A 56,757-nucleotide genomic window follows, 5' to 3' on the forward strand; every position below is an offset into this window, starting at 1 on the left:
GGCAGTGAGGACGCCAGAAGGTCGAGGAGACCAGAAGTTGACTATCGCGACGGAGTGCGGTTCGAATACGTTCTCCCGGTTCGCGCCTACCCGTCCGCTCGCACCTACGCGTCCTCCTGCTCGTACTCCCGGACTTGCTCGCGCAGGCGGTCGAGTTCTCGGGCGGTCTCGCCCTCGGTGTCGTCCGAGAGGCGGTCGAGTTCCGCTCGGACCTCCTTGATTCGGTCGGCGTACTTCCCCGGCGGTTCCTCGTCGGACTCCATCCCCGACAGCGAGCGCTCTATCGACTGGAGGGTTTTGCGAACCTCCCTGCTGGCGTCGGTCTCCTCCCGGATGCGGTATATCTCGTCGTGAATCGCTTGCATATCGACCATGTGAGGGTGGACGGGGTCAGCGAGAAAAGGCGTGGTGGCCTCCCCGGACACTCCGATAGGGGTGCCTTCGCGCTGCGCCGGTCAGGTACCGCCGGTGTCTCCGTAGTGTCGGTCGAGATACTGGACGATGTCGTCGCTCTCGTAGAGCGATTCGTCGCGCTCGGGGTCTACGAGGAACGGAATCTGGTCCTCGCCGCCGAGTTCGAGCAGTCGCTCGTGGGCCTGCTCGTCGCGCACGTCGCCGCCGTGTGTACGGGGGTTGTGCGCGACGTAGGACAGTCCGAGCGCCTGCATCTGTTTCCGGACTTTCTTCGAGTACGGACAGCCTTCGGCCTGATACAGTTCGAGCACGTCCGCGGGTACGTCCCCGAGTCGGTAAACCCGAGTGGCCGAACCCCGAGCGACCGAACTCCGAGTGGCCGATACGCGACTCCTCGGGCATAACCTGAAAGAGGTTCCGGACGAAAAGCAGTCTATGTCTGGGGAGATGCAGTCTACATCGGGGGAGGTATCAGACGTTTCCCGGGAGCGGACGTCCTCCACGGAGAACCGATGCGGACACGTCCACGAGGCCAGCGCGGTCTCCAATCTCGGGGGTGTCTGCTGTTGGCGACCTGTCTGGGGCGATACCGAGCGGTGCATCTGGCACGCCGACGTCGCGCAGAAGCCGACCCGCGTGCTGGAGGACGCCGCACCCGAAATCGGCGAGCGCCTCGACGGGGCCATCTTCCGCGACGTCGAACTGTCCGGCGGAAAGTGGCTGGCCGGGAAGACGATTACCGACTCTCGGTTCGTCAACTGTAACCTAGAGAACGCCGATTTGAGCCACGCCGACCTCCGGTATTCGCACTTCGAGGGAGTCGATGCGCACGACGTGAACCTCCGGGATTCGAACCTCGAACACACCGAGTTCCACCGCACCGACCTCCGCGGCGCGGACCTGACCGGAGCGCAACTCCACTACGCGGTGTTCGACAACGCCAGAATCGACGAGTCCACGACGTTCGGCGACAGCGTCGTGTACGAAGAGGAACTAGTCGAATCGACCGACGAGGGGCGACTCGCGGCGCTTCGCAGGCGACGGTCCGGACGTGACGCAGACCGACTCAGTCGGTACGAGGCCGCCCACTGGACGTACAACGAACTCCAGCGACTCGCCGAGGAGAACGGCCTGACGCAGGCCTCGCGGAACTACTACAAGCAGCGCAAGAACGTCCGACGGCGCGAGGCGTGGGAGTTCCAGTCCTACCCGCGAGCGCTCGGCAAGGAGGCGTGGCGGTGGACGACCGGGTACGGGTCGAACCCGTGGCGGGTAATCGGAACGGCCGTGGTCATCATCTTCACCTGTGCGTTGCTGTTTCCGTTCTTCGGAGAGGTACTCGGAGCGACGCCCGGTGGCTCACCAGTCAGGTACACCTACGACTCCAACATGTGGTACAACATCCTCGTGGTGTTCCCCCACAGCCTCTATCTCAGCACGGTGACGTTCGCCACGCTGGGGTACGGCGACATGCAACCGCTACTGGGGGCGAAACCAATCGCCGCGTCGGAGGCGCTGCTCGGCCAACTGGTGATGGCGCTGCTCGTGTTCGTCCTCACTCGGAACGTGACGTGGTCGGAGTAATCAGATGCCGCAGTCGTCCACGTACTCGAACCCCTCGTCGTAGTCGTCGCCGGACTCGTCCGCGTCGTCGCCGTCGCTGGCGCGGTCCCGTGCGGTCCCGTTCCACCCGCGGTGGCCCGTCCCGACGCCGCGTCCGTCGTCTCGGTCGCGGTCCGGTGGGCCGCCGCGACGACCGTCGGGTTCGCGGCCCGATTCGACGCCGCGGTCTTCGTCGTGCTCACGGACCCCCTCGGCATCGTCTCCCTCCTCGCTCTCGGCGGCCAGTTTCCGCTCCACCGCGTCGGCAACCCACGATTCGAGCGACTCGCCGGATTCGAGGTCGGCGTCGATGCGCTCCTTGAGTCCGGCCTCGACCGTGACCACGAGGTGTTCGTGACGCATGAACCGCGTTACGTGACGGCGGCGGATAAATCAGTCGTCCGTCGCCTCGTCTACGACCTCCTCCGGTCGCGAGGCGTCCCACCCGGCGACGACGAGCGCACCCACCTGATTGAACACGAGGTCGTTGACGATGTCGTCGAGTCCGTACTGGACCAGCACCTTCGCGCCGACGAACCCCGCCAGCAGTTCGGCCCCGAACTCGATTATCTCCCAGAGGACGCCGAACGCCATCACGAAGATGAAGACGAAGACGAACTGTAACTCCTCGGGCAGAGTCGTCCGCTCGGAGTTCCGGTGTATCGTCTCGACCGTGGCGTAGCCCGCGCCGGCGACTATCGACGCCGAGAGGGCGTGGGTCACGGCGTCGTACCACGGAACGTTCTGGTAGGGACCGAGCATGCCGACCGCGTGCAGGAACACCGCCACCGCGAGCCAGAGGACGTAACTAACGTCCATCGAGACGCAGGCGTCCCGCCGGAGCAGCGCCGGAACGAACGTGACCGCCAGCGCGACGACCGCGTTGACGGCGACGCCCATCTCGCCGCTGAGGAGACCGTACGCCGCGATGGCGACGAGTCCGGCCTGAAGCAGGTGGACGGCCAGTCGTTCGCGGGCGTCGGACAGCAGTTCAGTCACCCGCAGTCACCCTCCAGTAAATCGGCGATAGTAGTGTCGCTGCTCGTCTCGTACTCGAAGTAGAGTTCGAAGACGACGGCGGCGGCGACGCCCGCCGCGGTCGCTCGGACGAACTCCCACATCACGGCCTCTGCCGACCCGAGGAACTCGGTTCCGAGGTAGCGGTCGGAGTAGAACTGGAGGACCGCCCACGCGCCGATGGCCGCCATCGTCGTCAGGACGACCATCGCGTCGGCGAACCGCGGCGAGAGTTCGGCCTCGGTGAACAGCGTCAACTCGGCCACGACCGCGAGCGACACCGCGGCGACCCCGACGTAGGTCGCGTACTCGGTGGCCCACGCGGGACCGACCGCCCGCGTCACGCCGGGGAGAACCGCCAGCGCGGTCACCGTCGGCGGAAGCATCGCGTGGGGGTCGCGCAACACCGCCGCCGGAAGGACGAGGACGACCACCGTCGCGACGAGAAACGCGGTCCAGACGAGGTCGCCGTCCACGAGGTTCTCCAGCACCGCCAGCGCGAGGACCCCGACGAGGACCCAACTCACCACGCCACCGTCGTCGGTGAGCGATTCGAGTACACCCATACCAGTGAGAGGGGGCCGACGCGATTGAAGGTTGTTGCCCCGCGAACGCGCGTTCGCTGGCCCGCCGACGCGCGTGGCCCCCTCGTAAAGAGTATCAACGCGCCGCACCAAAAGGCGCGTATGAACGTACTACCGGACACGAGCGTCGTCATCGACGGTCGGATATCCGACCGAATCGAGGACGGCGACTTCGAGGGCGCGACGATACTGGTGCCCGAGGCCGTGGTGGCCGAACTCGAAGCGCAGGCCAACGGCGGGACCGAGAGCGGGTGGGACGGTCTCTCGGAACTCCAGCGACTCGCCGACCTCGCCGACGAGGGGACCATCGAACTCGACTACGTCGGCGAGCGTCCCGACGCCGACGAGCAGGGTCGCGCCAGCGAAGGCGAGATAGACGCCCTGATTCGGGAACTCGCGGCCGAACACGACGCGGTGTTCGTCACCAGCGACGTGGTCCAGAGCGAGGTCGCGCAGGCGAAGGGCATCGAGGTCGAGTACGTCTCCCCGCGGGTCGAGGAGACGGACGTGGGCCGCCTCTCGGTCGAGGACTACTTCGACGAGCAGACAATGAGCGTCCACCTCAAGGCCGGGGTCGAACCGATGGCCAAGCGCGGCGACGTGGGCGACATGCACTACCAGACCATCGGCGAGGACCCGACCGACGAAGCGGAGGTCCGGGAGATAGCACAGGAGATAATCGACAGCGCGAAGGAGAGCGACGAGGGGTTCATCGAACTCGACGAACCCGGCATGACCATCGTCCAGTTCCGCGACTACCGCATCGCCATCGCGGAACCGCCGTTCGCCGACGGGTGGGAGATAACCGCGGTCCGGCCCATCGTCAAGACGTCGATGGAGGACTACGAGCACGCCGACGAACTCAAGGACCGACTCCTCGAACGCCAGCGCGGCGTCCTCATCGCCGGGTCGCCCGGTGCCGGGAAGTCCACGTTCGCGCAGGCGGTCGGCGAGTTCCTCGTGGACCACGACTTCGCGGTCAAGACGATGGAGAAACCCCGCGACCTGCAGGTCGGTCCCGAAATCACCCAGTACACCGAGTTGGGCGGCGAGATGGAGAAGACCGCCGACTCGCTGCTGATGGTCCGGCCCGACTACACCATCTACGACGAGGTGCGCAAGACCGACGACTTCGAAGTGTTCGCCGACATGCGACTCGCTGGCGTCGGTATGATTGGCGTCGTCCACGCGACCCGCGCCATCGACGCGCTCCAGCGCCTCGTCGGCCGGGTCGAACTCGGCATGATTCCCCAGATAGTGGACACCGTGGTCTACATCGAGGCCGGGGAAGTGAACAAGGTGTACGACGTGTCCACGCAGGTCAAGGTGCCCGAGGGCCTGATGGAGGAGGACCTCGCGCGACCGGTCATCATGATTCAGGACTTCGAGACCGGCCGCCCCGAGTACGAAATCTACACCTTCAACCGGCAGGTCGTCACGGTGCCGCTGAACGAGGGCGAACGCGAGGAGGGCGGCGTCTCGAAGTTGGCCAAGCAGGAGATAGAGCGGGAGATTCAGTCGGTCGCTCGCGGACCGGTCGAGGTGGAAGTGCAGGGCCAGAACCGCGCCACGGTGTACGTCAGCGACGACGACATCTCCTACGTCATCGGCAAGGGCGGCGGGCGCATCGACGACATCGAGAACCGCCTCGGCATCGACATCGACGTGCGCACCCTCGACGAACTACCCCAGTCGGCCTCCGGCGCGGGCGGTGGCGCGGGAGCGAGCGCCGCGAGTGCGACGGCCACGCAGGGCGAAGTCGTGACGCCGGACATCACCTCCCGGCACATCGTCATCCCGACCGACGGCCACGCCGGGGAGACGGTGGAGGTGCAGGCCGACGGCGAGTACCTGTTCACGGCGACGGTCGGTCGCGGCGGCGACATTCAGGTCTCGCGCGGCAGCGCGATTGCGGAGGAACTGGAACGGGCCATCGACCGCGAGCAACAAATCGCTATCGTGCGAGCGTAGTCGGACGCCCGCCGGCGAACGTTCACTGACGAGGACAGCGAGGAGACGCGGTATCTCAGCGCGATAGGCACGGCTGAGATACTTGTGGCACGCGCGACCGACTCGGCGGGTCGCGCTCTGACGACCAGTCGGCGAGACGGGATTACGCGGCTACTCGGCGCACTTCTGGGCGTCGGCGGAGTCGGCCGAGGTGTCGCACGCGACGTCTATCTCGTAGAGGTTCTGGCGGGCGTCGGCGAAGTAGACGTCCTCCTGTACGACGTCGAGTTCTTCGAGTCGTTCGAGCGCGTACCGGACCGTACGGGCCGATAGCATCGACTCCTCGACTATCTGTTTCTGGGTGAGCGCACCCTTGTACTCCAGCACCTTGAAAACCAGTTTCGCACTGGGCGGCAGGTCGTCGATGTCCTCTAACTCGGACTGAGTTGCCATCGTTACGAATCGAAACACCCGACCAGTATAAAAGTACTGAGAACGTCTGGCACTGTTCGGTGGCGGCGCTCGGCGACTCGGTCGGGCCAGCGGGTTCCGAACGTAACAAAAAGGCCTTCAACTCGCGTCACTGAAGGACAGTCATGGCGACCGAACAGGCATCCGAGCGACGAGCATCCCACATCAGGGGCGTCACGGTGACGGCCATCGCCTCGTTAGGCGGCATCGCCGCGGCGTTCGTATCCGCGATGTTTCTCGGCACCGCGGCGAAAGACCAGTTAGCGCTGGGTATCGTGGGCGCGTTCGTCTTCGTCCAATTACCCATCCTACAGGTACTCGGCATCGACGTCGAAGACTTCTCCACGAAGGACCACCTCTACGTGCTGTTCATGACGTTCTCGCTGTGGTTCGTCACGTGGACGATTCTCCTGACCAACGGAGTCACCTTCTAACCGATGGCGGACGACAGTATCGCGGTCGTGGACCTCGAACGGTGTCAACCCGACCGATGCAACTACGAGTGTAAGAACTACTGCCCGCCCAATCGGACGGGCAAGGAGTGCATCACGCTGCGCGGCGACGACGCCGACGAGGGCGACCCCGACCAAGTACACATCAGCGAGGAGATTTGCCTCGGCGAGACCTGCGGTATCTGCGTCGAGAAGTGTCCGTTCGACGCGATAGAGATAATCAACCTGCCGCAGGAACTCGACGACGAACCGGTCCACCGATACGGCGAGAACGCCTTCTCGCTGTACGGCCTGCCGGTCCCGCTGGAGGGGCAGGTCACCGGCATCCTCGGTCCCAACGGTATCGGGAAGACCACGGCCGTCAGGATTCTGGCGGGCGAACTCGCGCCGAACCTCGGCCAGCACGGCGACCCGCCGGGGTGGGACGCGGTGCTGGACGCGTACCGCGGCACGGAGCTACAGGACTACCTCTCCGACGTTCGGGACGGCGAGGTGAGCGTCGCGCGCAAGCCCCAGTACGTGGACAAGATTCCCGACCAGTTCGACGGTTCGACCGAGCAACTGCTGGAGAACGTGGACGAGCGGGGCGTGCTGGACGACCTGCTCGAACGACTCGACATCGAACACGTCCGCGAGCAGGACATCGACAGCCTCTCGGGCGGCGAACTCCAGCGCGTGGCGCTGGTGGCGTGTCTGGCCCGCGACGTGGACTTCTACTTCATCGACGAAATCACGCCGTACCTCGACATCAGCCAGCGCGTGAAGGCCGCGCGACTGATTCAGGAGATGGCCGAGGAACACGGTAAGTCGATGCTCGTGGTCGAACACGACCTCGCAATCCTCGACCTCGTGGCCGACAACCTCCACGTCGCGTACGGTGAACCCGGCGCGTACGGTGTCATCACCGACCCCAAATCGGTCCGCAACGGCATCAACGAGTACCTCAAGGGGTACCTCCAGAACGAGAACATGCGCATCCGGCCGGACGCCATCGAGTTCGAGGAACACGCCCCGCGGCAGGTGTCGCGCGCCGACACGCTGGTCGAGTATCCCGACGTCTCGAAGTCCTACGGCGAGGGCGAGTTCGGTCTGGACGTCGAAGGCGGCACCATCCGCCAGAACGAGGTACTGGGCATCGTCGGCCCGAACGGTATCGGGAAATCGACGTTCGCCGAGTTGCTCGCCGGCCGACTCGACCCCGACGAGGGCGAACTCGGCTTCGAGTTGGACATCGCCTACAAGCCCCAGTACATCGAAATCGACCAACCGATGCAGGTCGAGGCGTTCCTGCGCTCGATAACCGACAAGGTGGGGTCGTCGTACTGGAACACCGAAATCGGCCAACCGCTCCAGTTGGACCGCATCATGGAGCAGAACCTGCTCGACCTCTCGGGCGGCGAGCGCCAGCGGGTCGCCATCGCGGCCACCCTCTCGGAGTCGGCGGACCTCTACCTACTCGACGAACCCTCGGCGTACCTCGACGTCGAACAGCGGGTCCGCGCGACCAACGCCATCCGGCGGTTCGCCGAACAGCAGGACGCCACCGTGATGGTCATCGACCACGACATCTACATGATAGACCTGCTCGCCGACCGACTCATGGTGTTCGACGGCGAACCCGCGGTGCAGGGCCGCGCGAGCGAACCGAAGGGGATGCGCGAGGGGATGAACGACTTCCTCGCCAACCTCGACATCACGTTCCGGCGCGACGAGAACGTCGGCCGCCCGCGCATCAACAAGCCGGGCAGTCAACTCGACAAGGAGCAGAAGAAGTCGGGCGAGTACTACTACGCGCCCTGACGCGGTACGCGTCGATTTTCCCGGGGTCGCTTCGGCGTCGAACGGGAACCGCCGTCGCGGAACCGAACGATTTTCGTCAACGGACTCATAGGCCAACGCAGTGACTCGTCTGCCCGCATGGTTCGGTACCGGACACGAGCGTCGCGCCAAGCTACTGGCGTGTCTCGCTGTCGTCGCGCTCGCCGCGGCGTCCGTCGGAGTGCTGTCGGCCCCCGACCAACCCCGCCTCACCGTCGGCGACGAGAAGCCCGAGAACAACACCCTCGTCGCCCTGCAGGGGTACAAACACGAGGGGAAAGCGGTCGAGTTCTCCCCCGACGGCGACGTCGTCTGGGAGTACGCGAAACCGGACGACGTGTTCGACGTCGAGGCGCTCGGCCCCGACCGAGTGCAGGTCTCGACCGCCGACGAGGTCCCCGACGCGGAGTGCCCGGCGCGCTATCGCGGCGACGGGTTCGAGAACTGCGTCCGGAACAGCCTCCGGATTCTGAACAAATCGACCAAGGAGGTCGTCTGGGAGTACGCGTGGTACGACGCGGAACTCCACGAACACGAACTCCACGACGCCGACCACTACACCGTGGCCGCCTCCGGGGACGGCGGGAACGCGACCGACGCCCGCGAGGACCGCTGGGTGATGGTGGACATGGGCAACGACCGCGTGTTCGCGGTGAATCGCCAGAAGGAGGTCGTTTGGGAGTGGAACGCCACCGACACCTACGACCGGCCCGCCGGGATGGGACCGGAAGGCGACTGGACGCACGTCAACGACGTGGACCGACTCCGGCCGGGCGTGTTCCAGATAAGCCTGCGGAACTTCGACACCGTGGCCGAACTCCACGTCGCCAACGGGTCGAACCCGAGCGAGCGGTCGGTGACGGTCCGACCCGTCGTCGGCCCGAACCAGTACGCGGGGAAGGGCGACATCATCTACGAGCAGCACAATCCCGACAGACTCGCGGACGGCCACCTGCTGGTCGCCGACAGCGAACACGACAGAGTCGTGGAACTGAATCGGTCGGGCGAGGTGGTCTGGGAGTTCGGCGGGAGCGCCACCCTGAACTGGCCCCGCGACGCCGACAGACTCCCGAACGGGCACACGCTGGTCACCGACTCGTACAACGACCGGGTTGCCGAGGTGAACGAGGACGGCGACGTCGTCTGGGCCGTCGAGACCGGGTATCTCCCCTACGAGGCCGACAGACTGCCCGGCGAGGGCAGCAGTGACCGCCCGACAGCGACCGAGGGCGGACTCGCCGACGGCGGCCGGGAATCGGTCGTCGAGCGTTACCTCGGGTTCGCCGTCGCCATCTCGAAGTACGTCCTCCCGGCGTGGCTCGGCAGGCAGGTGCTGTGGCTCGTGGTCGCGCTCCTCTCGCTGGTGGGCGTGGCGATAGAGACCGTGCGGTGGCGAGGGGTCGGTCTGTTCGACCGACAGACCGACGAGTTAGCTGACGAGCAGTGACGGTCGAGCGCCGCTCTACCGACTCGCTTTCGTGACGAAGCTCGGCAGAAATCGAACGCCGAAGGAGTCGCACGTCCCGACTCCATCTCGCGAACAACACCGTCGATGTGACCGTCGTTCTCGGTCAGACTGTTCGGAATCTACCGACTACAGCACGTTGCGCTGACAGGAGCCACAGAGGTTCTCCTCTTTCACGTCCACCTCGCGGACGGTCGGCGAGAAATTCATGACGCAGCGCTTGTTGTCGCAGTGTTCGAGACCGAGAGTGTGGCCGATTTCGTGGACGACCTCCTTGCGGACCCGGTCCTCGAAGATTTCGCCCGCGCTCCGGTTCGAGAACCCGCCGTCGCTGGAGGTCTGGAGTCGGTACGTCGAGATGACGCTGCCGTTCCCGTCGAGGTAGGCGAGACCGAAGACGTAGTTCCGGCGGCGGTAGAAGAGGTCTTTGGGCGTGATGGCGATGTTCTTCTCCCCCGACCCGATGCGGCCCGCGAGTTCGATGAACTCCTCGGCGCGGTACTGGTCGCGCTTCTCGTCGTGTGCCCCGGTCGGAATCGGTTGGGCGTCGTGGATAGTAACTTCGCAGTCGTAGACCGAGCGCAGAGCGGTCGAGGCCTGACGTTTCACTTTCGCGGAGAGGTCCCCGACCGGGACGACGTCAACGAGCATGGGAAACAATATGGGGGAGCGGCCCATAAACTTCCCGCCGTGCGTCCCCGAACCCGTCGTGCCATCGTGGAGCATCTGTCGGACTTCGAACGCCTCGTGGAGGTCGGCGTCGGCGAACGGACCGACGTGGCCGCCGCGCTGGCCGAGACCGGACGGACCGTCACCGCGACCGACGTTCACCCCCGCGAGGTCCCTGCGGCGGTCGAGTTCGCGATAGACGACGTCCTCGACCCGGACCCGGTGGTCTATCGCGACGCCGACGCCGTCTACGCGCTGAATCTCCCGCCGGAACTCCACCGGCCCGCCCTCGAGGCGGCGCGGCGACACGACGCCGCGTTCCTGTTCACGACGCTCGGGGGCGACCAACCGGCGGTTCCGGTCGAGCGCGAGACGGTTCCGGGCGAGACGATTTTCGTGGCGCGCCGGTAAGGACCGACTGTCGCGACGGTTACGGAGCGCTTACTGCCAAGACGCTTAATGGGTCTCCGAACGACCGGTCGAGCGTGGCCGTCGCACCCGACCCGGCCGAAATCTTCCAGCGGGCGGTCGAGGAGGGCGAGCGTCGCCTCGACCAGTCGATGCTCGAACTGGTCTCGACCAGTTTCATCGCCGGGTTCACCGTCGTCTTCGGGATGCTCGCGCTGGGCATCGTCGAAGGGGCGTTCGAGCCGCGGTTCCCAGAACTCGCCAAGATAGCGGGCGCGCTGGCGTTCGGTCCCGCGCTCGTGTTCCTCGTGGTCGGGCGGACGGAACTGTTCAACGAGAACTTCTTCGACCCGGTGGCGAAGGCGGCCGACGACGAGGACTCGTGGATGGTGGGGTCGCTCCTCAGGCTGTGGACGGTCACCTTCGCGCTCAACCTCGTCGGCGGCGGTCTCTTCGTGTGGCTGTTGTCCGTGGAGGGCACGCTGACGCCGGGGGCGGTCCACGTGTTGACGCGGACCGCCGAGGAAATCGTCCACCGGCGGGTCGCCGCCGAGTTCGTCAAGGCCATCACGGGCGGGGCGCTCGTGGCGCTGCTCTCGTTCATGCTGGAGGCCGTGGACGGCGTCGGGAGTCGCATCCCGCTCGCGTACGTCGTCGGCGTCCTGCTGACGCTCGGTCCCTTCGACCACGTCATCGTCACCGTTCTGCACGTTCTGTTCGGCATGTTCCTCGGTGCGAACATCGGACTCGGCGCGCTGGCCGAGACGACGCCGTCGTCACGGCCGGGAACCTCGTCGGCGGCCTCGGACTGGTCACGCTCAGCCACATCGCGCAGGTGAAGGGGGCCGAGGAGTCCAGCGGGTGAGTCGCCCGGCGAGTGAGTCGCTGGTCGGACTTCGACGGATATCTCGGGCCGAACTCGGAGTCGCGTCGCAAGACCCTTGAGCGCCGGTTCACTACCCCCGTTCATGCAAGCAGACGCGGTCGTGCTGGACATCGACGGGGTAGTCGTGGACGTAGCCGACTCCTACCGACGCGCAATCGTGGAGTCCGTAGAGCGCGTCCACGGAGACACCATCGAGAAGGACGCTATCCAGTCGTTCAAGGACGCGGGCGGGTTCAACAACGACTGGGAGTTGACGTACGCCGCGGCGCTGTTCGTTCTCGCGCGCCGGGAGGGGCTTGAACTCGACGTGGAGACGTTCACGGACCGAATCGCGGCGCGGCGAGCGGCCAGCGACGCCGCCGGGGCGGCCGACGGTCTCGACGCTGCCGAGGCGGTGGTGGACGACGCGCTCGGCGAGGCGGCCCGCGAGCGCGCTCGTGCCGACTGGGACCCCGAGCGCCTCCGCGAAGTGTTCCAGCAACTCTACCTCGGGTCGGAACTGTACGCCGATATCGAGGGCGCGGACCCCGACCTCGACGCACCCGGCTTCATCCACGACGAACCGGTCCTGCTCGAAGCCGCGACGCTCGACGCGCTCGCGGACTACCCCCTCGGCGTCGTCACCGGCCGCCCGGCAGACGAGGCCGACATCGCCCAGCGCCGGGCGGGTCTCGACGTACCCGAGGACCGGCGGTTCACCATGGACGACTGGGAGGAAGGCAAGCCCCATCCGCACGCCCTCGTCACGCTCGCGGAGCGATTCGGTGCCCGTTCGGTCGTCTTCGTCGGCGACACGCTGGACGACGTGCGGACCGCGCGCAACGCCGCCGACGCGGACCCCGACCGCGACTACTCCGGCGTCGGCGTGCTGACCGGGGGCCTGACCGGTGAGGCGGGCCGCCGGAAGTACGAGGAGGCGAGCGCGGACGCGGTCATCGACTCCGTGAACGACTTGCCGGACCTGTTGGAGTAGGGAAACTTTTGGAGGTCGGGTTCGGCGAATCAGATATGAATTGGTCCCAACTCGGGCACGCGTTCGTAGATGCGTACGGGGTCGCCGTCCTGCTCGGCGGTATCCTCTCACCGCCTGACCCGTTTACTCAGATACGCTACATCGCTATCACGTTCTCGGTTGCGCTCCCGGTCGTATACCGATACGACCCGCGGATACTCTGGCAGCGGTGGCAGCATCATCTCCTCTTTTTCGTCGGAATCGCCGCGCTCCAACTCGGTTGGCGCAACATAGCTGGCGGGGCACGCTGGCCACTCCTCCGTCTCGTCGTCCTCCTCGGCGGTTCGGGCGTAGTCGTGTGGCTCGCGTACTTCGGCGGAGTAGCTCGACTCCGTGGGAAGGCGAAGGTGAGCGAGTCGTGAGGCTTCGCACCGTCGAGCGTGCAGCGCGGACGCGGTCATCGACTCCGTGAACGACCTGCCGAACTTGTTGGAGTAAGGAGACTTTTTGGGGTTCGAGTTCGGCGAATCAGACATGGACTGGTCCCGACTCGGCGGCGCAGTGCCTGACGCCCTCGTGATTTCGTTCGGCTTCGGCGCGGTTCTCATCCCGCCGGACCCGTTCACGCAGTCGCTGTACTCCGTTCCGGCGTTTCTCGTCGCGCTCGCGGTCGTCTATCGCTACGGCCACCGGACGGTCGCGCCGTGGTGGCGTCGCTACCTCCTGTTCGTCGGCGTACTCGCCGCCGTCGGACTCGCGTGGCGAGCGACGGCGTTCGCGGTCGGTCTCCAATCCACCTCCGACGTCCGCTCCGCGTTAACGCTGGTGAGTGTCGTTTTCGCGGGGTGGGTGGCGTACTTCGGCGGACTCGAACGACTCCGCGGCGCTGGGGAGGCGAGCGATACGTGACTCTCCGCACCGTCGAGCGCGCAGCGTGGACGCTCGGCATCGGCGGCTTTCTGAGTTATCTGCTCGGCGCGCTCCTCGCGCCGAATCCCACCCAGACGCTCCCCTTCGTCGTCGGTGCGTCGGTCGTCGGGTTCCCGATAGCCTACTGGTACGTCCGTGGGCAACTCCGCGACTTTCCGAGCGAGAGCGCCGGGCGACTGACCCTCTTCTTCCTCTCGATATTCGTCATCTCGTACCTCGGGTTCGAGGCCGTCGAGTTCGTGGCCGCGCCCGACTCCGCCGTCGAGACTGTGGGGGAGGCCGCCGCCCTGATGGTCGGTCTCTCCGTGGGACACCGGGCGGCGAATCGAGGCTACGACCGAGTCCGGGCGGCGTTTCGGTCCGATAGCCCGCGGCAGTGAGAATCTTTAATCCGGCCCCGCCCCGAACGTCGGGGTATGCGAATCGCACTCCTCGGCGGAACCGGCGATATCGGACAGGCCCTCGCGCTCCGGTGGGCGCGAGACACCGACCACGAGATTCTCGTCGGGTCCCGCGACCCGGAGAAGGCCCGCGGCAAGGCCGACGAGTACGAGACCGAACTCGACAGTATCGGCGTCGAGCGCGACGTCAAGGGGTTCGCCAACGAGATGGCGGCCGACCGCGCGGACGTGGTGGTGCTGGCGGTGCCCGCGTTCCACGTCCGGGACCTCGTGGAGTCGGTCGCCGACCGCATCGAGGACGCCGACGTGCTTGTCTCTCCGGCGGTCGGGATGGACCGCGACGAGGAGGGGTTCCACTACAAGCCCCCGAAGGCGGGGAGCGTCACGGAACTGGTCGCCGACGCCGCGCCCGAGGGCGTCCCGGTGGTCGGGGCCTTCCACAACCTCTCGGCCGACAGACTCGCCAATCTGGACGTGGAACTCGACCTCGATACGCTCGTGGTCGGTGACGACGGCGACGCGGTGGAGACTGTGGTCGAGCTGGCCGACCAGATAGACGGTCTCCGCGCGCTGAAGGCGGGCGGCGTGGCCAACGCCGCGGAGGTCGAGAGCATGACGCCGCTGCTCATCAACCTCGCCGTGGAGAATCAGGGGATGCACGACGTCGGCGTGAAGTTCGAGTAGCGCTCGGCGTCCGACCCGCTTCGCCTCGACATCTCTTTTCCGCAGTTCTCGTTCTCTCGTCCGGGGATAAGCCGAACCTACTCGGAGAGACAGGTCGCCCCACACGAGAAATCAGACCGTTCGATAGCTCTATAATCCGGCTGTTACACCAACACGGTTATATGGGTGGTGTGCATTAGCATACCATGTATGGCGACCGCACCGACCGGCGACGACGACGTTTTCGACGAATTCCTGTCCGAGCGTGGCCACGAAACCGAGACCGTCGGCTGGCAGGAGGACTATAACAAGAAACAGTGCCCGGAGTGCGGCGGACTTCACGATACGTCCGCGAGCGAGTGCTCGGTATGCGGTTGGCGACCGTAGCTTCGGCCGCCCCGTCTCGCTTCCGTCCTGCATCGGTCCCGAACTGTGCAACCTTTTTTTCGACGCACGACGCGTCCGAGACGATTGTCCGCCCGTGGCGACTCGTGGCGCGACGACTGGACACCGACTCAGCCCCGTTCGCCACCGCAGTCCCGACGACTCGGAACACACCTCCGACGACTCGGAACACACCTCGAAACATCGCGACAATATTATTGTTCCTCGCCGATACTCGTCTCCACGGCCTAATGGACAGGTAATCGCGGAATACCGTCGCTCACGACAGTGTCGATAGAAATATAGTGTAAGATTTCCGTAGTGGCACAAGAGAAATGCCTGAGTGTCAGAACTGCGGTTCGTTCGTGACGGACGCCTACGCGCGAGTGTTCACACCTCGCGAAGTAGACGACCCGCGAGTGTGCCCGGAATGCGAAGACAAGATTCGAGACGGGAGCGAAGTGCGCGAGGCGCGGTCGCCGCGGAACACCTCGTAGCGCCGTCGAAAGGCCGCTTTCTCCGTCAGTAACGAATCTGCGCGAAGTCGCGCGACCGCCGACGCTGACCACCAATCCGATTCACATCGTTTTATGAGTGATGGGGCCATGTGATTGGTGTAATGAGCCAAGACACGGAAGAACGTGTTACCCGACTCTTCGGGGGACCGGGGAGCGGCAAGACTACAGAGTTGCTCGACCGAGTCGAGGGACTCCTCGACAAGGAGGGCGTCACGGTCAACGATATTCTGCTAGTCTCGTACACTCGTGCGGCCGCCAACGAGGTCCGCGAGCGTCTCGCCGAGCGACGCGACCTCAACCCCCGCTCGCTGCAGGGGTCGATTTGTACGATGCACGCGAAGGCCTACGAACTGCTCGACCTCTCGCGGAACGACGTCGTCGGCGAGTCCGACAAGAAGGAGTTCTGCGAGGAGTTCGGCATCGAGTTCGAGGACGAGTACAGCGGCGCTGGCCGCCGGACCGCTCGTTCGACCACGCTCGGCAACAAGATAATCGCCACGAGCCAGTGGCTCCAGCGGACCAGTCGCGACGTGGCCGACTGGTACGACGTTCCCTTCCAGTGGAACGACGAAGAGGTCCGCCTACCCCCGGAGATAGACGAGAAGTCCCAAGAGGGCAACAAGTACACGCCGACGTGGCCCAGCGACGACGACCGACTCGACGTGCCCGAGGCCATCCGCGGGTGGCGCAACTACAAGGGCGAGAACGACCTCGTCGGGTTCGCCGACATGCTCGAACGCGTGCGCCAGCGGTCGCTGCTCCCGAACGTGGACTACCTCGTCATCGACGAGTTTCAGGACATCACCAGCCTCCAGTACGACGTGTACGAGGAGTGGAAGCCCCACATGGAACAGGTCCTCATCGCGGGCGACGACGACCAAGTCGTCTACGCGTGGCAGGGTGCGGACCCCAAACTCCTCCTCGAAGAGGAGGGCGACGACGTGATTCTCGACACCTCCCACCGACTCCCGTCCGAGATTCTGCGCGTCGTCCAGCAGGAGGTCCGCCACATCGAAGAGCGCCAAGAGAAGAACCTCTCGCCGCGCAAGGAGGGCGGGTCGGTCGAACAGGTCGATAGCCCGTCGATGCTCGAACTCGTCCGGAACGTCCGGTACACCGTGCAGGAACACGACGGCACGCTGATGATACTGTTCCGGGCGCGGTACCAGATGTTCCGCTTCATCGACGAGTTCATCGACGAGGGCATCCCGTTCAAGTGCCTGACCGACCAGCGGATGTGGACCGACCGCCTCCAGCAGTACGTGGACGCCGTCGAGAAGGTGGACGAGGACGAACCCATCACGGCGCTGCAGGCCCGCCGATTCGCCGACATGCTTCAGGACTCGGCGTTCGGCACCAACGAGCGCGACGAACTGTTCGACGCCATCGACGAGCGCAAGGAACAGGGGTCAACCGACGACCTCGCCGAAATCGAGGTCGAACCCGACTTCGTGACCGACTTCGCGCCGTTCATGCCCGGCCCGGCCTCGGCCGCAGACATGGTCCGGAAGGTCACGAGTTTCCAGAAGAACTCGATGCGGGCCTACTTCCAAGGCGACTATCAGGACATGGACGCCGACCGCGTGCGCCTCGGCACCATCCACTCCGCGAAGGGTCGGGAGGCCGACCACGTGTTCGTCGGCACCGACCTGACCGAGAAGGTGGTCGAGCAGATGGCCGCCACAGTGGACGGTGAGGTAGACGGCGAGGAGTTCACCGCCACGACCGACCCGGTCCCGATTTTGACCGACAACGAGCGCCGGGTGTTCTACGTCGGGATGTCGCGTGCGCGTGAGCGCCTCGTCATCATGGAGAACCTCGTCAGCGGCGCGCCGACGCTCCCCATCGACGTACTGCTCTACAACGAACGCAACGAGAAGGACATCGAAGACGCGCTGGCGGAAGTCTCGGAAGCGACGCCCCAGTGAGTCGGTCGTCGGTTGCGACCATTTCTCGAACGGCGAAGATTCGACTCGGACGACTGTATCCGATAGTTCTCCTAACGGACACGTAATAAATCGGCATAATGGCCGGGGAGAATTAAGCCCCGGATTATCACAGCTAAAAATCCGGTGCCAATGTTTAAATAAACGGTTTTTGGTGATACTGCCATGGCAACGTTCAGTACGACACGTGTTGACAAAAATTGCGGTCGGAGCGGTCCGCCCACCGGTCGGTCGAACCGTCGTGCCGAGGGCGTCGAACCGTGCCGGACGGAGGAACAACGATGAAGATACGGACGAAACTCATCGTGCTGTTGCTCGTCATCTCGCTCGTTCCGGTTTCGGTGGTGGGTATGGCCGGACTCCAGAACATGCAGGACGTCGGGTCGTACGCGCAGGACCAGAGTTCGAAGCACCTCGAACAGCAGATAACGAAGGATTTGAACGGTACCGTCGAGGCGAGGACCGAGGAGTTCGGGAACCTGCTCAACGTGCGGCGAGTGGACGCGCGCTCGCTGGCAGAGTCCACGTCGGTGCAGAACTACGAGGCCGCGAGCGCGGGTGAGATGGAACTCATCCAGCAGCAGAGTCAGAAGCAGGTCGGTTACACCGCGCTCCAGATGCACAGCACCATCGAGACGACGAAGCAGACGATTCTCGACGAGCAGTACGGCGGCCGGAGTTGGGAGGACCTCTCGTCGGCCGAACGACAACAGGTCGAGAATCAGGTCGAGAACAGAATCGTCGGCACGACCGGAAGCGGGATTCACCCGAGCGGCACGCTGTCCGAGATGTTCCAGCCGGGGTACATCGGTGATACGGGGTACGCGTACGTGACCGACCTCGATTCGAACGTCGTGGTTCACCACAGTCTCGAAGACGGGTACAACCTCAAGAACGACGCGTCGCTGACCTTCTTCGAGGACATCCGGGCGAACGTCAAGTCGAACCCGGCCGTCCGAAACGGGTCAGAATGGGGCATCGTCGAGTACGAGTGGGAAGACACTACCCAGAAGGGGAACCCGAAGGAACGCAAGTTCGTCGCCTACACCTTCCACGAGGACTTCGAGTGGGTGCTCGCGCCCAGCGTCTACTACTACGAACTCCAGACCGCCGCCGTGCAGAACGCGCGTGACGGAATCAACGAGTCGTTCCGGAGTTACCTCAACACCAGAACCGTCTCGGTCGGCGGCGAGTCGGTGCGGGCCTACGACGAGATTATCATGACCGACGAGGAGGGGCAGGGCGTCCTCCGAGCGCAGAGCAACGGGGACGAGGTCACGACCGAGTCGGTCGCCGGTACCTCGTACGCCGATACGAACTGGTTCAACGAGACGAAATCCCTAGAGAAAGGGGCAGTCCACTTCGGCGACGTCCGGTCGGTCGACGGTAAGCAAGTGGCGTACATCACGACGCCGGTCTACCACGACGGCGAGTTCGCGGGTACCGTCGCGCTCAGGTTCAACTACAGCATCCTCACCGCGATGACGAACCACGTCACGGTCGGTGAAACCGGCCACCTGACCATCGTGAACGACGAGGGTCGGGTGCTGAGCCACCCCGACCAATCGGTGGTCGATTCGAACGCGAATATCGGCGACGAGTCCTACGCGGGGTCGCTGGCCACGCTGGCCGACGAGCGAATACTGGCGGGCCAGACTGGACTCAGCACGTACACCAGAACCGAAAACGGCAACGAGAGTCGCTACTACGTGTCGTACGCCCCGCTCCAGTTCGGCGATAAGCAGTTCGCGCTACTCGGCACGGTGCCCGAGAGCGACGTGAAGGCACCGGCCGCCGCGCTGGGTCAGGACCTGAGCGACCGGACGACCTCCGCTCGGAACTTCATCCTCTTGCTCGTCGCCGGTCTCATCGTGGCCGTCGTGGCACTGGGGTACAAGGCGGCGGAGTACTTCTCGACGCCCATCGAACAGATTCGGGACCGAGCGACCGCGCTCGCCGAAGGGCGCTTCGACGAGGAGACCGACATCGACGCGTCCGACGACGAAATCGGGGAACTCGTCGAGGCGTTCGACGAGATGCAGGAGAACCTCCGAACGCAGGTCGCGGAACTGCAGGCCGTCAGCGAGAACCTCGGTGAGGGGACGCTGGACCAAGAGGTCGATACCGACCTCCCCGGCGAGTTCGGTGCGATAATGACCGACATCGACGAGGGCATCGAGAAGCTACAGGTCGGGTTCGACGAGATTCGCCGGACCAGCCAGCAGATACGGGAGGGTCGCCTCGACCAGAGCGTCGATACCGACCTCCCCGGCGAGTACGGCGCGGTCCTCTCGGACCTCGAAACCGGCGTCGAACAACTCGGGGCGAGTTTCGACCGGATTCAGGACGCCAGCGAGCAGTTGCGCGAGGGAACGCTCGACCAAGACGTGGACGCGGAACTGCCGGGCCAGTACGGCCAAGTGATGTCCGACTTGGACGCCGGACTGACCGAAATCGAGAGCAGTCTGGCCGAGGTCAAGGACTTCGCCGACCGCTTCGCACGCGTGAGCGACGAGACAGCGACGAGCGCCCAGCAGATAGAGGCCGCGAGTCAGGAGACCGCCGAATCGGTCGAGGAAATCGCGTTCGGCGCGGAACAGCAGACCGAACAGCTACAGGCCGCCGCGAGCGAGATGAACGACCTGTCGGCCACCATCGAGGAGGTCGCCTCGTCGGCCGACGGCGTGGTCGAGACCGCCAACGAAGCGGTGGAACTCGCCGACCAAGGCCGCGAACACGCCGCCGACGCGACCGAGGAGATTTCGGCCATCGAGTCGGAGGCCGACACCGCCGTCGAACAGGTCGAGAGTCTGGAGACCCAGATAGAGGAGATAAACGACATCGTCCAGTTGATAACCGACATCGCCGAGCAGACCAACCTGCTCGCGCTCAACGCCTCCATCGAGGCCGCGCGCGCGGGCGAGGCCGGCGAAGGGTTCGCGGTCGTTGCAGACGAGATAAAGACGCTGGCGAACGAGGCCGGGGACGCGACCGAGGAGGTCGAGAGCCTCATCGACGAGATTCAGTCCCACACTGACGAGACGGTCGGCGACATGCGCTCGATGCAACAGCGTGTCGAGACCGGGTCCGAAACCATCGCGGACGCCATCGAGATGTTCGACGACATCGCCGGGGCGATACAGGAGGCCGAACACGGCGTCGAGGAGATTTCCGACGCCGCCGAGGACCAAGCGGTCTCCACCGAGGAAGTGGTGGCGATGGTGGACGAGGTGTCCGGCGTGAGCCAACAGACCGCCGCCGAGGCGAGTTCCGTCTCGTCCGCGACCCAAGAGCAGACCGCGGCCATCAACGACGTCTCGCGGAACGTCGAGACGGTCTCGGACTCCGCCGACTCGCTCAAGGAACTCGTGGACGAGTTCGACGTGGACGAAGACGCCGCCTCGACCGACCGGCAGTTCGATGCGGAGTCGGCGTTCGGCGCGGAGTCGGAATCTGACGAGGAGTCGGAGTTCGAGGAGGACTCGGAGTTCGACGACGAATCGGAGTTCGACGACGAATCGGAGTTCCAGTCGAAACCGACCGTCGCCGACGGCGGTGACAGAGAGGCGACCGACTCCGACACGTAGTCGATAGGTCGTCCGCCCTCGCCACCGCGGGAGACGGCGAAGAGTCCAACCCAACGGTCAACCCGGACGACACCGGGTTCGCAGCAGTTCTCGACATGCCCGTTCTCTGTAGTTCTCGACGCCGTTAGGGATTCAGTGCTGGTCGGGGAGGTACTCGTTCAGGCACTCGCACGAGCAGAACCGGTGCTGTAGGATTGGGTCGGACCCCGACTGGTGGTGGTGGAGTTCGAAGTGTTCGGTCGTCCGGTCTATCGTGTCACCGCAGTGGAAACAGACCATGGCATAAATTAGCACTCACACCCGTATAAGCCTGTAGCCCGCGAACGTCCGCCCCGTCACTCCTCGTCGTCGGGCGTCTTGGCCACTTTGCCGATGGTCTTCTCCGCCACCGCGCCCGGAACGTCCGTGGGCGTCGTCAGATACTCCTCCAGTACGACCATCAGGACCGCCACGGCGACGAACCCGCCGCCGAGCAGCGGTTGGCCGTTCGCGAGGAACTGGACGCCGAGCAGACCGACGGGGAGCGCGAACACGAGCGTCGCCGCGAGTTGGAGCGTGCCGAGGATGCCCGGTTTACTCATCACCCGGTGGTTCCGGGCGGGCCGTCAAAAATCCCGCGGAGAGGGTTTTAGTCAGAGTAACTGAAACGGCCCCTAATTCCTGACAATATTATATACCCATATAAGAACGAATTATGGCCTTTAGAAGGAAGAAGACACCAGATAGAGATTCTACGAGCAATATCATTAAATAGACCATAGCAGAATCAACAGGGCTAAACGCTGATAAAAATCTGTTTGAGCGAATACCTTCGTGAAGTACTGCATCTAAAACAAATCTTGTTCTATCTTATGAGTCACATCATATTACCAGGTTATTTTGGAATCCGTAATCCTTATGCCCCCTAAACACCCACAATATTATCGCCTCGCCAAGTATTTATGTATCTAATAGCTAGAAAGTTATAACTTATTAGGGTTGATTTTTCTACATGCGATGGTAGATAGAAACAGACGGAAGTTACTGAAAACCAGTGGTACCGCGATAGGACTGTCAGCAATCCCAAGTGCAGTTACAGCCACCAAAGGTAAACAAAAGAACGGCACTAATGGATTGACCATCCATAAGAAGACGGTTCTATCAGAGAACAATGATAAAACCGTCTTTGCTCTTGACATCACGGTAAACAAAGGCAGTAGTACCTCAGGCGGAGATGCGACTCGAAAACGCTTCATCACCACTGTTAAGAAACCGTCCGGTGCCGTTTCCGTAAGTGAAGTTAATTCTCAAAAATTCGATAAGCTAACTTCTAGTGGAGAGGTTAGTATAGCAAGCACGGATAACGAAGTGAGTGTGTCTAGCGGTACAGTAACGGTAAAGTCAGATACAGATATTGTTAAACAATCAGATGTGTACGCACACAACAACGGCCAATGTGCGGCATACGATTACACCCATCGATGGGCTGCTGTTACCGCCGAATTCGTTAACGAGGTTGGCGATTTAGGGTGGGGCTCAATTTCCGCAGCCCTCATTTCGCTTGTCGGATCATCGTCGCTCAGCGCAGGTGCATCCGCAATACTCACTGGCGTAATTGCACTTGTTGGCGGTATCGCGGCGTACGTAACAAACACGTACTCAATCACTTTTGCCGGAGCCGAATGGGACGAGTCAGCTGCCGGCTGGAATCAAACGATGTACTCAGCAAGAGTAGCTGGCGGTTATCACAAGAGTGAAGGAGAACTGACCACAATATCAACTGCACCTGGACACCCTGGCCGCCTGTAATTCCATTAAAGGGTGCGCTTTTTAATACATGACAAACCATACTTCTAACCCTGAGGTACCGAAAATTAGCCAACACTTTTTCTTGAAATTGGTCGCGGGAATAGTTCTCGGAAGTATCGGAAGTATAGCTATACTCAAAACCGGTTTGAATAGCGAGTCGTTATCCATTCTCTGGATTAGTTTTAGTGCAGCACTAGGATTTATAGCAGGGATTTCAGATTATGTCAAGCCACTCCGAAACGCATTCGAGCGAGGGCGGTGGTTAATCGCTGGAATTGGAGTTTTGATAGCACTTATGTCATCTATTAACTATTTTGATTTATCCATATTAATCAGTCTCGCCCTCGGTTTCAGTAGCGGCGTCCTGATTAGCATGACTAGTCTTACTGTTATATACTTAATCCGGGACTGACGGTTGTAATATATAGCAGGTCTCCGGTGTGGAGACGATTACAGTCGGATTAAACCTAACCGCAGGCCAGTGAATCCCAGCATCCACCGACTCTTGAACTCCGGAACGCTTTTCATCCGACCGGCGCCACAAATCTGGTATGTTTACCGGAATCGTTGAGGGGGCGGGCGAGGTGCGCGACGTGACCGTGACCGAAGAGGGCCGACGCCTCCGCATCGCGGGCGAGGACGTGACCGGGGACCTCGACCGCGGGCAGAGCATCAGCGTCAGCGGCGTCTGCCTGACGGTCGAGGAGTTCGAGCAGGACTGGTTCGAGGTGTTCCTCGCCAGCGAGACGGTGGACAAGACGTACCTCGGCGAGGTCGAGGTCGGCGACCCCGTGAACCTCGAACGCGCGATGCCCGCCGACGGCCGGTTCGACGGCCACGTCGTGCAGGGCCACGTCGATACCACCGCGGCGGTCGTGGACGTGCGCGAGGTCGGCGAGGACTGGGAGTACGAGTTCGCCGTCCCGGAGGGGTTCGGCAAGTACGTCGTGGACAAGGGGTCGGTCGCCGTGGACGGCATCAGCCTCACGGTGGCCGAACGCGGAGCGGACACCTTCTCGGTCGCCATCATCCCGGAGACCCGCGCCGTGACCAACCTCTCGGAGAAGGAACCGGGCGACTCGGTCCACCTCGAAGTGGACGTTATTGCGAAGTACGCCGAACGACTGCTGGACGACGCGGGGTTCGAGGTCGAGGACGCGAAGACTGAGGGCGTTCTCGACGCGCCCGAGCGGTGAACTCCGTCGAACGCCGTGTCACGGCGTCAGGACGCCAGCACGCACCTGAGTGTCAGTAAGTCAGCTAGCGTTTTAGAGTCGTAATCGAAGATTAGACCACGGTTCGACCCGCCCTCCACACGACTACTCGGAGTCGTCCTCGGAGTATCGTGGCTCAGTAGGTCGGTTCTCGGGATACTCGTCGTCGTTGCGGGCGCGGTCGGCGCGCCGACGGTCTGCGGTCTCCTCGGAGGTCTCGAAATCGCCGACGCCGTCGGCCGACTCCTCGAAGTCGGCGCGGTCGCGTTCGACGCCGTCCTCGAAGGAGACGCTGGTCCCCATATCGACCTGCCGATACGCGTTCCGGTAGCGGGCGAGTTTCCGGTAGAGCAGGTAGCCGAAGATACCGTCGTACACCACGATGAAGCCGATGAACGCGAGTCCGGGTGCGACGCCGATTCCCAGCAGGTCGAGTATCGGTTCGAGGTACGTGACCAGCGTGTTGTATGTCGCGTGGATGAACGCGGCGATGAGCAGGCCCTTGACCACGATGGGACCGGCGTTCTCGCGGTTGAACTTGGCGAGTCCGAGGTAGTAGCCCGCGAACGCCGAGTAGATGACGTGACCCGGCCCGGCCAGCAGGCGGACCGCGGCGGTCTGGCCCGCCGACGCTATCTGCTGTTGGCCGATGGTGGTCACGTCGGTGATGCTCTGGGTGATGTAGATGGCGTTCTCGATGGTGGCGAAGCCGAGTCCCGCCATCGCGCCGTACACCGCGCCGTCGACGACCGCGTCGAACCGGTCGCTCCGGAAGGCGTAGAGTCGGATGGCCAGCCACTTCACGAACTCCTCGACCGGCGCGACGACCAGATAGAAGAACAGCGCCATGCCGACGACCGGAACGAGAGTGATAACGCCCGCGAGCGTGTTGATGATGGCCGCGAACCCGGCGAACAGCACGCCCAGTAAGAACGTGGCGACCAGTAGGGAGAGGGGTTCGGAGGTCGTCACGTCGGCGTACCAGATGTAGGCCGCGAGTCCGAACGCCGGGACGACCGACATGAGGACGAACGCGCCGATAATCGGGTCGCTGATGGACGCCAGTCCGGTCAGCACGAACTGGGCGGCGAGGATGGCCAGCGCGAGCACGACGACCACGACGCGGCCGAGGCGGCGACCCCAGCGGTGGACGCCGCCAGCTATCCTGTCGAGCGAACTCCGGGACTCCCACGTGGCGACGTCGTAGAGGTCCGCGGAGTCGGTCGCGCCTTCTTCTATCGGGTCGCGTTCACCTTCCATCGCCGGAGGCTACGAATCCCAGAACCAATTATCTGGCTCCTCGACCACCTTTGACTCCTTAATTGTGATTATACACCATTAAGACTGGCAGGGGAACGCTTAACAACGTGAACCGACCAGAGAGTTCAACAAGATGACGTACCGAAGTGAGAGCCGAGGAATCCTGTACACAGCACCGCCGAGCGCCGACGACGACGCGACAGACGAGACGGCCGAAAGCGAACAACCGACCGAGGAGGAACGCGAGATGCCCGAACTCGACGGGACGAGTGCGACCACCGACGCCAACTGGACCGGCACCGTGCCCGCGGACGACTGAGACCGGCCGACCGCGACCGAGAATCAGCCGAGCGCGCGACCGACGGAGACCGACCCCGTCTCTTCTCGCCCGAATCGCTACACCGAAGGGAGCGCCGCCCGACCGTACTCGTATGAGCCTCGACCCCCGCGTGCGCCGGGCGCTCCGCGACGCCGGCGTCTCCGAAGAGACGCTTCGAGAGGCGGCCGACGCCGCGACGGCGGACGCCGAACGCACGGCCGAACAGTTGGAGTCGTTCTTCGAGGACCGCGAGGTCGTCTACTCCGACATGGACCTGACCCACAGCAGCGACGAGTACCCCGAACACGCGGTCGAGTACGCCGACCTGTTCACCCACAGCGAGGACGTCCGCGGGTGGCTTCGGTTCGACTCGTGGGGCGTCTACGTCGAGGGCGGCCGAGTGCTGAGCGACGAGGTGGTCGAGTTGACCCTCGGCCCGACGATTCACGAGCGAGTGCGGTTCGCCACCGCCCGCGAGGAGCTATGAGCAACGTCCGGATTCGCGGTATCTACACCACCGCGCTGACCGAACGCCTCCGCGAAGCGTTCGACGTCGTGCAGGCCTCTCCACCCATCCGACGGCGCTTCGACGCGACGTTCTCCGGCGAGGAGTACGACGCCAGCGTCGAGACCACCGACGACCGTCAGGGCGTGGGGATTGTCGGCGACCCCGAGGCGGTCGGGGCGGTGGCAGACGACCTCGCCGACCTCGGCATCGACACGTTCCGGTGGTCGGACCCGACCCGCGCGGGGCCGTCTTCGACGCCGTCGTCACCGACACCCTCGGCGGCGGCGCAGTCGTGGACCTCGGCGACCGCGAGGGCTACCTCTCGTTCGGGGCGACCGACCGCCGAATCGACGAGGGCGACCGCGTCCGGGTGCAGGTCCGCGACCCCGTCGCGCCGTGGGCCGACCGCCGACCCGGCCTCGGCACCGAGACGCAGGCGTTCGGCGGGGTCGTCAGCCTCTCGAAGGGTATCGACAAGGTGGTCGCCCGAGGTGACGACGCGACTCAGACCGAACTCGCGCGGACGACCGAGATGCTCTCGACCGACGTGCCCGACGACTGGGGCATCCGCTGGGAGTACGCCGCCGAAGACGCGAGTCTGACCGCGATGGACGACGCCCTCGGGAAAGCGGTCTCTCGGGCCGAGACCATGGACGCCGCGCTCGCGGACGCGCCCGACTCGCCCGAGGACGCGGACCGCGGGGACCTCCCGCGGCGACTCGCCGCGCCCGAGGCGACGGCGTGGCTCTGGTTCGGCCGGGAGTCCCGGTTCGCCGTGGACGCCGAGCGCCGGGCCGTCACGACCACCATGCCGGGCCACCACCGGGTGAAGGCCGCCCACGACTCGGCCAGCACCGCGGTCGATTTCGTGGAGGACCTCTGGGCGGACGTGGGCGCGGCGGGCGGCGACGCTGACGACGAGTTCCCCGTGGGCGCGACGCTCCGGCAGTTCGGCCCCGCGGACGGCGACCGCCTCGAAATCCACCACGGCAAGCCAGACGGCCGGTGCTTCTCGCTCGGTCGCGGCGAAGTCACCGAGTTCGACCCCGGCGAGGGGAAGGCCACGGTCCGGCGCGAGATGTCGGGCCGCGGGACCTACGACGCGCTGGGGACGCCCCGCGAAGCGGGCGACGTGGCGGTCACTAAGTTCCGCGAGGGCCGGTGGTGGTACCCCACGGTCTACCGGGGCGAGGACGGCGAGAAGAAGGGGACGTACGTCAACGTCTGCACGCCCGTCGAACTGTTCCCCGACGCCGCGCGCTACGTGGACCTCCACGTGGACGTGGTGAAGTCACCCGGGGGCGCGGTCGAGCGCGTGGACGACGACGAACTCGACGCGGCCGTCGAAATCGGACACGTCTCGGCGGAACTGGCCGAGAAGGCGCGGAGCGTCGCGAGTAGCGTAGAGCGGGCGTTACAGTAGAAGCGCGGGCGTCAGCGCGTGAGTTTCTCCCGACTGACCTTCACGCCGGTCGGGGTGACGAGAATCTGGTCGTCGCCCTTCTGGACGATGTCGCCGTCCACCTCGCGGGCGACCTGCTGGAGTTCGTTGGTGATGCGTTCGACCGTGGTGTCCTCGGTTCGGAGACGCGTGATGTCGGCGACGACGAGGTCGCCGTCGTAGATAGCGTCCTTGATGGCGATTACGTCCTGCTGGCCCTGTATCTCGGCGATGTGGACCTGCATCGCGGCGTCGCTCGACGCCGTGTCGAAATCGTCGAGGTTGAGTTCCACGTAGTCCTCGGCGGTGTGCGCGTCGCGGTCGCCGAGAATTTTGCTCATGAAGCCCATAGGGGAATGGGCCGAGCGAGACCGTATAGTTCTTACGTCAGACGGAAGTTAGTCGTGTCTCATCCCCCGACAGGTAAAATAACCTACCGGATTCGTAATATTATGTGTATTATGGAAACACTTAACATGAGACCGCGTATCTTTCCGCCAGATGGTAGATAATCACAAGGGTATTTCGAGGCGCAACGTCCTGAAGGTAGCGGGGAGTTCGGTCGCGGCGGCGGGGACGGCGGGTCTCGGGACCGCGAGCGGGCAGGTCGAGGTCAACGTCGGGTTCGCCTCCGAGCGCGGCCGCCAGATGGCGCTCGCCGAGGCCGATGAGACGGTCCGGGAGTTCAGTTCCATCGACGCGCTGACGCTCCGCCTGCCACGGCAGGCGGCGCAAGCGCTCGAATCGAATCCCAACGTCCGCTACGTCGAGCGGAACGGTCGGATGCACGCGCTCGCCCAGACCCTGCCGTGGGGAATCGACCGCGTGGACGCCGACGTGGCCCACTCCAACGGCGAGACCGGTAACGGCGCCGACATCGCCATCCTCGACACGGGCATCGACTCCGACCACCCCGACCTGCAGGCCAACCTCGGCACCGGCAAGGCGTTCGTCACGTGTAACGGGTGTAACGAGTCGTGGGACGACGACAACGACCACGGGACGCACTGCGCCGGCATCGCCGACGCGGTCGACAACACCGAAGGCGTCGTCGGCGTCTCGACCGAGGCCACCCTCCACGCCGTGAAGGTCCTCGACTCCAGCGGGGGCGGGACGTTCTCGGACATCGCGGCGGGCGTCGAGTACGTCGCCGACCAAGGCTGGGACGTCGCCAGTCTGAGCCTCGGCGGGAGTTCCGGGTCCTCCACGCTCCACGACGCGGTGCAGTACGCCCAGAGCAACGGCGTGCTGGTGGTCGCGGCGGCGGGCAACTCCGGTCCGTGTTCGGACTGCGTCGGCTATCCCGCGGCCTACTCCGAAGTAATCGCGGTCGGGTCCACCGACAGCGACGACAGCCTGTCGAGTTTCTCCTCGACCGGCCCGGAGGTCGAAATCGCGGCACCCGGCGGGAGCATCTACTCGACGATTCCCGGCGGCTACGACACCTTCTCGGGCACCTCGATGGCCTGTCCGCACGTCGCGGGCGCGGCCGGTCAGTTGATGGCCGACGGCGCGTCCAACGCCGAGGCGCGCGACACGCTGACGAGCACGGCCGAAGATATCGGTCTCGCGTCGAACGAGTCCGGGTCGGGCCTGCTCGACGTGGAGGCCGCGCTCGGCGGCGGTGGCGGGAGCGACCCGAGCGTCGCGGTCTCGACGGGGAGCGCCTCGAACGTCGGGACGTCGTCGGCCACGCTGAGCGGCGACCTGACGGACCTCGGCGGCGCGTCCTCGGCCGACGTGTACTTCGAGTACGGCGAGAGCGGCACGTCGCTCGACAGCACGACGAGTACCCAGACCCTCTCGGCGACCGGGAACTTCAGCGCGGACGTGTCCGGTCTCAGCGGCGGCACGGACTACGACTTCCGCGCTGTCGCGAACGCCAGCGACGGCGACACCGACACCGGGAGCGGCGTCACGTTCACCACGGGGAGTTCCGGCGGGAGCGGCCCGGCTATCGACTCGCTCGGCATCAACAACCGGAGCAACGGCGGGTGGGCGCGCTTCGAGGTCAGTTGGAGCGTCTCGGACGCCGACGGCGACCTCGCCTCGGTCGACCTCACGCTGGCCCAGTCCTCGACGGTCGATTCGTCGAGTACGTCGGTCAGCGGTTCCAGCGCGTCCGGGTCGGACCGACTGCAGGAGAAGAAGGGCAGCGGTTCCTACGACGTGACCGTCACCGTCACGGACTCGCAGGGCAACACCGCCAGTCGGACCGAGACCGTCTCGGCCTGAGCGGCGGTCGTCGAACCTCCTCCGCGACTTCGTCACCGAAGATGCACGACCCCTATCGCCGCGATTCGCGGTTCCGAGATATTATTCTAGATAATTTAATTGCATCTATCCTAGAAAATTATTAAGTAGTAGAAATCTCTTGTACTTTATGCATGCCAGACAATGACAACGGAGTTTCGAGGCGTAACGTACTGAAGATTGCCGGCGGGTCCGTCGCGGCGACCGGAATGGCCAGCCTCGCCGGTGCCACGGGGAAGGTCGAGGTCAACGTCGGGTTCCGCGGCGACGACGCGCGCCGGGCCGCACTCAGCGCCGCGGGCGGCGTGGTCCGCGAGTTCGATTCGCTCGACGTCATGACCATCCGCGCGTCGGCGAAGGCCGCGAAGGCCCTCGAAAGGCGCAAGGGCGTGCGCTACGTCGAGCGGAACGGAACCGTTCACGCCCACGCCCAGACCCTGCCGTGGGGAATCGACCGCGTGGACGCCGACGTGGTCCACTCCAACGGCGAGACCGGTAACGGCGCGGACATCGCCATCCTCGACACGGGCATCGACTCCGACCACCCCGACCTGCAGGCCAACCTCGGCACCGGCAAGGACTTCAGCGGCAAGGGGTCGTGGGAGGACGGCAACGGTCACGGGACCCACTGCGCAGGTATCGCCGATGCCGTCAACAACTCCGAGGGCGTCGTCGGCGTCTCGACCGAGGCCACCCTCCACGCGGGGAAGGTGCTGGACGACAGCGGGAGCGGGTCGTTCTCGAACGTCGCGGCGGGCATCGAGTGGGCCGCCGACCAAGGCTACGACGTCGCCAGTCTGAGCCTCGGCGGGAGTTCCGGGTCGTCCACCATCAAGGACGCCGTCGATTACGCGTACAACAACGGCGTCCTCGTGGTCTCGTCCGCGGGCAACTCCGGTCCGTGTTCGGACTGCGTCGGCTATCCCGCCGCCTACAGCAACGCCGTGGCGGTCTCCTCCACCGACAGCGACGACTCGCTGTCGAGTTTCTCCTCGACCGGTCCGGAAGTCGAACTCGCCGCGCCCGGCGGGAGCATCTACTCGACGTACAACGACGGTGGGTACAACACCCTCTCGGGCACCTCGATGGCCTGCCCGCACGTCTCGGGCGCGGGTGCCCAACTCATGGCTAACGGCGCGACCAACACCGAGGCCCGGAGCACGCTCCAGCAGACGGCCGAGGACATCGGTCTCGCCAGCAACGAGCAGGGGTACGGCCTGCTCGACGTGGAGGCCGCGGTCAACGGTGGCGGCGGCGGCGGTGGCGGCGACTGCCTCGACGCCACCAAGTGGCCCGCCGGAACCGGGTCGAGCGGTGCCGAGAACATCGACACCGTGGGCTTCGGCGGCCAGTTCTCGAAGAGTTCGGCCGACAACGCCTACGAGGACTTCACCTGCGCGGGTCCCATCACGGTCAGTCCGGGCGGGTCGTTCGACGTCTCGCTCGACTACTCGGACGGCGGGTACGACAGCCACTACGCCAACGTCTACGTGGACTGGGACCAGAACGAGGACTGGTCCACCGCGACCGAGACCCAGATAATGGCGAACGTGAGCGACGACGCGTCCACCTACACGGCGACGGTGGACGTGCCGAGCGACGCCCCGACCGGCCAGACGCTCGTTCGGGTCCGTCTGAGTTGGAACGACTTCGCCGGTCCCTCGGCCACGGGCGAGTACGGCGAGGTCAACGACTTCACCGTCGAAGTCCAGTAGAGCGCGCGAGAGCGGTCCGAGGAACCCGCTCCACGTCTCCGCGGTCGGCGTCCGGTCCCGACAGGCGGCGATGGTGCGGCGCGACCTTCCGCAAGACCGAACTTTTTGCCGCGTCGCGTTCTCCGTCGGAGTATGACGTTCAGCATCTGCGTCCGCGAGGAGTACGAGGACGACGACGGGAACGACCAGACCAGATTCGGCGTGGCGGTCACGACCCGCCTGCCCGCGGTCGGGACGCTCTGTCCGTTCGCCAGCGAGAACGGTGCGGTCGCGACCCAGAGCCTCGTCAACGTCGAACTCGGCCGGAAGGGCGTCGAGTACCTCGACGACGGTCTCGCCGTCGAAGACGCCCTCCAGTCGCTGCTCAACGCCGACGAGGGCGCACCCCAACGCCAACTTCACGGGGTCGATGCCGAGGGCACCTTCGCCTTCTCGGGCGAGGAGTGCAAGGGCTGGTACGGCCACGTCGAGCGCGACGACTTCACCGTCGCGGGCAACCTCTTGACCGGCGAGTCGGTAGTGGAGGCGACCGCCGACGCCTACGAGGAGTCGCGCGGGTCGGACGCACCACTCGCCGAGCGACTCGTGGACGCACTCGAAGCGGGCCACGCCGAGGGCGGGGACAAGCGTGAGGAACTCCACGTCCAGAGCGCGGCCCTGCTCGTGGAGACCACCGAGGACCGCGAGATGGAACCGTACTACGACGACCTCCGCGTGGACGCGACCGAGACCCCCATCGCGGACCTGCGCGAGACCTTCGAACTCGCCGAGGAGGGCTTCGAGATGGCGGTCGAGCGCTACGAGGAGGCCTACGAGGACGACGAGATGGAGGCCGCGGACGACAGCGACGACGGGGACGCGGCCGAGTAGAGCCGTGTCACGGTCGGGGTCGGGGTCAGGGACGAGGACGGGGACTTACCCGCGACACGCCGGAGTTGCCGGTGGCGCGGGCGTCGCGGGCGGTCTGCTCTGGGCGGCGCTGGTGGTGGTGACGTTCGCGGCCGACCGCGGCGTCACCTCCTTGCTCTGGTACGGGACGCTGGACGCGGTCACGCCGCTCGCACTCGCGCTGATGGGCGCGGGTCTCGCGGGGTACCGCGCCCGAACGAGACCGGCGTGGGGACTGCTAGCGACCGCGGGGTTCGCCGTCTTCGGCGCGGGACTCCTCGGCGCGTTCGCGGGGGCCACCGCCTACGTCGCCGGAGAGATTCTGGCGGGGTGGACCGTCTCGGTGTGGGCGTACTCGCTCGCGCTGGTCGGCGCGACGACGTTCGGTCTCGGACTGCTGCGGGCCGGAGTCGAACCGCGGGCGGGCGCGGGACTGCTCGCCGGGTCCCTCCCCGTGGGAACGGCGGTATCGCTGTCGCTCGCGGTCTCGGGCGTCGTTCCGGACGAGGCGGTCGTGCCGGTCGTGCCGGGCGTGCTGCTGGGCGTCGGCGTCGCGGCGCTCGGGTGGTGGGCGTGGCGAAGCGAGTAGCTGTGCGGGCGAAACAAGCGTAATCACCGCGAGCGAGGAATTCGCCGCAGGCGGAGTCCCGAGCGCAGGAGACGGTCGTTTCTAGACGTTGAACTCGTAGAGTTCGTCGCCGACGTGGTGGACCGACGAGACGACCTTCCCCTCGTCGCCCACCATGTCGTCGCCGGAGGTCTTCGCCCGGCCGACGGCCAGCACCTTGCCGTGGGACTCCTCGGCGATGGCGACGAGGTCGCCCGCCGAGATGTCGTCGTCGGCCTCCACGATGCCGGGACGCATCACGTCCGCGCCGTCGCTGACGAACGAGACCGCGCCCGCGTCCACGGTGACGACGCGGGTCTGGGGCGGGTACTGGTTCGCGCCGCGGACCGTCAGGAACGGTTCGTCCTCGTAGTAGAGGACCGCGGGGTCGCCGTCCACGAGGACGAGGTCGAACTCCGAGTCCTCCAGTTCCACGAGTTCGTACGTGTCGGCGTCCAACTCGACGCCGAGTCGGTCGGCGAGTCGCTGCTCGATGTCGCCCACCTCGTCGCTCCGGAGGTGGTGGCGAGACTTGACTTCCATACCCACACGTGTGTCGTTTCGGGGCTTAATACTCTCGCCTTTCGCGCGGAGCGCGGTTTCAGATAAAGGTAAAAGCCCACCGGTCATACTCCCACCCATGAAGGCAAAGCGGGAGTACCGCGAGCGCGACGAGGTCGAAGTCGCGGTACTCGACGCTCTCGTCGACCGGAACGAAGAGGGCATGACCGTCTTCGAGATTCGCTCGCACGTCGAAAGCGACATCGACGAACTGGAGACCGCCCTCGCCAACCTCAAGGAAGACGACCTCATCACCGCCGACGAGACCGACCACCGGACGCTCATCAGACCCGACGAACGGGTGATTCCGGACCCCGACGAGGAGGTCGAAGAGCCGTCGTTCGTGGACAGAATCATCGACCGACTGCCGCTCTGAGTCGTCGTTCTCGGCGTCGTTCGCGACTCGAATCCGGAAGGCGAGCGCAGCGAACGTCCCCTCGCTGTTCCGAATTCCGACCCTTTAATCCCGTCCCGTCCCGAGTTCGACGTAGAAATGACTGTCATCGAGGGCCAACAGACCGACCTCGGGGCCGAGTGGACCGAGGTAGGCGACCGGCGAATCCCCGCCGACTACGGCCGACCCGCCCGCGCCCACGGCGCGGTCCGGCGGGTCGTCGGCGTCACTGAAATGCCGTACGGCGTGGTCGTCGTCCGGGGCGACGACCGGGTCGAGTACGTGGACAACGTGGTGTCGAACGACGTGCCGACCGAGGACGGCGACGGCGCGTACGCGCTGCTGCTCGACCCGCAGGGCGGCGTGGAGTTGGACATGTACGTCTACAACGCCGGGGAGCAACTCCTGCTGTTCGTCCCGCCGGGCGAGGCCGAGTCGCTGGCCGACGAGTGGCGCGAGAAGGTGTTCATTCAGGACGTGGAGATAGAGACCGCGACCGACGAGTTCGCCGTCTTCGGCGTCCACGGCCCGAAAGCGACAGAGAAGATAGCGAGCGTCCTCAACGGCGGGGGAACCCCCGAGGAACACCTCTCGTTCGTCCGCGGACGGATGGCCGAGGTCGGCGTCACGGTGATTCGCACCGACGCGCCGACCGGCGAGGAGGGGTTCGAGGTGGTCTGTACCACCGGGACGACCGTCAACGAGACCGGCGACGAGCGCGAGAACGCCGAACTCGTCTTCGACACGCTCCTGACGCAGGGGTTGAACGCCGCGCCGTTCGGCAGGCGGACGTGGGAGTCGCTGACGCTCGAAGCCGGGACCCCGCTGTTCGAGACCGAGTTACGCGGCCGGATTCCCAACGTCGTCGGTCTCCGGAACGCGGTCGATTTCGAGAAGGGGTGTTTCGTCGGTCAGGAGGTCGTCTCCCGGGTCGAGAACCGCGGCCAACCGAGCCAGCGACTCGTGGGACTGCGCCCCGAGGCGGTGCCCGAGCGGGGTGCCGCGGTGTTCCGCGGCGACGAGGCGGTCGGCGAAGTCACGCGCGCGGTCGAGAGTCCCACCGAGGAGTCGCCCGTCGCGTTCGGCGTCGTGGACTACGGCGTCGGAGCGGACTCGGACGCCGACCTCTCGGTCCGCGTCGGCGGCGAGGAGGTGCCCGCCGACCTCGCGGCGCTCCCGTTCGTGGAGGGGAGCGACCGCTCGGCCCGCCTTCCGGAGTACTAGGTTCGCACGCCGCGGTTTCTCGCAGTTCTCGTCCGACCGGCGGTTCGACTCTCCGGTGAGCGTTCACCCGACCGCCACACGAACGCTCCGTCTGGCGCTATCTCGTTATCGTCCGTAAGTGCCATCGTCGATGATTCGCTCGGTATCGACCGAGCGGAGCGTCCTTCGACACTCGCTAGACCTGGAGTAGCCCGCAGAGTTAGAGCGTCGTCATTTTCTACGCGGGACCGAAGAGTACTTAAAATGTGGTTGGGACATTGAATCCATATGGCACGCGATACCCAGGCAGGCGAGCACGAGGAAGACAGTTCGGTCCTCGACCGACGCAGTTACCTCAAAGCGACCGGGACGGCCCTCGTCGGAGCGGTCGCGGGAGCTGGCATCACCGCTTCGACCGCACGGGCCACCCCCGTGAGCGGGAACTGGGAGATACGGAACCGATACATCGAGACCGGCAGTAACGAACTCGGCATCGGGTGCGCCGTCACCGACCCGAACGGCGAGGGCGTCATCGAACACGTCTACATCCGGTCCACCGCGAGCAGCGACAAGCCCGCCATCTGGGTGGACCCGAAACAGCACGTCGGACACCTGACCATCAAGAACGTCCACATCGAAGGCCACGCCGACAACGCGATTTACGCGGAACTGCACGAACCGTGGGGAGAGGGCGGGACGCTCACCATCGAGGACTGCTACCTCCACGACAACACGCGAGGGAACCTGCGCGTCAACGGCGGAACGGAGGTCCGTAACACGCACATCCACAACACGGGCGAGAACTTCCCGACCCGCGGATACCTCTGTGCGGGCCACTTCTCGTACTACGAGGGCGGCGGCGAAATCAACATGCGCCACTGCCAGATAGATATCAACGGGTCGAACGTCAAGAACGGGAGCAACCACCTCGCGCTCATGACGCGGGGTTCGACGAGCGCCTACGGCGACTACGGGTCCAACATCCCGACGGTCACCGTCTCGAACTCGCAGGTAGCGGGCGAAATCGACGCCCACGAGGGGAACATCACGCTCCAGAACTCGGGGCGCAACCCGACCATCGACCCGCCGAAGGGCGTCCCGATGACTCCCGAGGAAGCGGAGAACGGCACGACCAGCGCCACGGGTCCGACGTGGAGCGAGGTCAGCGGCGGAAGCGGCGGTTCCACGACGGAGACGTCCGAGAGCGACCAGCAGGGGACCGTCCTCGAACTCGTCGCGAGCGCGGACGCCCAGAGCGCCGCGTACGAGTTCACGGTCGAGGGCGGCGTCACGAAGCACACGGTGGACGACCAAATCGGGGCCGAGGGCAACGACAGCATCACCGACAACGGCGACGGCACCGTGACGGTGACGGGCGCGTCCGGGAACGGGTACGGCGACGCCTACGTGGTCGAGGGGACGGTCACGGCGATGCAACTCGACGCGGCCAAGTGGACGCTCCGGTACGGCGGCGAGCAGACGAGCGTCGGCGACCTGACCGACTCCGGGTCGGGTCCGAGCGACCTGCCGAACACGCTAGTCATCGACGGGACGGACAAGCCGAACACGGCCTCCACGTACCAGTTCGCGGTGAGCGGGAACGCGGCGAAGAGCGATTCACTCGGGTCGATAAACCCCGCCGACGAGGTCGGCGATGGCACGATAACGGGTCGGGTCATCGGCGGGAAGGACGCCTACCGGTTCAGCGGCGAGATTACCGACTTCACGGTCGACGGGCCGGTCGGCGTCGAACTCGACAGCCAGTCCTAATCTGATTTCGTTCCGAAAGACGCGGCTCGTTTTTCGACCCTCGCCTCGTTTCACTCGGCTCAGTTCCGAGAACCGGACCGCCTTTTCGGCCTTCGTCTCCCTTCGCTCGACTCAGTTCCCCTCGATGGCGTCCACGACCATCGCGGCCGCGACGACGGTCTCCTTCGGAATCCCCGCCGAGTCGTCGATAGTCACCTCGTACTTGTCCTTGAGCGAGAACTGGCCGTCGATGGTGCCGACGTGACGGCCGTCGCGTCCGTAATCTCGTACTCGTGGGGTATCAGACTGAACACCGCGTGGAGGTGACGCAGGACCGAGACCACCTTGCTCTTGGAGGTGATTTCCGCGATAACGTCGCCAGTGTCGGGGTCGCGGACCGACCACTTGTCCGCGAACAGGGTGAAGTTCCGGTCGAGGACCGCGACCGACTCGCCGGTCGCGTCGTCCACGAGCGCGTAGTCGCCCGCGAAGTCGAAGACGCCGCTGGCCTTCACGGTGAACGCCGGGTTCCCGTCGGCGTCCACGAACGGGAACTCCTCCTTGAGTTTGAACATCTTCTGCTTGCCCCTGAGCACGACCTCCCCGTCGGCGTCGTAGGCCTCGTACTTGTTGCGAATCAGCGACTGGACGACCGTGTACTCGTCGTCGGTCAGGTCGATGGCGGCGATATCGGGGACCATGCCTCGGCGTTGTCGGTTCTAATTTAAATAATTTGGTAGGCGGGGTGAAGTACGGCGGTGGTCGGCGACTGCAACCTCGGACGTTTCGACTGAACGATAGAGGCGCTGTGTCCGTGTGTCGCGGTGCTGTACCTTTGTGGTCACGGTGCGTCGCTGTGCGGTAATGCCTCGACTCATGCGATAACCCGCTGTACGATTACAGTGCAGTTTCAATCGCGGTGCGGGTACGGGTCGGCGCAGTCAGAGTCACAGGACGGAGACGGACACAGAGCAGGACGGCCCGGAGACCCAGTACCCGGAATGCCAATTTAGCAGTGCGTCAACCACCCTCGACCTCAAGCGTACTCCCGCGCGGCGACAACGACGATTGCCCGCGTGAACCCGAGCACGATGGGGCCGACGAAGATACCCATGACACCGAACACCGCGAGTCCGCCGAAGATGCCGAGGACGAGAATCGCGGGGTTCAGGTTCGCGCTCCGGCCGCCGATGACCGGCCGGAGGTAGTTGTCCGTGAGGTTGACCAACCCGAACCCGTAGACGAGCAGGGCCGCCCCGCCGACGAACCGGCCGACGGCAATCAGGTACAGCGCGGCGGGAACCCAGATGAACATCGACCCCACCAGCGGGAGGATACCCAGCACGACCGCGAGGACCGTCCAGAACAGCACGTTCGAGAAGCCCAAAACCAACAGCGCGACGCCGGTGAGTATCGCCTGCACGACCGCGATGACCAGCGTCGTTATCAGCACCGCGTAGGTGAGGCGGTCGAGTTCGGCGAGGAGTTCGTCCTGCACGTCGGCCGGGAGCGGAGTCACCTCGCGGAACCACGCCACGGTCCCCTCGCCGCCGACGAGCAGGTAGTACAGCACGAACCCGAATATCGTGAGACCGAGCATCACCTTCGACACGCCGCCGAGGAATCCGGTCGCCTCCTGAAGCACTCGTCCCGCGCCCGACTGCACGACCCCGGCGACCTCCTGTAGCGTCTGGTCCACGTAGTCGAACGGGTCGATGCCGACCGAGTCGATGAGCAACTGCCGCACCAGCGCTATCTCCCCCTGAACGTCCGCGGACTGGAAGGTCTCGATGGCGGCCAGCGCCTGCCGGACGACCACTTGGAGCAGGAGAACCAGCGGGAGGACGAACAGGAACGTGGAGGCGACCATCAGGACGACCGCCGACTTCCGCGGCCCGATTCGGGGAGCGAGTCGGCGCTGGAGGGGAAACAGCGTGTAAGCCAGCAGCACAGCGAGCGCGACGTAGGTGAAGAACGGCCGCACCACGAGGGTCGAGACGTAGAGTGCGACCGCGAGAAGGACGGCGAAGAATCCGCGCTCGGTGTCCATGAACCGTGGGTCGTGACGGGGTGAGAAAAGTTTCTCGGTGGTCGAGAACCGCAAAGACGGCTTAATCGGGTCGGTCGTCCGAACTCGCCGCCGGGCCGACGGTCAGGTGGACCGCGTCACTCGGGCACTCACCGCATTACAGTCCCGTTAAGTGCCCTGAATCCCTGTATCCTTTTGATGAACGAGACGGCACAGCGAACCAAGTGGGACTCTCTTTCGACACGAAAACGATGAGTAAGGATTATATCGACGTGAAGGGCGCGGAGGAACACAACCTCAAGGACCTCGACGTCTCCATCCCGCGCGAGTCGTTCAACGTGGTGACGGGGCTGTCGGGGTCGGGGAAGTCCTCGCTCGCGTTCGAGACCGTCTACGCCGAGGGCCAGCGACGGTACATCGAGAGCCTGTCGGCGTACGCCCGCAACTTCCTCGGGCAGATGGACAAGCCGCAGGTCGAGAACGTCGAGGGTCTCTCGCCCGCTATCTCCATCGACCAGAAGAACGCCGCCAACAACCCCCGTTCGACGGTCGGGACCGTCACGGAACTCCACGACTACTTCCGCCTGCTGTACGCCCGCATCGGGACTCCCCACTGTCCCGAGTGCGGCCGCGAAGTCGGCGAGCAGAGCGCCCAGAACATGGTCCGGCGCGTCCTCGAACTCCCCGAGGGCACTAAGGCGAAGATAGCCGCGCCCGTGGTCCGCGACCAGAAGGGCGCGTTCGAGGACCTCTTCGACGACCTCGTGAGCGAGGGGTACTCCCGCGTCGAGGTGGACGGCGAGGAGTTCGACCTGACGATGGACAGGCCCGACCTCGACAAGAACTACGACCACGACGTGGACGTAATCGTGGACCGGGTGAAGGTCTCCCCGGAGGCCCGGAGCCGAATCACCGACAGCGTCGAGACGGCGCTGGAGGAGGCCGACGGCGCGCTGAAGGTCGTCCTGCCGGACCCGCCCGAGGAGGCCGGGGACGACATCGGCGGCGCGACGGCGCGGTCCACGGGCGACCTCGCGGGCGACGAGGACGACCGACTCGTCGTGGAGTTCTCCGAGGACCTCGCCTGCACCCACTGCGGCATCGACTTCCGCGAAATCGAGACCCGGAGCTTCTCGTTCAACAGCCCCCACGGCGCGTGTCCGGAGTGTGAGGGCATCGGCGAGACCAAGGAAGTGGACGAGGACCTCGTGGTTCAGGACACCTCCAAGCCGCTCAAGAACGTCTTCGAGCCGTGGAGCTACAACCGGACGTACTACCGCCGACAACTCGACAACGTGGCAGACCACTTCGGTGTGAGCGTGAACACCCCGTTCGAGGACCTGCCCGAGGACGTGCAGGAGGCGTTCGTCTGGGGGACCGACGAGACGGTCCACTTCGAGTGGACGACCAAGAACGGCACCCGCGAGAAGGACGAGCGCTTCGAGGGCGTCATCCCCAACCTCGAACGGCGCTACGTCGAGACCGACTCGGACAGCACCCGCGACCACATCGAGGAGTACATGGCGGTGACGGAGTGTCCCGAGTGCGAGGGGACGCGTCTCAACGACCAGAGCCGGTCGGTGTACGTGGACGGCACCTCGATTACGGAGGTCAACGAGATGTCCATCGGTGACGCGCTCGACCACTTCGAGGGTCTCGAAGCGAAACTCGACGAGCGCGAGACGAAAATCGCCGAGGAGATTCTGAAGGAGATTCGCGCCCGCCTCGGCTTCATGGAGGAGGTCGGACTGGAATACCTGACGCTGGACCGCGAGGCATCGACGCTCTCGGGCGGGGAGAGCCAGCGCATCCGACTCGCCACCCAGATAGGGTCGGGGCTGGTCGGCGTCCTCTACGTGCTGGACGAACCGTCTATCGGCCTCCACCAGCGCGACAACGACCGCCTGCTCAACACGCTGAAGGAACTCCGGGACCTCGGCAACACTCTGCTCGTCGTCGAACACGACGAGGAGACGATGCGGCAGGCCGACAACGTCATCGACATGGGTCCCGGGCCGGGCAAGCGGGGCGGCGAAGTCGTCGCGCAGGGGACCACCGAGGAGATAGAGGCGTGCGAGGAGTCCATCACCGGCGACTACCTCGCCGGGCGCGAGGAGATACCGGTACCCGACGAGCGCCGCGACAGCGACGCGTCGCTGACGGTCGTGGGCGCGCGCCAGCACAACCTCAAGGACCTCGACGTGGACATCCCGGTCGGCCAGTTCACCGCGATTACCGGGGTCTCCGGTTCCGGCAAGTCCACCCTGATGCACGACATCCTCTACAAGGGACTGGCCCGCGAGATGAACGATAACACGAGCGTGGACCCCGGCGACCACGACGCCATCGAAGGCATCGACAACGTCGAGAAGGTGCGACTCATCGACCAGTCGCCCATCGGTCGGACCCCGCGCTCGAACCCCGCGACGTACACCGGCGTCTTCGACTACATCCGCGAACTGTTCGCCGAGACGAAACTCGCCAAGCAGCGCGGCTACGAGAAGGGCCGATTCTCCTTCAACGTGAAGGGCGGCCGGTGCGAGGAGTGCGGCGGACAGGGCACCGTCAAAATCGAGATGAACTTCCTCTCGGACGTCTACGTCCCCTGCGAGGAGTGCGACGGCGCGCGGTACAACGACGAGACGCTCGACGTGACCTACAAGGGCGCGACCATCGCGGACGTGCTGGAGATGTCGGTCGAGGAGGCCTACGAGTTCTTCGAACACGACCAGCGCATCGCTCGAAGGCTCGGCCTGCTGCGGGACGTAGGTCTGGACTATATGAACCTCGGCCAGCCCTCGACCACCCTGTCGGGCGGCGAGGCTCAGCGCGTCAAACTCGCCGAGGAACTGGGGAAGAAGGACACCGGCGACACACTCTACCTGCTGGACGAACCCACCACGGGTCTCCACAAGGCCGACGAGCGGAAACTCATCGAGGTCCTCCAGCGACTCACCGACAAGGGCAACACCGTGGCCGTCATCGAACACGAACTCGACCTCGTGAAGAACGCCGACCACGTCGTGGACCTCGGACCCGAAGGCGGCGAAAACGGCGGCGAAATCGTCGCCTCGGGGACGCCCGAGGAGGTCGCGCGCAGCGAGGACTCCCACACCGGCCGATACCTGCGGGACATGCTCCCCGACGTTGACCTCGACGGTCCGCGGACCGACCGCCGGGCCGCGCCCGCGACCGACGACTGAGGATTCGTTCTCGTTTTCGGCCTAGAACCCGAATATCGTCACGTTAACTCCGGGAATCGCGCTATTACTGCCAAAATATGTGTGTGGACCTACATTTCTGTAGCGCTAAGTACTGGATAACAAAGTGTGGTCCGGGCGAAACTGGCGTACCGTGACGGGATGGGTGGCGGTGGCACCGGCGCAACAAGGGATTGAGCGACTTCGGTAGTATGAGTTCGGCTGATAATACACCGGGACAAGAAACACTGTCCGAGGATTTAATCTTCGACGTGTTGAAGAACCGGCGACGGCGGTACACGCTACATTACCTCAAGCAGGAGGAGCGGCCGGTCGAGCTGAGCGAACTCGCGGAGCAGGTCGCGGCGTGGGAGAACGACACGACCATCGAGGGGCTGTCGGCCAACGAGCGCAAATCGGTCTACACCTCCCTGTATCAGACGCATCTCCCGAAACTGGCGGACGCAGGTATCGTGGACTACAACCAGAACCGCGGGGTCGTAGAGCTATCGGAGAACGCGGCCCAACTGGAGGGGTATCTCCGACCGCAGGACGAGTTTCCGTGGATTCGGTACTACCTCGCCCTCTCGGTCGTGAGCGCGATTCTGGTCGTGGGAGACCTGCTCGGGGTCCCGCCGTTCGACGCGATTCCCGACGAAATCTGGGGGATTCTCATCGTCGCGGCGTTCGCGCTCTCGGCGGCGACCCACTACCTGCGGCGGCGACAGTTGGCTCAGCAGGAGACTCCACCGAACGTGGAGCGGTAGGCCGACGGCGTGTCGAGGGCACAGAGCGGTGATTACTTGAGCGAACGAGTCGTACGCCCCACCGATGTACGACTTCGCAGTCGTCGGGGCTGGCCCGGCCGGGTCGCGGTTCTCCCGACGGGCGGCCGAACGGGGGTACGACGTATTGACCGTCGAACGCGGAGAGGTCGGCAAGCCGCTGGCGTGTTCCGGCCACGTCAGTACCGACGTCTGGGAGTTCACGCCCGACGGTGCGCGCGAGGACCTCCTCCAGAACGAGGTGTACGGCGCGCGCTTCCACGTCGGCGGGCCGGGGAGCGACGACTACCCCTTCTACAAGCGCGAGGTCGTCTCGAACGTCATCGACCGCGTGGGTCTCGACCGGACGCTCGCCGAGGCCGCCCGCGACGCGGGCGCGGACCTCCGGGAGAACCACAGCGTCTCGTCGGTCGAGGAGAAGCGCGACCGCGTGGAACTGACCGCCAGCACGCCCGACGGTACCGAGACGTTCGAGGCGAGGATGGTCGCCGGGTGCGACGGCCCGGTCTCGCGCGTGCGGAGCGAACTCGGCCTGCCCGAACCCGGCGAGAAGCTACAGGGCGTCCTCGCGTTCTCGGAGGAGGACGACCCCGGCGACTACGTGGACGTCCACCTCACCGCCCCGCGGTTCTTCGCGTGGCGAATCCCGCGGGGCGACGCGGGCGTCGAGTACGGACTGGCGGCCCCGCCGGGGTCCGACCCCTCGGCCAACGACCTGTTCTCGGCGTTCACCGCGGAGTACGACGCGGAGACGAGTCACTTCTGCGCCGGGATGATTCCGGTCGGCCCGGCCGAGACGGTGACGAGTCAGCGGGGCTTTCTCGTCGGCGACGCGGCCGCCCAGACCAAGCCGTTCACCGGTGGTGGGATTCTCTACGGGATGACCGCCGCCGACCACGCCGCGAAGGTCATCGACCCCGAGCGCCCGGAGACGCTGGCCGACTACGAGGAGGCGTGGCGCGAGGAGTTGAGCACGGAGATACAACTGGGACACTACATCCGGAAGTGCTACTCGCTCCCCGAGAGCGTCCAGAAGGCCGGACTGTCGGCGTTCTCGGGCGAAATCGGCGTCCACATGGACAAGCCGAGTTCCTTCTTCTCGAAGGAGCACCTCCGGAAGTTGCTGTCGGGGTCCTGAGCGCGTCACACCTGCGACGCGACGGCGTCGCGGACGTCCCGCCACACCTCGTCCGGCGACTGCTCGGCGTCCACCTCGGTCAGCAGTCCCCGCTGGCGGTAGAACTCCACCACCTCCGCGGTCTCCGCCCGGTACTCGGCGAGGAGGTCCTCGACGAACGCCGGAGTCGCGTCGTCGGGGCGCACCAGCGTCGCACCGCACTCGTCGCACTCGCCCTCCGCTTCCGGCGTGTCCGAGGGGACGAGGCCCGCTACCGACGCGTCCGGCGGAACGCGGTACTCCTCGCCGCACTCCTCGCAGACTCGCCGGGAGGTGGCGCGAGCGAGGACCGTCTCCTCGGACGCGTCGAGGAACACCGCGACGTCGAGTTCCGCGATGCCGTCGAGGAACGCCGCCTGTCCGAGGGTCCGCGGGTAGCCGTCGAGGACGGCCCCCTCGGTACCCGTCAGGACTTCGCCGACTACCTCGTTGGTCACCGGGTCCGGGACCAGTTCGCCGCGTTCGATGTACTCTGCCGGCGTCCCGAACTCGGTCTCCATCGCTTCGTTCGCCCGCAGCACTTCGCCGACGTCCACGAGTTCGACGTCGAACTCGTCGGCCAGCCTGCGGGCCTGCGTGCTCTTCCCCGCGGCCGGTGGACCGAGGACCACGGCGTACGGTTGGCTCACACGGTGACCACGTCACGCGTTCCCTTGTGGGTTTTCGCCGTCGGCCGCCCGACGGCCACCGAAACCGACCGACTCCGACACAAAGCACTTACTCGCCGGTCGGGAAGCCGACCGGTATGGACGCCCGACTCGGTCCCCTCGCGCTCGCGGTCCTCCTCGTCCTCGCCGGTTGCGTCGGCGGGGCACCCGGCGGAGACGAGACGCGGACGACCCCGACTACCGACGCTGCCGACGGAACCGCCACGACTACGAGTACCGCGACGACCACCGACGACCCGACGACCAGTCCTGACCCGCCCTCGACGCGGACCGACGACGCGCCGCCGAAGGGGAGTCAGTTCGTCTCGGTCGTGGCGTTCGAGAACCAGAGCCGACACGCGCAATGGCCGGACAATCAGACCGTCGCCTTCGAGGACCTCCCGGCGGACAGACAGCGCGTCTTCGAGGAGGCCCTCTCGGGCGGGTCGGTGGAGTTCGGTCCAGACGAGACGGCCCCGTTCTCGTTCTACGACGAGTCGCGGCCGCGGGCGGTCAGGTACGACGGGACGTGGTACTACGTCCGCGTGGCCATCGTCTGAACCGCTCGACTCCGCCCGGCCTCTTAGTTAGCGCCTCCGTCCGGCGTCCGGTTCACACGCTCTCGGGCAACCACCCGCCGTCCACCTCGACGTTCTCACCACTGATGTAGTCGCTCCCCTCCTCCAAGAAGAACAGCACCGCTTGGGTCACGTCCTCGAAGTCAGCCGGACGCCGCGCGGGAGGTCCTCCGGGAACTCGTCGGAGTTCTCGACCACGTAGGGCGAGACGGCGTTGGCCGTGATGCCGTCGTGCTGGGTGTCGTTGGCGAGCATCCGGGTGAACATCAGCACGCCCTGCTTGGCGATGAAGTACGGCGCGTTCTTCGGGTCCACGAGTCCCTTCTCGGAACTGGCGTAGCCGATGTTCACGATGCGACCCCACGACTGGTCGCGCATCCCCGGCAGTGCGCGCTTACAGCAGAGGTAGGTGCCGTTGACGTTGGCCTGAAGGACGGTGTTCCACTCCTCGAAGGAGATGTCCTCCCAGTGGTCAGGTGCGAACGGACCGACGTTGTTCACCAGCACGTCCACCGCGCCGAGTTCGGTCTCGACCGCGGCGAACATCGCCTCCACGTCGTCGGGGTCGGCCACGTCGCCCTGCACGGTCGTCGTCGCGGGCGCGCCGCGTTCGCGGGCGGCGTCCGCGACCGCTCGGGCGGCGTCGGCGCTGGAGCGGTAGTGGACCGCCACCGACGCGCCGCAGTCGGCCAGCGCGAGCAGGAGTTCCCGGCCGACGCCCTTCGAACTCCCCGTCACGAGCGCGGTTCGGTCGCTCAGGTCGGGTCGAATCACGCCCGGAGGTTCGTGGTCGGCGTATTTCTACGTTGAGGCTTCGAGTCGGGACCGCGAAAATCGTCACGGTCACGTACCCTTTAATATCGAGACGGTAAAAGAATCGGTATGGCACTAGAAACCATACTGCTCGCGGTCGGACCGGGCGACGCCGAACGAACCGAGGAGTTGGCCCAGACGGTCATCGACGTCGCGGGACCGGCGGGGTCGAACGTCGTCCTCGCGCACGTCTTCACCGACGAGGAGTTCGACGGCGTGGTGAGCCAACTCGACTACGACCCGATGGGCGACATCGACCCCGACGAGGTGGCCTCGCGCCACGCCACGGTCAGGCAACTCACCGACGAGTTCGACGACGCGAACGTCAGTTACAACGTGCGCGGACGGGTCGGCGAACACGGCGAGACCATCGTCGAGTTGGCGAACGAAGTCGGCGCGGACCTCGTCGTCGTCGGCGGACGCAAGCGCTCGCCCACGGGCAAGGCCGTCTTCGGCAGTACGGCCCAAGAGGTGATGCTCAACGCGCCCTGTCCCGTCACGTTCGTTCGGGGCGACTGAGTTCCGTTCGCAGTCACTCCCGGGACCGGCCCTTCCACTCGCGCTCCTGACGGCGCTCGGCGACGTGGCGGCGACCGTCCGCGACCGACTCGCGGGCGTCGGTGCCGAATCGCTGGGCCTCGGCCAGCGGCCCGTCCTGAAACGCCTCCAGCACACCGTAGGACCACGTGTCGCCGACCACGCCGCGGGGGAGCAGGTCGTCGCGCAGCGAGTCGGCGAGTCGGTCGTACCCGGCCTCGCGGAGGCGGTCCTCCGCCTCTGCGAGGTGGTCCATCGCGTGACCCGTCGCGTGATGGAACTGGACGAGTTGGCCGTGGGCGCGGTGAAGCCACTCGACCCCGAGTTCGACTTCGTGGAGCGCCTCGACTTCCGCGTCCGAGAGGTCGGAATCAGTGTTGTCAGAACCCATGTTTCACGTTACCATCTGGCGAGAGATAACGCTATCGCGGCCGATTTTGGACCGCACTTCGCGACTCAGTAGCATACTCGACCCCGAGTAAATGCTTGTAGTTAAGTGCGGTCGGGCCGTCCTACCGGGGTGAATGGCGTACTACGCGGGCGTTGACCTCGGCGCGACGAACGTCAGGGCGGCAGTCGCCGACGACGAGGGGGACGTGGTAAGCGTCCACCGCGCGAACACGCCCAACGGTCCGACCGGCATCGCAGTCACGGAGGCCGTGTTAGAGTGTCTCCGCGAGGCGAGCGCCGACGCCGACATCGACCCGACCCGGATACGCGCGGCGGGCATCGGCTCTATCGGACCGCTGGACCTCGCGGAGGGCGTGGTCGAGAACCCGGCGAACCTCCCGGACACCATCGACCGCATCCCGCTGACGGGACCGGTCGGGCAACTCATCGACAGCGACAGGGTGTACCTCCACAACGACACCATCGCGGGCGTCATCGGCGAGCGATACTACAGCGACCGCAACCCCGACGACATGGTGTACCTGACCATCTCGTCGGCATCGGTGCCGGCGTCTGCGTGGACGGGGAGGTCCTCTCGGGGTGGGACGGTAACGCGGGCGAGGTCGGACACATGGTCGTTGACCCGCGGGGCCGCCGCACCTGCGGTTGCGGCCGGGAGGGCCACTGGGAGGCGTACTGCTCGGGCGAGAACATCCCCGAGTACGCCGGGTTGCTCGCCGAGGACGCCGGGAACCTCGACACGGAACTCCCCCTCGACGACCCCGACTTCTCCGCGGCGGACGTGTTCGAGGCGGCGGGCGACGACGAGTTCGCCGACCACGTCGTGGAGCAACTCGCCCACTGGAACGCGCTGGGCATCACGAACGTCGCACAGGCGTACGCGCCGCTGGTCGTCTACGTCGGCGGTGCGGTGGCACTGAAGAACGAGGAACTCGTGGTGGACCCGATACGGGAGCGCCTCGACGACCTCGTGTTCAACAACGTTCCCGACGTGCAGTTGACCAACCTCGGCGACGACGTGGTGCTGAAGGGGGCCATCGCCAGCGCCCTGACCGGCGGCACGGGCGACCGAACCAGTTCGGCGGTCTGAGTCGCCGCTCGCGGACCTTTTATCCGCCTCCGCCCCGTGAATACAGCCATGCATCGCCGCGAGTTTCTGCGGGGAGTGTCGGGGGCAGTCGCGCTGGCCTCGGCGGGGGTCGCGTCGGCGGCCGAGACGACGACGGCGCATCCCGGACCGTACCGGCCGCTCGGGAGCGTTTCGATAACCAACGCGAAGGAGGCCGTCCCCGACCCGAGCGGGAAGTTCGCCTACGTCGCCACGACCGGCGGGTTCGCCACGGTGGACGTACAGATTCCGAGCGAACCGCAGGTCGTCTTCGAGAAGCGAGAGTTGCTGGCGGACCGCGAGACAGGACCGCTCCGGATGATTCAGGACGTGAAGGTCGACGGCGACCGACTGGTGGCCGCCGGACCGGCTAATCCCATACAGGGCGACGTGCTACAGGGATTCCTCCTCTACGACGTGAGCGACCCCGCCGACCCGCAGCAGGTCGCGTTCTACGAGACCGAGTTCCCGATTCACAACTGTTTCGTCCGCGACGGTATCGTCTATCTCACCGGCAACGGCAGCGAGACCAACGCGCTCGTCATGGTGGACGTGAGCGACGGGACGCCCGAGGAGGTCGGTCGCTGGTCGCCCGCGGACCGCGACCAGACGTGGACCGAGGTCCCCTCGGGTCTCTGGACGCTCCACGACGTGTGGGTGCAGGACGGTCGGGCGTACCTCCCCCACTGGGACGCCGGAACGTACGTGGTGGACGTGAGCGACCCCGCGAACCCGCAGTTCCTGACCCGAATCGGGGGCCGACCTCTCGAAGAACTCCGGGGCGTTCCGGCCGAGCAGGCGCGCGCGCAGGTCATCAGACTCCCCGGTAACGCCCACTACGCGATGGCGAACGACGACGGAACGCTGCTGGGAATCAACAAGGAGGCGTGGGAAGCGGACGGACAGGGCGGTCCGGGGTCGGTCCAACTGTGGGACGTCTCGAACGTGGACGACCCGAGGCGACTCTCGACCATCGACGCACCGCCCTCGCCCGACCCCACCGTCGGCGGCACGTGGACCACCTCACACAACTTCGACATCGTGGGCGACCGACTGTTCACCTCGTGGTATCAGGGCGGCGTCAAGATTCACGACATCTCGGACCCCGCGAACCCCGAGCGGTTGGCGTGGTGGCGCGAACCCGAGCAGACCTCCTTCTGGACCGCCAAGCGGACGACGCCGCAGTTCTTCGTCGCCAGTAGCATGGGCCGCCGGTCGAACGGGAAAGGCGGTCTCTACACATTCCCGATAGAGGACGCCACGAACAGCCCACAGAAGGACCCACCGTCGCTAACGCCGACCGCCGAGGAATCGACGACTCGGACGGCAACGCCGACCGAGACGACGACCGAACAGGCCGCCTTCTCCGGCGAAACCACCACGAACGAGTCCCACTCGGATTCGAGCGCGGGGGGGCGTCCCCGGATTCGGGGTTCCCGCCGCACTCGCCGCGCTCCTCGGGGCGGGCGCGTGGCGCGAGACCCGGAACTGAACCCAAAGTCCTACCACCCCGTCGCCCCTACTCCATCACAATGACCGACGACGACTCTCTGAAGGCGCGCGTCGAGCGGTGGCTCACCGGCCAGATGCCCATCATCAGCATGCACGGCGGCGAGAGCGCCGTCCAGAAGGCCGACCCCGACAGCGGCGAAATCGTCGTCGAACTCGGCGGTGCCTGCTCGGGATGCGCCATCAGTCCGCGGACCGCCCAGAACATCAAGATAGACCTCGCGAAGGACTTCGAGGAGATAGAAGACGTGACCGTCCGGGTCGCCGACGACGGCACCGGCAACTGGGACATCGACCAACCCGAGAGCGTCATGGGCATCGACCGCAACGAGGGCGGCCGGGGCGGCCGCGGCGAGGGGTCGCCCAACAGCGACCACTTCTGAGGCGTCGCCGCTCGCTTCTGCGTCACGGGCGTCGCTAGAGGTCGTCCACGGTCAGCGACATCCCCTTCGAGTCGGGAGCCACGTCCTCGAATCCGAATCGCTCGTAGAACCCGTCCACGTCGGCGACGAGGCTGACGTAGGCCGACTCGGGCGCGTTCTCGCGGAGGTGGTCGAGCAGGGCCGTCACGACCCGAGTCCCGAGACCCCGGCCCTGATGGTCCGGGGCGACCGCGATATCGACCAGTTGGTAGAAACAGCCGTCGTCGCCCACGAGTCTACCCATGGCGACGAGTTCGCCGGTCGCCGCTTCGCGGACCGTGACGGCGTGGACGCCGTTCCCCAGACCGCGCTCGGCGGCCGTCTCGGTTCGTCGCCCCATGCCCGCCTCCTCGCGGAGCGCGACGTACTCGTCGGGCGACGGGACCGCCTCGCTGAGTCGATAGGTCATCGAGAGACCGATAGCGGCCGCTCGAAAGTAACGCTATCGAAGAGAAGAGAGAGGTACGACCGGAGTTCCGGGATTACGAGACGCCGTCAGGGGTCTCGGCGTCGTCCTCGACCTGTCGCTTCATGGACTCGCGGCGGGCCTTGGCGTCCCGGCCGGTGGCTTCGAGCAGGAAACTGTTCTTCTTGTCCACGGCGTCGGCCGCCGCGTCGGCGTTCCCCTCGGCGATGACCTCCTCGGCGTCGCGCTCCTCGAAGTGGACCGCGAGTTTGTCCTTCTTGCCGCTGTACTCGGCGGCACCGGCCAGAATCTTCTCGAAGACGGGGTTGTCCGGGTCCCCGACCACGTAGAGTTCGTGTCCGTTGTGTTCCTCGGTGCCGGTGATTTCACCGAAGTACTCCTCGATTTTCGCCTCCATGTCCGGGATACGGTCCTCCAGGTGTTCGCCGCGTCGCATCTTGTACTCTTTCATGGTAATCTCCCTTTGGACAGGATGGTGTAAACCCTTTTCGCGTCGTTCTCCTTCTTGAATCCGACGTTTCGTTCGCTTTAATCCGTCTTTCTATTCCTGCGCGAGGTACCCCCGAGCGCACTCGGGACAGATGTCGCCCGCGCGGAGCGACGACCCGGCGACGCTGGCGCGGTAGTCGCACTCGGGGCAGACGAACTCGGCGTCCACGTCGGGACCGTCGGCCGGACCCGAGAGCGAGGGCGCTTCCGCGCCAGCGGAGATGCCCGACGAGAGTTCGGTGGTGCGCTCGGCACCGTCCTGTGCCCGGAGCGTGTCGCCGTCGGCGTTGACGAACTCGACTTCTTCCGTCTCGTCGTCGGCCACGCCCGACGCAGACTCCGGCGTGAGTCCGCCGCCGAACTCCACGTCGGCGTTGGAACCGTCGTCGGGTTCGGCGTCGTATCCCTCGTCCTCTCGGCCGACGGCGGGCCACTCGCCGGACCCGCTCCGTTCGGTCTCCGCCGGGTGGGTGGTTTCGGCGTCGGGCCACTCGCCGGGCGTGCGGTCGCCCTCGGTCGGGTCCTCGTCGTCGTCGTCCAGAATGACGCCGTCGTCGTCCGCCGCGGACTGCGACGAGTCGAAGTCGTCCGCGGTATCAGTGGCGGTGTCCGTAGCGTCGGCGGACGTGGACGCGGAGGATGCGACCGACTCGGACGACTCGTCCGAGTCGGACGACCCCCCGATGATTTCGGCGTCGTCTCCGTCCGCGGGTGCATCGACTCCGACGTCGGGACTGGCACTCGCTTCGGGAGCGACACTCACGTCGGACTCCGCGTTCGTGTCTGCACCCCCACCGGCCCCTGCGCTCGCCCCCGCCGACGACTCCGCGGATTCGAGGTCCGGGGTGGGCGAGTCGAGCGCGGTGACTTCCTTGTTCTCGGTGACGACCTTCCGGTCGCCGCACCGCTCACACTCCTCGAACTCCCGGACAGTGACCACGACTTCGCTGCCCTGCTCCTCGCGTTCCCGTTCGATTTCTGCCTCCCCGTAACTGTGACCGAGGAGCGAACACCTGAGACTCATCGTGCTTTTCCTTACGTTCATGTGTGGTAAAGCCTGTGTTTCGCCGTACGACGCGCGTCTGACGCCCCTCAGCGATGCGCCGGATTCGCGGGCCGGGTCGGGGTCGAGACCGGGCCGGAGCTGAAAGACTGTCCATTTCACTCCTATCAATTATGATTACAAAAATCTTAACTCAAGTGTGAATTATATTAGTTACAGACTCATGTCGAGTGATTCATCCGATACAGAAGTAGAACAGAACGAATCAGAGCGTTCGGCGGACGACGGCGTACCCGCGTCGAAGTCGTCCCGGCGAACGTTCATGAAGGCCACCGGGGCCGCCGCGGGGGGGCGCGGCGGTGGGGACGAGCGCGGAGTGCGTCGCCGCACGAACCGGCGTGAACGTCGAGAAACGCCTCCGCGAACTCACGCTCGAACAGAAGGTCGCCCAGATGACGCAGGTGGCCATCGGTTCGTTCGAACCCGACCCCGACGAGTCGAACGTGCCCGACAACTTCGGAGTGGACACGGTCGGCGAACTCTTCACCGACCTCGGCGTCGGGAGCGTCCTGTCGGGCGGGGCGGAGCCGCCGTCCTTCGACGGCGAGACCGTCGTGAAGGGAATCAACGCGCTACAGGAGTACAATCTGGAGAACGCGCCCCACGACATCCCGTTCCTCTGGGGCGTGGACGCCACGCACGGAAACGGACTGCTCGAAGGCGCGACCGCGCTCCCCCAGCGCATGAACATGGGAGCGGCGCGGGACGCGGACCTCGTCCGAAAGGCCGAGAAACACACCGCCGAGTCCACGGCCGCGATGGGTGCCCACTGGACGTTCGCGCCGACGACGGACCTCCAGCGCGACCCGCGCTGGGGCCGGTTCTTCGAGGGAATCAGCGAGGACCCGACGATAGAGGGCGAGGTCTCCCGGGCGCGCGTCGAGGCGCTGGAGAGCGCCGACCGTCTCACGTCCACGGTCAAGCACTTCGCCGGGTACTCGATTCCCAACAACGGCAACGACCGCGCGCCCGCGGACACCTCGCTGCGCGACCTCCGGACGAACCTCCTCCCGCCCTACCGAGAGGCGCTCGACGCCGAACCCGGGACGGTGATGGTCAACAGCGGCGCTATCAACGGGAAACCGGCTCACGCGTCGAGTTGGCTACTCACCCGAGTGCTGCGAGAGGCGTACGGCTTCGAGGGCGTCATCGTCTCCGACTGGGACGACATCTACCGGATGCTGAGCAACCACGACTACGCGCCCGACTTCCGGCAGGCGACCAAGGAGGCCATCAACGCCGGCATCGACATGTACATGATAGGCGACGGCGGCACGGCCCCGGGTCCGGTCGAGTACATCGACACGGTCGTCAGCCTCGTTCGGGACGGCGAGATAAAGCGCAAGCGCATCGACGACGCCGTCCGGCGGATTCTCGCGCTCAAGGCGGACCTCGGCCTGTTCGACCAGCCGACGGTGGACGAGACCCGGCTATCGGACGCGCTGGGCGGGGCGCAGGAGACCTCCGAGAAACTCGCCAAGGAGTCGCTCGTCCTCCTCACGAACGACGACGCTCTCCCGCTGTCGGGGAGCGAGAACGTCCTCCTCACCGGTCCCGGCGTGGACGAGAACGGCAACAACACTCGCCCGCTGATGCAACACGGCGGGTGGACGCTCGGCTGGCAGGGACCGAGCGAGGGCGGGCCGTTCCCGCGACAGAATCTCGTGACCGACGAACTCCGCGACCGGTTCGCGAACGTCACCCACGTCCCGACCTCGTTCGACAACCAGCGATGGTGGTCCGGCGAGCAGACCGACGCGAACGGCAACTTCGACTTCACCGACGAACAGGAGCGCAAGGTGCGGTCGGCCGCGCCGGACTCGGACGCGGTCGTGGTCGTCCTCGGCGAGGGACCGCACAACGAGGGGTTCGGCGACCGAGACGGCTTGGAACTCGACGAGGCGCAGCGAGAGCTTCTGACGGCCGTGAACGAGGAGACCGGCGACGACACCCCCATCGTCGGCGTCATGCTCGCCGGGAGTCCGCGAGGGTCGCCCGAGACACACGACATGCTCGACGCGCTGCTGTTCGCCGGGCAACCGGGGAGCGACGGCGGCGTCGCCATCGCCGACGCGCTCGTCGGCGAGTACAACCCGTCGGGCAAACTCGCGTTCAGTTGGCCCCGGAACGTCGGCACGGTGCCGGTGCAGTACGACCGCGCGCCGCCGACGACCACGAGCGGGACCGACAACACGGCGCTGTACGAATTCGGTCACGGACTCTCGTACACCGACTTCGAGTACGGAACCGTGTCGGTCTCACCGGGGAGCGTCTCGGACCCGTCGAAGCAGTCGAGCGTGACGGCTCGCGTGGACGTGACCAACACCGGCGACGCGGCCGGTGACCACGTCGTCGAGGTGTACAACACCCAGTCGTACGGGTCGGTCCTCCAGCCCAGACGCCGACTGATGGGCTACGAGCGCGTCTCGCTGGACCCCGGACAGACCGAGCGCGTCGAGGTCGAACTCGACCTCTCTGCGCTCGAAGTCGTGCCCGACGACGTGTTGGCGCTCCGTTCCAAGGTGGTCGAAGCGGGCGACTACGAGTTGACGGTCGGGCAGGACGGCCCGACCGCGACGCTGTCGGTTCAGCGGACCGGGAGCGTCACGGATTCGAGTATCACCCACGGACGGTCGGGCAGGGGCCGCGGTCGCGGGAACGGGAAGAAGGGTCTCGGCGACGTGTTCACGCGCTTCAAAACGGGGTTGGATTCGGAGTGACGCGGTAGGATAGTTCACGGTCGGACGCTTCGGTCGAAGCGGGTCGGCGGTCCGACCGACTCTCACACTCGCAGTGCGGTCGAGGGTCCTATCGCATCGGAAGCGAACGTGGGGGTCAGTAGACCGACCGTTCGAATCTAATCTTCCATTCGACCGTTCCCCGGGCGTGGTAAACAACCACAACCAATGGCGAGGAGACCGTACCGTTGGTATGACTCAGTCGTTCGAACTTACGGAGCGATGTCGAAGCGAAGTCGGCGACGCGCTACGGATAGCCGCAGTCTACACAGAGACCGGGTTCGAACACTTGTACCTCCGCGAGGACCTCGACCGACAGTACACGCCCGCAGAGATAGAGACGCTTCGGCGGGAACTCATCGTATTCGCGCTCGGGAAGCAGCAACTGGCGGACGTAACCCACGCGGGGAAGGTTCGACAAATCATCTGTGAGATGGACGATGCGATTGCGCTCCAATTTCCAGTCGCCGGGCATTTCGGCGTGTTCGTCTCTATCGAAGCCTCTGCGAGAGATAGCCTGTTCGACCTCGGCGATGCGGTCGAGGCGTGGATAGAGCAAGGAGGACTCCCGACATGGGAAGACTCGTAAGCGAAAGGGGACGTGCACTCGGCGGAGTCGCGTTCTGCGTCGCTCGTCGGGAAGGAGTGTCAGACTCGGAGAACTCCTGAGGAGACCGGTCACTGTCGCGCTGTTCGTGACCGACGGAGTCGTAGTGGCCCGAGACGAGTTGAATCCGACGGGTCGCATCGCACTGTAAGCGGAAGGCCGGGCAATATCACGGGCCGGAGCCACCCGCGGTAACCGTCCCATCTGTTTGGTGGCCCGGCGACAGCAACCGTGACGAACCTCGGACTACCCCGACCGGGGACAGTCCACTGAGTGAAATGGACAACCAGACAGAAGGGATTCGTCGGAGGTCCGTTTCGTGTTGTCTAGTTTTGATTACTCGGAGAGTAATTACTACTATTGGGGGAAGTTTTTGTACTCTCCTTAGTATTTGTTTCACTATGGAGAGAGAAGAGACAGATATCGACAATATAGTGGAAGCCGCAAAAGGCGATTCCGTCGGTAAAGAACTCCTGACTGATAGCGGCAAAGTCAGAACGGGACTACTGTCGAAGTCGAAGTATCGTTCCATCCTCTCTCATCTGGACGAGGGAGAACAACCACACTTCATCGAGCGATACGAAGAAGGGCCGCATCAAATAGGAGAGTTACCCCGGTACAAAGAAGGATGGATGAAGACGACAGTCGTAACCGACCGTCGAGTGTTTTTCTATTCCACCGAACACCACTACGGAGTCCCGTTCGAGAAAATAAGCGAAATACGGACCGAGGATAATCTAACAGTCATCCACTCTGGTGGGCAAAAGGCTACATTTCCCATGTTCCCTTCGAGGCGTCAATCCGCCGCCGAGCACATTCGACAGCGCATGTACGATTTGCAAGGAGGAGCGTCGAACACGGAAACGACGCCCTCAACTACCGAGCGCTTGGCGGAACTCTCTCAAATGCACGACGAGGGCTTGATAGACGACGCCGAGTACGAGAGAAAAAAGAAGGAGATGCTCGACGACTTGTAAAATTCGGTGTTCCGACCGCGAACAGTCGGTCGCTTTCCCCCGCTCCTACGGTAAGTGTGTTACATAGATATCAGAGTCAGCAGGACGGAACAACGAGAGTCAATCGGCGTTCCGTTCGGAGTGCCGACGCGCCAGATTCGTTGTCACCCTCGCTCGTGACGCTTTGGGCAATCGTGTGAGACCGCCGAAGAACCCGGAGTAATTGCGAATACGCGACTAGCAA

The 56,757-nt window shown here is 65.2% G+C and carries 52 protein-coding genes and 6 pseudogenes; 38 read left to right on the forward strand and 20 right to left on the reverse strand.

The annotated features are described in order from the left end of the window. Positions 1–104: 104 nt before the first annotated feature. Together FXF75_RS14370 and FXF75_RS14375 are read right to left on the reverse strand one after the other, a co-directional pair. The gene (locus FXF75_RS14370; RefSeq protein ID WP_163522538.1) at positions 105–374 is read right to left on the reverse strand and encodes a hypothetical protein; all 270 of its coding nucleotides are present in this window, start codon (positions 372–374) and stop codon (positions 105–107) included. A gap of 81 nt (positions 375–455) precedes the next feature. Further along, the gene (locus FXF75_RS14375) at positions 456–725 is read right to left on the reverse strand and encodes a glutathione S-transferase N-terminal domain-containing protein (RefSeq protein WP_163522539.1); all 270 of its coding nucleotides are present in this window, start codon (positions 723–725) and stop codon (positions 456–458) included. Between the two features lie 136 nt (positions 726–861). On the opposite strand from FXF75_RS14375, the gene FXF75_RS14380 reads away from it, so the two are divergent. After that, positions 862–1,998 (forward strand): pentapeptide repeat-containing protein, encoded by a 1,137-nt coding sequence (locus FXF75_RS14380; protein WP_163522540.1) that lies wholly within the window; start codon positions 862–864, stop codon positions 1,996–1,998. Here the strand turns inward: FXF75_RS14380 and FXF75_RS14385 are convergent, their stop codons facing one another. Genes FXF75_RS14385 through FXF75_RS14395 form a run of 3 tightly spaced genes read right to left on the reverse strand, consistent with a single transcriptional unit; the run spans position 1,999 to position 3,599 of the window. Continuing rightward, positions 1,999–2,379 carry a hypothetical protein gene (locus FXF75_RS14385; RefSeq protein WP_163521995.1) on the reverse strand — a complete coding sequence of 127 codons (381 nt, stop codon included), beginning with the start codon at positions 2,377–2,379 and terminating at the stop codon, positions 1,999–2,001. Positions 2,380–2,409: 30 nt separating this feature from the next. Then, positions 2,410–3,015, reverse strand: a complete 606-nt coding sequence (locus tag FXF75_RS14390; protein ID WP_163522541.1) for a hypothetical protein — start codon at positions 3,013–3,015, stop codon at positions 2,410–2,412. After that, on the reverse strand, positions 3,012–3,599 hold the full coding sequence (locus tag FXF75_RS14395; RefSeq protein WP_163522542.1) for a hypothetical protein: 588 nt from the start codon (positions 3,597–3,599) through the stop codon (positions 3,012–3,014). The genes FXF75_RS14390 and FXF75_RS14395 overlap by 4 nt, the downstream gene beginning before the upstream one ends. 120 nt (positions 3,600–3,719) lie before the next feature. Here FXF75_RS14395 and FXF75_RS14400 point away from each other — a divergent pair, with 120 nt between their 5' ends. Continuing rightward, complete coding sequence (locus FXF75_RS14400; protein ID WP_163522543.1) at positions 3,720–5,588, forward strand: PINc/VapC family ATPase; 1,869 nt, start codon at positions 3,720–3,722, stop codon at positions 5,586–5,588. Between the two features lie 150 nt (positions 5,589–5,738). Here FXF75_RS14400 and FXF75_RS14405 read toward each other — a convergent pair whose 3' ends face one another. Further along, a complete protein-coding gene (locus FXF75_RS14405; protein WP_163522544.1) occupies positions 5,739–6,020 on the reverse strand; it encodes a helix-turn-helix domain-containing protein in 282 nt (93 codons plus the stop codon). Between the two features lie 143 nt (positions 6,021–6,163). Here FXF75_RS14405 and FXF75_RS14410 point away from each other — a divergent pair, with 143 nt between their 5' ends. From FXF75_RS14410 to FXF75_RS14420, 3 genes are all read left to right on the forward strand, one after another. Beyond that, positions 6,164–6,472, forward strand: a complete 309-nt coding sequence (locus tag FXF75_RS14410; RefSeq protein ID WP_163522545.1) for a hypothetical protein — start codon at positions 6,164–6,166, stop codon at positions 6,470–6,472. A 3-nt stretch (positions 6,473–6,475) separates the two neighbouring features. Then, a complete protein-coding gene (locus FXF75_RS14415) occupies positions 6,476–8,290 on the forward strand; it encodes a ribosome biogenesis/translation initiation ATPase RLI (RefSeq protein ID WP_163522546.1) in 1,815 nt (604 codons plus the stop codon). 100 nt (positions 8,291–8,390) lie between these two features. Then, complete coding sequence (locus tag FXF75_RS14420; RefSeq protein WP_163522547.1) at positions 8,391–9,755, forward strand: hypothetical protein; 1,365 nt, start codon at positions 8,391–8,393, stop codon at positions 9,753–9,755. 147 nt (positions 9,756–9,902) lie between these two features. On the opposite strand, the gene FXF75_RS14425 is transcribed toward FXF75_RS14420, so the two are convergent. Then, a complete protein-coding gene (locus tag FXF75_RS14425; protein ID WP_163522548.1) occupies positions 9,903–10,424 on the reverse strand; it encodes an archaemetzincin family Zn-dependent metalloprotease in 522 nt (173 codons plus the stop codon). Positions 10,425–10,463: 39 nt separating this feature from the next. On the opposite strand from FXF75_RS14425, the gene FXF75_RS14430 reads away from it, so the two are divergent. From FXF75_RS14430 to FXF75_RS14470, 10 genes and pseudogenes are all read left to right on the forward strand, one after another. Beyond that, positions 10,464–10,853, forward strand: a complete 390-nt coding sequence (locus FXF75_RS14430; protein ID WP_309221825.1) for a UPF0146 family protein — start codon at positions 10,464–10,466, stop codon at positions 10,851–10,853. Positions 10,854–10,927: 74 nt separating this feature from the next. Beyond that, positions 10,928–11,715 (forward strand): annotated as a pseudogene (locus FXF75_RS14435) (formate/nitrite transporter family protein). Between the two features lie 103 nt (positions 11,716–11,818). Next, the gene (locus tag FXF75_RS14440; RefSeq protein ID WP_163522549.1) at positions 11,819–12,709 is read left to right on the forward strand and encodes a TIGR01548 family HAD-type hydrolase; all 891 of its coding nucleotides are present in this window, start codon (positions 11,819–11,821) and stop codon (positions 12,707–12,709) included. Between the two features lie 35 nt (positions 12,710–12,744). Further along, complete coding sequence (locus FXF75_RS14445; RefSeq protein WP_163522550.1) at positions 12,745–13,110, forward strand: hypothetical protein; 366 nt, start codon at positions 12,745–12,747, stop codon at positions 13,108–13,110. 112 nt (positions 13,111–13,222) lie between these two features. Continuing rightward, on the forward strand, positions 13,223–13,597 hold the full coding sequence (locus FXF75_RS14450; RefSeq protein ID WP_163522551.1) for a hypothetical protein: 375 nt from the start codon (positions 13,223–13,225) through the stop codon (positions 13,595–13,597). Next, positions 13,594–13,998: a hypothetical protein gene (locus FXF75_RS14455; RefSeq protein WP_163522552.1), complete on the forward strand. Its 405-nt coding sequence runs from the start codon at positions 13,594–13,596 to the stop codon at positions 13,996–13,998. Before FXF75_RS14450 ends, FXF75_RS14455 begins: the two co-directional genes overlap by 4 nt. Positions 13,999–14,034: 36 nt before the next feature. Continuing rightward, a complete protein-coding gene (npdG, locus tag FXF75_RS14460) occupies positions 14,035–14,703 on the forward strand; it encodes an NADPH-dependent F420 reductase (RefSeq protein ID WP_163522553.1) in 669 nt (222 codons plus the stop codon). A 189-nt stretch (positions 14,704–14,892) separates the two neighbouring features. Further along, entirely contained in the window at positions 14,893–15,069 is a 177-nt protein-coding gene (locus FXF75_RS23235) for an HVO_0416 family zinc finger protein (protein WP_303646679.1), read from the forward strand. Between the two features lie 616 nt (positions 15,070–15,685). Continuing rightward, positions 15,686–17,512, forward strand: a complete 1,827-nt coding sequence (locus FXF75_RS14465; RefSeq protein WP_163522554.1) for a UvrD-helicase domain-containing protein — start codon at positions 15,686–15,688, stop codon at positions 17,510–17,512. 299 nt (positions 17,513–17,811) lie between these two features. Further along, positions 17,812–21,117 (forward strand): methyl-accepting chemotaxis protein, encoded by a 3,306-nt coding sequence (locus FXF75_RS14470; RefSeq protein WP_163522555.1) that lies wholly within the window; start codon positions 17,812–17,814, stop codon positions 21,115–21,117. Positions 21,118–21,249: 132 nt separating this feature from the next. Here the strand turns inward: FXF75_RS14470 and FXF75_RS14475 are convergent, their stop codons facing one another. Further along, entirely contained in the window at positions 21,250–21,396 is a 147-nt protein-coding gene (locus tag FXF75_RS14475; RefSeq protein ID WP_163522556.1) for a hypothetical protein, read from the reverse strand. Between the two features lie 56 nt (positions 21,397–21,452). Continuing rightward, positions 21,453–21,698, reverse strand: coding sequence for a hypothetical protein (locus tag FXF75_RS14480; protein WP_163522557.1), 246 nt, complete (start codon positions 21,696–21,698; stop codon positions 21,453–21,455). 415 nt (positions 21,699–22,113) lie between these two features. On the opposite strand from FXF75_RS14480, the gene FXF75_RS14485 reads away from it, so the two are divergent. Further along, complete coding sequence (locus FXF75_RS14485; protein ID WP_163522558.1) at positions 22,114–22,905, forward strand: hypothetical protein; 792 nt, start codon at positions 22,114–22,116, stop codon at positions 22,903–22,905. Positions 22,906–23,456: 551 nt separating this feature from the next. After that, a complete protein-coding gene (locus FXF75_RS14490) occupies positions 23,457–24,101 on the forward strand; it encodes a riboflavin synthase (RefSeq protein WP_163522559.1) in 645 nt (214 codons plus the stop codon). A 123-nt stretch (positions 24,102–24,224) separates the two neighbouring features. Here the strand turns inward: FXF75_RS14490 and FXF75_RS14495 are convergent, their stop codons facing one another. After that, positions 24,225–25,379, reverse strand: a complete 1,155-nt coding sequence (locus FXF75_RS14495) for a PrsW family intramembrane metalloprotease (protein ID WP_163522560.1) — start codon at positions 25,377–25,379, stop codon at positions 24,225–24,227. A 133-nt stretch (positions 25,380–25,512) separates the two neighbouring features. Between FXF75_RS14495 and FXF75_RS14500 the strand changes: the two genes are divergently transcribed. The 3 genes and pseudogenes from FXF75_RS14500 to FXF75_RS14510 all read left to right on the forward strand — a co-directional run bounded on the left by FXF75_RS14500 (position 25,513) and on the right by FXF75_RS14510 (position 27,629). Then, a complete protein-coding gene (locus FXF75_RS14500; RefSeq protein WP_163522561.1) occupies positions 25,513–25,698 on the forward strand; it encodes a hypothetical protein in 186 nt (61 codons plus the stop codon). Positions 25,699–25,810: 112 nt separating this feature from the next. Next, positions 25,811–26,185, forward strand: a complete 375-nt coding sequence (locus tag FXF75_RS14505) for a hypothetical protein (protein ID WP_163522562.1) — start codon at positions 25,811–25,813, stop codon at positions 26,183–26,185. Next, positions 26,182–27,629 (forward strand): annotated as a pseudogene (locus FXF75_RS14510) (DUF402 domain-containing protein). The gene FXF75_RS14505 and the pseudogene FXF75_RS14510 overlap by 4 nt, the downstream one beginning before the upstream one ends. An 11-nt stretch (positions 27,630–27,640) precedes the next feature. Here the strand turns inward: FXF75_RS14510 and sepF are convergent. Next, entirely contained in the window at positions 27,641–27,997 is a 357-nt protein-coding gene (gene sepF, locus FXF75_RS14515; protein ID WP_163522563.1) for a cell division protein SepF, read from the reverse strand. Between the two features lie 151 nt (positions 27,998–28,148). Here sepF and FXF75_RS14520 point away from each other — a divergent pair, with 151 nt between their 5' ends. The 4 genes from FXF75_RS14520 (at position 28,149) to FXF75_RS14535 (ending at position 33,092) form a co-directional block, all read left to right on the forward strand. Next, positions 28,149–29,882: a S8 family serine peptidase gene (locus FXF75_RS14520; protein ID WP_163522564.1), complete on the forward strand. Its 1,734-nt coding sequence runs from the start codon at positions 28,149–28,151 to the stop codon at positions 29,880–29,882. 152 nt (positions 29,883–30,034) lie between these two features. Next, the gene (locus FXF75_RS14525; RefSeq protein WP_163522565.1) at positions 30,035–31,615 is read left to right on the forward strand and encodes a S8 family peptidase; all 1,581 of its coding nucleotides are present in this window, start codon (positions 30,035–30,037) and stop codon (positions 31,613–31,615) included. 132 nt (positions 31,616–31,747) lie between these two features. Continuing rightward, complete coding sequence (locus tag FXF75_RS14530; RefSeq protein ID WP_163522566.1) at positions 31,748–32,485, forward strand: DUF1028 domain-containing protein; 738 nt, start codon at positions 31,748–31,750, stop codon at positions 32,483–32,485. A gap of 4 nt (positions 32,486–32,489) precedes the next feature. Then, the gene (locus tag FXF75_RS14535) at positions 32,490–33,092 is read left to right on the forward strand and encodes a hypothetical protein (RefSeq protein WP_163522567.1); all 603 of its coding nucleotides are present in this window, start codon (positions 32,490–32,492) and stop codon (positions 33,090–33,092) included. A gap of 81 nt (positions 33,093–33,173) precedes the next feature. Here FXF75_RS14535 and FXF75_RS14540 read toward each other — a convergent pair whose 3' ends face one another. Continuing rightward, the gene (locus FXF75_RS14540) at positions 33,174–33,653 is read right to left on the reverse strand and encodes an RNA-binding protein (RefSeq protein ID WP_163522568.1); all 480 of its coding nucleotides are present in this window, start codon (positions 33,651–33,653) and stop codon (positions 33,174–33,176) included. Positions 33,654–33,750: 97 nt separating this feature from the next. Here FXF75_RS14540 and FXF75_RS14545 point away from each other — a divergent pair, with 97 nt between their 5' ends. From FXF75_RS14545 to FXF75_RS14555, 3 genes are all read left to right on the forward strand, one after another. Beyond that, the gene (locus tag FXF75_RS14545) at positions 33,751–34,047 is read left to right on the forward strand and encodes a DUF6432 family protein (RefSeq protein WP_163522569.1); all 297 of its coding nucleotides are present in this window, start codon (positions 33,751–33,753) and stop codon (positions 34,045–34,047) included. 117 nt (positions 34,048–34,164) lie between these two features. After that, a complete protein-coding gene (locus FXF75_RS14550) occupies positions 34,165–35,289 on the forward strand; it encodes an aminomethyltransferase family protein (protein ID WP_163522570.1) in 1,125 nt (374 codons plus the stop codon). 267 nt (positions 35,290–35,556) lie between these two features. Beyond that, positions 35,557–37,038, forward strand: a complete 1,482-nt coding sequence (locus FXF75_RS14555) for a hypothetical protein (RefSeq protein WP_163522571.1) — start codon at positions 35,557–35,559, stop codon at positions 37,036–37,038. Positions 37,039–37,149: 111 nt separating this feature from the next. Here the strand turns inward: FXF75_RS14555 and FXF75_RS14560 are convergent. Further along, a pseudogene (locus FXF75_RS14560) lies at positions 37,150–37,718 on the reverse strand (LURP-one-related/scramblase family protein). A gap of 335 nt (positions 37,719–38,053) precedes the next feature. Then, positions 38,054–39,067, reverse strand: a complete 1,014-nt coding sequence (locus FXF75_RS14565) for an AI-2E family transporter (RefSeq protein ID WP_163522572.1) — start codon at positions 39,065–39,067, stop codon at positions 38,054–38,056. Positions 39,068–39,297: 230 nt separating this feature from the next. On the opposite strand from FXF75_RS14565, the gene uvrA reads away from it, so the two are divergent. The 3 genes from uvrA (at position 39,298) to FXF75_RS14580 (ending at position 44,169) form a co-directional block, all read left to right on the forward strand. Then, entirely contained in the window at positions 39,298–42,249 is a 2,952-nt protein-coding gene (gene uvrA, locus FXF75_RS14570) for an excinuclease ABC subunit UvrA (protein ID WP_163522573.1), read from the forward strand. Between the two features lie 269 nt (positions 42,250–42,518). Further along, positions 42,519–43,013 carry a hypothetical protein gene (locus FXF75_RS14575; RefSeq protein WP_309221827.1) on the forward strand — a complete coding sequence of 165 codons (495 nt, stop codon included), beginning with the start codon at positions 42,519–42,521 and terminating at the stop codon, positions 43,011–43,013. A 64-nt stretch (positions 43,014–43,077) separates the two neighbouring features. After that, complete coding sequence (locus FXF75_RS14580; RefSeq protein ID WP_163522575.1) at positions 43,078–44,169, forward strand: geranylgeranyl reductase family protein; 1,092 nt, start codon at positions 43,078–43,080, stop codon at positions 44,167–44,169. Between the two features lie 5 nt (positions 44,170–44,174). Here FXF75_RS14580 and FXF75_RS14585 read toward each other — a convergent pair whose 3' ends face one another. Next, a complete protein-coding gene (locus FXF75_RS14585; protein ID WP_163522576.1) occupies positions 44,175–44,837 on the reverse strand; it encodes a nucleoside monophosphate kinase in 663 nt (220 codons plus the stop codon). Between the two features lie 116 nt (positions 44,838–44,953). On the opposite strand from FXF75_RS14585, the gene FXF75_RS14590 reads away from it, so the two are divergent. Beyond that, a complete protein-coding gene (locus FXF75_RS14590; RefSeq protein WP_163522577.1) occupies positions 44,954–45,415 on the forward strand; it encodes a hypothetical protein in 462 nt (153 codons plus the stop codon). Between the two features lie 52 nt (positions 45,416–45,467). On the opposite strand, the pseudogene FXF75_RS14595 reads toward FXF75_RS14590, so the two are convergent. After that, a pseudogene (locus FXF75_RS14595) lies at positions 45,468–46,207 on the reverse strand (SDR family oxidoreductase). Positions 46,208–46,315: 108 nt separating this feature from the next. Here FXF75_RS14595 and FXF75_RS14600 point away from each other — a divergent pair. Beyond that, positions 46,316–46,765 (forward strand): universal stress protein, encoded by a 450-nt coding sequence (locus tag FXF75_RS14600; protein ID WP_163522578.1) that lies wholly within the window; start codon positions 46,316–46,318, stop codon positions 46,763–46,765. Between the two features lie 13 nt (positions 46,766–46,778). Here the strand turns inward: FXF75_RS14600 and FXF75_RS14605 are convergent, their stop codons facing one another. After that, positions 46,779–47,174 (reverse strand): hypothetical protein, encoded by a 396-nt coding sequence (locus FXF75_RS14605; protein ID WP_163522579.1) that lies wholly within the window; start codon positions 47,172–47,174, stop codon positions 46,779–46,781. A gap of 133 nt (positions 47,175–47,307) precedes the next feature. Between FXF75_RS14605 and FXF75_RS14610 the strand changes: the two are divergent. The 3 genes and pseudogenes from FXF75_RS14610 (at position 47,308) to FXF75_RS14620 (ending at position 50,194) form a co-directional block, all read left to right on the forward strand. Beyond that, a pseudogene (locus tag FXF75_RS14610) lies at positions 47,308–48,284 on the forward strand (ROK family protein). Between the two features lie 48 nt (positions 48,285–48,332). After that, entirely contained in the window at positions 48,333–49,838 is a 1,506-nt protein-coding gene (locus FXF75_RS14615) for an LVIVD repeat-containing protein (RefSeq protein WP_163522580.1), read from the forward strand. Beyond that, complete coding sequence (locus FXF75_RS14620) at positions 49,835–50,194, forward strand: NifU family protein (protein WP_163522581.1); 360 nt, start codon at positions 49,835–49,837, stop codon at positions 50,192–50,194. The genes FXF75_RS14615 and FXF75_RS14620 overlap by 4 nt, the downstream gene beginning before the upstream one ends. 34 nt (positions 50,195–50,228) lie before the next feature. Here the strand turns inward: FXF75_RS14620 and FXF75_RS14625 are convergent, their stop codons facing one another. From FXF75_RS14625 to FXF75_RS14635, 3 genes are all read right to left on the reverse strand, one after another. Beyond that, on the reverse strand, positions 50,229–50,642 hold the full coding sequence (locus FXF75_RS14625; RefSeq protein ID WP_163522582.1) for a GNAT family N-acetyltransferase: 414 nt from the start codon (positions 50,640–50,642) through the stop codon (positions 50,229–50,231). 73 nt (positions 50,643–50,715) lie between these two features. Next, complete coding sequence (locus FXF75_RS14630; protein ID WP_163522583.1) at positions 50,716–51,111, reverse strand: DUF5611 family protein; 396 nt, start codon at positions 51,109–51,111, stop codon at positions 50,716–50,718. Between the two features lie 90 nt (positions 51,112–51,201). After that, positions 51,202–52,173: an oxidoreductase gene (locus tag FXF75_RS14635; protein ID WP_163522584.1), complete on the reverse strand. Its 972-nt coding sequence runs from the start codon at positions 52,171–52,173 to the stop codon at positions 51,202–51,204. 301 nt (positions 52,174–52,474) lie between these two features. On the opposite strand from FXF75_RS14635, the pseudogene FXF75_RS14640 reads away from it, so the two are divergent. From FXF75_RS14640 to FXF75_RS14650, 3 genes and pseudogenes are all read left to right on the forward strand, one after another. Beyond that, positions 52,475–54,932 (forward strand): annotated as a pseudogene (locus FXF75_RS14640) (glycoside hydrolase family 3 N-terminal domain-containing protein). Positions 54,933–55,143: 211 nt separating this feature from the next. Continuing rightward, entirely contained in the window at positions 55,144–55,539 is a 396-nt protein-coding gene (locus tag FXF75_RS14645) for a hypothetical protein (RefSeq protein ID WP_163522585.1), read from the forward strand. 419 nt (positions 55,540–55,958) lie between these two features. Beyond that, positions 55,959–56,534 (forward strand): SHOCT domain-containing protein, encoded by a 576-nt coding sequence (locus FXF75_RS14650; RefSeq protein ID WP_163522586.1) that lies wholly within the window; start codon positions 55,959–55,961, stop codon positions 56,532–56,534. The last annotated feature ends 223 nt before the right edge of the window (positions 56,535–56,757 follow it).

The organism is Halorussus sp. MSC15.2, assembly GCF_010747475.1.
Lineage (GTDB): Archaea > Halobacteriota > Halobacteria > Halobacteriales > Haladaptataceae > Halorussus.

Bases quoted from the DNA above. Each gene is read 5' to 3' on its own strand.
- FXF75_RS14490 (WP_163522559.1), top strand. From the start codon at position 23,457: ATGTTTACCGGAATCGTTGAGGGGGCGGGCGAGGTGCGCGACGTGACC.
- FXF75_RS23235 (WP_303646679.1), top strand. From the start codon at position 14,893: ATGGCGACCGCACCGACCGGCGACGACGACGTTTTCGACGAATTCCTG.
- FXF75_RS14470 (WP_163522555.1), top strand. From the start codon at position 17,812: ATGAAGATACGGACGAAACTCATCGTGCTGTTGCTCGTCATCTCGCTC.
- FXF75_RS14545 (WP_163522569.1), top strand. From the start codon at position 33,751: ATGAAGGCAAAGCGGGAGTACCGCGAGCGCGACGAGGTCGAAGTCGCG.
- FXF75_RS14500 (WP_163522561.1), top strand. From the start codon at position 25,513: ATGACGTACCGAAGTGAGAGCCGAGGAATCCTGTACACAGCACCGCCG.
- FXF75_RS14645 (WP_163522585.1), top strand. From the start codon at position 55,144: ATGACTCAGTCGTTCGAACTTACGGAGCGATGTCGAAGCGAAGTCGGC.
- FXF75_RS14385 (WP_163521995.1), bottom strand. From the start codon at position 2,379: ATGCGTCACGAACACCTCGTGGTCACGGTCGAGGCCGGACTCAAGGAG.
- FXF75_RS14600 (WP_163522578.1), top strand. From the start codon at position 46,316: ATGGCACTAGAAACCATACTGCTCGCGGTCGGACCGGGCGACGCCGAA.
- FXF75_RS14465 (WP_163522554.1), top strand. From the start codon at position 15,686: ATGAGCCAAGACACGGAAGAACGTGTTACCCGACTCTTCGGGGGACCG.
- FXF75_RS14485 (WP_163522558.1), top strand. From the start codon at position 22,114: ATGGTAGATAGAAACAGACGGAAGTTACTGAAAACCAGTGGTACCGCG.
- FXF75_RS14630 (WP_163522583.1), bottom strand. From the start codon at position 51,111: ATGAAAGAGTACAAGATGCGACGCGGCGAACACCTGGAGGACCGTATC.
- FXF75_RS14380 (WP_163522540.1), top strand. From the start codon at position 862: ATGCAGTCTACATCGGGGGAGGTATCAGACGTTTCCCGGGAGCGGACG.
- FXF75_RS14395 (WP_163522542.1), bottom strand. From the start codon at position 3,599: ATGGGTGTACTCGAATCGCTCACCGACGACGGTGGCGTGGTGAGTTGG.
- FXF75_RS14650 (WP_163522586.1), top strand. From the start codon at position 55,959: ATGGAGAGAGAAGAGACAGATATCGACAATATAGTGGAAGCCGCAAAA.
- FXF75_RS14620 (WP_163522581.1), top strand. From the start codon at position 49,835: ATGACCGACGACGACTCTCTGAAGGCGCGCGTCGAGCGGTGGCTCACC.
- FXF75_RS14555 (WP_163522571.1), top strand. From the start codon at position 35,557: ATGGCACGCGATACCCAGGCAGGCGAGCACGAGGAAGACAGTTCGGTC.
- FXF75_RS14505 (WP_163522562.1), top strand. From the start codon at position 25,811: ATGAGCCTCGACCCCCGCGTGCGCCGGGCGCTCCGCGACGCCGGCGTC.
- FXF75_RS14605 (WP_163522579.1), bottom strand. From the start codon at position 47,174: ATGGGTTCTGACAACACTGATTCCGACCTCTCGGACGCGGAAGTCGAG.
- FXF75_RS14520 (WP_163522564.1), top strand. From the start codon at position 28,149: ATGGTAGATAATCACAAGGGTATTTCGAGGCGCAACGTCCTGAAGGTA.
- FXF75_RS14425 (WP_163522548.1), bottom strand. From the start codon at position 10,424: ATGCTCGTTGACGTCGTCCCGGTCGGGGACCTCTCCGCGAAAGTGAAA.
- FXF75_RS14565 (WP_163522572.1), bottom strand. From the start codon at position 39,067: ATGGACACCGAGCGCGGATTCTTCGCCGTCCTTCTCGCGGTCGCACTC.
- FXF75_RS14615 (WP_163522580.1), top strand. From the start codon at position 48,333: ATGCATCGCCGCGAGTTTCTGCGGGGAGTGTCGGGGGCAGTCGCGCTG.
- FXF75_RS14400 (WP_163522543.1), top strand. From the start codon at position 3,720: ATGAACGTACTACCGGACACGAGCGTCGTCATCGACGGTCGGATATCC.
- FXF75_RS14580 (WP_163522575.1), top strand. From the start codon at position 43,078: ATGTACGACTTCGCAGTCGTCGGGGCTGGCCCGGCCGGGTCGCGGTTC.
- FXF75_RS14370 (WP_163522538.1), bottom strand. From the start codon at position 374: ATGGTCGATATGCAAGCGATTCACGACGAGATATACCGCATCCGGGAG.
- FXF75_RS14525 (WP_163522565.1), top strand. From the start codon at position 30,035: ATGCCAGACAATGACAACGGAGTTTCGAGGCGTAACGTACTGAAGATT.
- FXF75_RS14445 (WP_163522550.1), top strand. From the start codon at position 12,745: ATGAATTGGTCCCAACTCGGGCACGCGTTCGTAGATGCGTACGGGGTC.
- FXF75_RS14635 (WP_163522584.1), bottom strand. From the start codon at position 52,173: ATGAGTCTCAGGTGTTCGCTCCTCGGTCACAGTTACGGGGAGGCAGAA.
- FXF75_RS14405 (WP_163522544.1), bottom strand. From the start codon at position 6,020: ATGGCAACTCAGTCCGAGTTAGAGGACATCGACGACCTGCCGCCCAGT.
- npdG (WP_163522553.1), top strand. From the start codon at position 14,035: ATGCGAATCGCACTCCTCGGCGGAACCGGCGATATCGGACAGGCCCTC.
- uvrA (WP_163522573.1), top strand. From the start codon at position 39,298: ATGAGTAAGGATTATATCGACGTGAAGGGCGCGGAGGAACACAACCTC.
- FXF75_RS14550 (WP_163522570.1), top strand. From the start codon at position 34,165: ATGACTGTCATCGAGGGCCAACAGACCGACCTCGGGGCCGAGTGGACC.
- FXF75_RS14540 (WP_163522568.1), bottom strand. From the start codon at position 33,653: ATGGAAGTCAAGTCTCGCCACCACCTCCGGAGCGACGAGGTGGGCGAC.
- FXF75_RS14480 (WP_163522557.1), bottom strand. From the start codon at position 21,698: ATGAGTAAACCGGGCATCCTCGGCACGCTCCAACTCGCGGCGACGCTC.
- FXF75_RS14410 (WP_163522545.1), top strand. From the start codon at position 6,164: ATGGCGACCGAACAGGCATCCGAGCGACGAGCATCCCACATCAGGGGC.
- FXF75_RS14450 (WP_163522551.1), top strand. From the start codon at position 13,223: ATGGACTGGTCCCGACTCGGCGGCGCAGTGCCTGACGCCCTCGTGATT.
- FXF75_RS14530 (WP_163522566.1), top strand. From the start codon at position 31,748: ATGACGTTCAGCATCTGCGTCCGCGAGGAGTACGAGGACGACGACGGG.
- FXF75_RS14440 (WP_163522549.1), top strand. From the start codon at position 11,819: ATGCAAGCAGACGCGGTCGTGCTGGACATCGACGGGGTAGTCGTGGAC.
- sepF (WP_163522563.1), bottom strand. From the start codon at position 27,997: ATGGGCTTCATGAGCAAAATTCTCGGCGACCGCGACGCGCACACCGCC.
- FXF75_RS14415 (WP_163522546.1), top strand. From the start codon at position 6,476: ATGGCGGACGACAGTATCGCGGTCGTGGACCTCGAACGGTGTCAACCC.
- FXF75_RS14495 (WP_163522560.1), bottom strand. From the start codon at position 25,379: ATGGAAGGTGAACGCGACCCGATAGAAGAAGGCGCGACCGACTCCGCG.
- FXF75_RS14590 (WP_163522577.1), top strand. From the start codon at position 44,954: ATGGACGCCCGACTCGGTCCCCTCGCGCTCGCGGTCCTCCTCGTCCTC.
- FXF75_RS14475 (WP_163522556.1), bottom strand. From the start codon at position 21,396: ATGGTCTGTTTCCACTGCGGTGACACGATAGACCGGACGACCGAACAC.
- FXF75_RS14625 (WP_163522582.1), bottom strand. From the start codon at position 50,642: ATGACCTATCGACTCAGCGAGGCGGTCCCGTCGCCCGACGAGTACGTC.